The following is a 57027-nucleotide window of genomic DNA, read 5'->3' as shown; positions in this document are numbered from 1 at the left end:
CGGTGTCTATGCCATCGGTTCGTTTCTTGTGGGGATAACGCTCGGTGCATTGTCGCTTCGGATGCCTCTACAGCGCCAGTTGATGATTGCCGTCAGCGTGCTGGCACTGACTGCCTTGCCATTACCCTTCGCTGGCACATCGACCACGCTTCTTGCCGTGGCGGTGTTCGTCAGCGGTGTTGCGATTTCTCCGACATTCATCACGGCCTTCGGCCTTATCGAACGCCGCGTGCCTGAGACTATGCTGACCGAAGGCATTACCTGGGTCATGACGGGCATCGGCATCGGAATGGCGTTTGGTGCGTTCGTTTCCGGTTGGGTGGTCGACAATTTCGGTGCAGCAAACGGCTTCTGGGTTTCTGTTGTCGCCAGCCTCAGCGCGGTTGCAACCGTCGCGCTTGGTCAGGCCAGCCTGTCCGGCACGCGGGAAGCAGTCGAATGCGACGCGCTGTGCGCAGCAGAAGCGGCAGAGTAGCTAAATAGGGACGAGCGGGTAGGGCCCGCTCGTCAATCTCCGTAAATACGGTCTTCCAGCGGTGTGGAAGCGATCAATCCCTTCAATCCGGCCAGCATGGCTTTCTCGGCCTTATTGAGATTGGTTTCAGGATTGTGGATCAGGAAAACATCGATGGCGGGCGGGTTGTCGTAAGGCGGCAAACGCCAGAGAAGACCGTCATCAATCTCGCGTCGCGCCACATGCAGCGGAAGCGGGCCGATACCAAGGCCGGTAATGATCATCCGGCGCACTTCTTCAAGGCTCGACGAGGTGCCGACGACATCCGGTGAAAGCCGCGCCTCACTGCGTAGCAGAGCTACCGGGCGCAGCGCGTCGGCAATATGATCTGTCTGGAACGAAACCGATGGTTCTCCCTTCAGATCGGCAAGCGTCAGCCCGGACTGGCCGAACATCCGGTGCCGGGGGCCGCAGAAAAAGCCGAAGAATTCGCGATAGACCATGGTGTAGTCGAGCGCCGGATCTCGATTGCTCACCAGCCCAAGACCGAAAGAAGCACGCTTCTCCCGAACCAGTCGCGCGACTTCGGTGCTGGCGGATACATTGATCGTCAGCGTCGCTCGCGGGTGCTGTTCGTGAAAAAGTTCAAGCGCCCGGTCGAAGATCGGCGAAACAATGTGACTGGCCACCGATATGGTGACATGGCCGGTTACATCGTCACCGACCCCACGCACAAGCTGCGGCAGTTGCGAAATAGCGCCGAAGACTTCGATGCTCTGTTCATAGAGCAGTTTGCCGACTTCGGTCAGCTCAAAATGGGTGGCGTCACGCTCCACCAGTCGCTGGCCGATGCGGTCTTCCAGCCGGCGCAGCGCATTGCTCACACTTGGTTGCTTGAGATTGAGCCGTTCTGCAGCGCGGGTGATGCTTTTCACTTCAGCAATCACCACGAAACTGCGCAGAAGGTTCCAGTCCAGATCCCAGACAAGGCGCTCGGGGCGGTGCAGCGACATGGTTTTATCCATTCATGAAATCTATGTAATCCATTCCCATTATCTATTTGCGAAATGCATCCATAAAAGCAATCATGAAAATTGGGAGGCATCAAATAGCCTCAAGAAAAACAAACAAGAGGAAGTCGGGAACAGCATGTTTAACAAATTCACGGGTTTCATCGCCGCTGCCGCGATTGCCGCCACCGCAGTTTTTGCTGTAGCGCCCGCACAGGCGGATGATCTTGAAAAGATCAAGGCATCGGGCGAACTGAAGATCGCCATGAGCGGCCAGTATCCGCCGTTCAATTTCGTCAATGAGAAGAACGAGGTCGTGGGTTTCGATGCTTCCATCGGTTCGGCGATTGCCGAGCGCATGCAGTTGAAGCCACAGCTCATCACCACCGCATGGGACGGTATCGTTGCCGGTCTTCGGGCGGGGAAGTTCGACACGGTGGTCGGCTCCATGACGATCACGCCGGAACGCGAGAAGGCAGTGGACTTTGTGGGACCATATTATCACGCGGGCCGCGCGGTTTTCGTGAAGGAAGATTCCGCCGTTCAGAAGCTCGACGATCTCAAGGGCAAGACACTGGGCGTAACGCTTGGTGAAACCCATGAGAAGTGGGCGCGAGAACAGGGTGGCTGGACCATTCGCACCTATAAGGGTCTGCCGGAACTGATGCTTGAACTGAATTCGGGTCGTGTCGACGCCATTGTCGTCGACAACATCCCGGTCATGGTGGCGATCAAGGAAACCGGACAGAAAGTCCGCAAGCTCGATACGCCGGACATTGAAGGCGGCAGCGTTGCAATCGGTATCGCCATTCGCAAGAACAATCCCGAGCTGAAGGCAGCGATGCAGAAAGCTCTCGACGAGATCATGGCCGATGGCACCTATGAAAAGATCTCGATGGAATGGGTCGGCAGCGACATTCGCTGATACGTCGTCATTCCGGCCCGGCATATGTCCGGGCCGGTTGAGAACCGATTGACCGGAGTTTTCCGATGGATTTTGCGTTGATGCAGCGCGTCCTCCCGTTCTTTCTGGAGGCGGCATGGGTAACTGTGCAAATTTCCGCGCTGGCCCTGATCCTGGGCTTTGCGGTGGCCGCAATACTCGTGGCGGGCCGCTTGTCTCGTTCCCCCATTCTGCGCGGACTTGCAGCTGCCTATGTCAGTGTCTTTCGCGGCACGCCTTGCCTTGTGCAGCTCTTCATTCTCTATTTCGGCGGTCCGCAGATCGGCATCAATCTGGAACCGTTTGCTGCTGGCGTTATCGGGCTTGGGCTGAACATCGGCGCCTATATGTCGGAATCGATCCGTGGAGCGATCCAGAGCGTCGATCGCGGCCAGAGCGAAGCCGCGCGCTCCATCGGCTTCGGGCGTGGCCAGACCATGCGGTTCGTCGTGCTGCCGCAGGCCGCTCGCCTCATGATCCGTCCGCTGGGCGTCAACGCTATTGCCCTTTTGAAGGGTTCGGCGCTGGTCTCGACCATTTCGGTGGTTGAGCTGACCTATACGGCGCAGCGTTTCATCGGTTCGACCTACAAACCGTTCGAGATTTTCGGCGTTGCAGCCGTTCTCTACATGATCATCATCTATATCGTGGCGCGCGGGGTCGATCTCCTCGACAAGCGCTTCGCGGCGCAGTGAGGGAGGACTGGATGCAAGCCCTCGATTTCAGCATCGTCACTCCCTATACGGATCTGCTTCTGACCGGCCTTTGGTGGACGCTGGTTCTGACCGTTTCGTCGGCATTCTTGAGCTTCGTGCTGGGGATCGCATTTGCGCTGGTTGTGCTTTATGCGCCTGCCATTCTGGCCTATCCGGTGCGTTTCTTCATGTGGCTGTTCATGGGAACGCCGCTTCTGCTGCAACTGTTCCTGATCTATTTCGGGCTGGTACAGATCGGTATCAATATCCCCGCGCTTGGCGCTGGCATTATCGGCCTTAGCCTGCACTTCGCGGTCTATAATGCCGACATTATCCGGGCAGGTATTGTGGCAGTCGATCCCGGCCAGATGGAAGGCGCCCGTTCCATCGGGTTCAGCCATGGTCAGGCTTTGCGTTATGTTGTCATTCCGCAGGCGATCCGCAACACGATCCCGCCGATCGGCAACAACATGATCGTTCTTCTGAAGGACACGTCGCTGGTTTCGATCATCGGCATTGCGGAACTGGTGCACAGCGCCCAGCTTGCAATCAGCGAAACCTTCAGCCCGTTTGAATTCTATATCACCGTCGCGGCCATCTATTACGTGGTCAATCTGGTCCTTGAGGCCGGTTTGCGGCGCATTGAAAGAAAAGTGGAGGTCACGCGATGAGCAGCTCCAAATCGGCAAAACCGATGGTCGAAGTGAAGGATGCCCGGAAGGCTTACGGCGCGCTGGAAGTGCTGAAAGGCATCGACCTTTCAGTGGCGCGCGGCCAGATCGTGGCGATCATCGGTCCCAGCGGTTCCGGCAAAAGCACGCTTCTGCGTTCGATCAATCATCTGGAAACGCTGAATGGTGGCGAAGTCTGGCTCGATGGCGTGCAGGTCAACCAGCCGCTGGCAGGACAGGCCTTCGAAAAGCACATCAATGCGGTGCGCCAGCAGATGGGCATGGTGTTTCAGCACTTCAACCTGTTCCCGCATCTGACGGTGCTGGAAAACATCACGCTCGGTCCGATCAAGCTGAAAGGCATGGGCAAGGACGCGGCCTGCACACTGGCGCTGGAGCTTTTGTCGAAGGTGGGGCTTGCCGACAAGATCGATGTCTACCCTTCGCGCCTGTCGGGCGGTCAGAAGCAGCGCGTGGCCATTGCGCGAGCGCTCGCCATGCAGCCGAAGGTGATGCTGTTCGACGAGGCTACTTCGGCGCTCGATCCCGAGCTGGTGGACGAGGTCAATGCCGTCATGAAGCAGCTTGCCGTCGAACATATGACGATGCTGATCGTCACGCACGAGATGCGTTTTGCCGGTGAGGTTGCCGACCGCATTCTGTTCATGGATGGCGGCGTGGTGGTGGAAGAGGGACCGCCGGATCAGATTTTGAGCAATCCGGTGCAGGAGCGTACCCGCTCCTTCCTTAAGAAATATCTGGCTGCCTGAGGTATCAGAATGAGCGAGAGACACCTCAACGAATTTCCCGATTTCGGGCTGACCCCGGCCCAGCGGCGTGAAGCCGTGCTTGGTCATTATTACGAATATCCCGGCATGGACGGGCCTCGCGGCGAAATCTGGTGCTATACCGATGCCTATTCCTATCTTCCGGGTGCGACGGTTCATCTACAGGTGAGCGCAACCGCCTCGCGTTTCGATATCGAGATTGTGCGGGACGGGGCGGTGGAAACGCCGGTCTTCTCCAAACGCGGGATCGACTGCAAATGGCAGGACACACCGGCGCAATGTTCGGTTGTCGGTTGCGATTGGGAAACGACTTTCGATTTCAAGACGGATGAGAACTGGCCTTCCGGCGCTTATCGCATTACGCTGAAGGCGCATGGCAATGACGGTCAGTCGATCCATTGCCATCACCTTTTCATCCTGCGCCCAGCGGCGGGCCGTAAGCCGGGTCGTATCCTGCAGGTCGCTGCCACCGGCACATGGACAGCCTATAATACCTGGGGCGGCTCCAACCATTATCAGGGCATTACCGGGCCGAACGGCGATCAATATGCGACGACGGTGAGCATCGAGCGCCCGTTCTGCCGTGGCTTTGTTGTCCTGCCATCCGATGCGCCGCGCGTGCCGCTGGAAATTGTGACGCCGCCAGCCGCCCCCCCGCGCTATCCGCATATGGAATGGGCCTATGCCAACGGCTATTCCAAGAAATATACCTCTTCCGGCTGGGCAAGCTATGACAGCCTGTTCTTCCGCTGGGCCGAGCGGGAAGGCTACGCGGTCGATCTCGCCAGTCAGCACGAGCTGCATTTTTCGCCGGAAATCCTCGACGGTTATGACTGCGTTGCCTTTGTCGGTCACGACGAATACTGGACGTGGGAAATGCGTGATGCCGTCGATAATTATGTCGATGGCGGCGGTCGTGCGGCCCGTTTTGCGGGCAATTTCATGTGGCAGACACGGCTTGAGGACAATGGCAAGCGCCAGACCTGCTACAAGTATCGCGCCCGCGCCGAAGACCCGGTCTATCGCTCCGCTGATCCGCGTCGCACCAGCGGGTGCTGGGAAGCGACTGAAACCGGACGGCCTGCTGCCGAAACTTTCGGCCTCAATGCGTTGCGCGGGCTTTACGTCGGCTGGGGCGGTTGTGCCCCGCGCGGCGTACGCGGCTTCCCGGTCTATCGCCCAGAGCATTGGGCCTTTGCGGGAACCGGCATCTATTACGGCGATCTCCTGGGCTCGGAAGGCCATGCCTTCGGCTATGAGGTTGACGGGCTCGACTATGTGATCCGGGGAGGATTGCCGGAGCCGGAGGAGGGCAGTGGCGCTCCCGATGGATTGCAGATTCTGGCGCTCGGCATGTCGTCTCTCAAGGAGGAGAGTGCAGATATTCCAGCCGACGACCAGTTCCTCTCCGATGCCGATGCCAAATTCGTGGCCGATACGCTGATCGGCGACAATGGTGATGCAGCCGTCGAACGCATCAAGCGCGGCTGCGGCATGATCGTCAATTTCCCACGCGGCAAGGGCGAGGTCTTCCACGCCGGAAGCTGCGAGTGGGTAGCGGCTCTCAAACGCGGCGACCGCATGGTCGAGCGTGTGACGGCCAATGTTCTCAACCAATATCTCAAGCGCTGACAGAGTAACGCCATGCTCAACACAAAAGCACAGAACGAACGCCCGGCATCGCATCTTTTTTACCAGTCACGCCTGCGCAGGCCGCTGGTGGATCGGGCCGAAGGCATCTATATCTGGGATCAGGACGGACGCCGCGTCATCGACGGGTCGAGCGGCGCGATGGTGGTCAATATCGGCCATGGCAATCGCAACGTGCTCGATGCCATGAAAGAGCAGATGGACCGCGTGACCTTCGCCTATCGCCTGCACTTTGAAAACGAACCGGCGGAAGATCTGGCACGCATGGCCGCCGAGCGTATGCCGGAAGGGCTGGACAAGATATTCTTCGTTTCCGGCGGTTCGGAAGCGGTCGAATCCTGTATCAAGCTTGCCCGCCAGTGGGCGGTCGCGACCGGGCAGGGCAAGCGCTGGAAAGTGATTTCGCGCTTTCCGTCCTATCACGGCGGCACGCTTGGCGCGCTGGCTGTCACCGGCTACGCGGCATTGAGCGAGCCCTTCGCGCCCATCATGCGCGAAATGCCGAAAGTCCCGGCTCCGACCGCCTATCTCGACCGCGATAATCTGTCGATGGAGCAACGCGGGCAGAAATATGCCGACATGCTGGAGGAGAAGATTCAGGAAGAAGGTCCTGAAAGCGTGCTTGCCTTCATCATGGAGCCGATCGGCGGAGCGTCCACCGGCGCGCTGGTTGCGCCCGACAGCTATTATCCGCGCATCCGCGAAATCTGCGACCGTTATGGCATCCTGTTGATTCATGACGAGGTGATGAGCGGTGCCGGGCGCACCGGCAAGTTTTTGGGCGGCGATCACTGGAACTGCAAGCCCGATCTGATCGCGCTTTCCAAGGGCTTTGCCTCCGGCTATTGCCCGCTTGGCGCCATGGCGGCACCGGCCCGCATCGTCCAGCCGGTTCTGGATGCAGGTGGCTTCCTGCACGGCTTCACCTATGCCGGCAATCCATTGGCCTGTGCGGCGGGTAAGGCCGTATTGCAGGAGATCGATCGTCTCGATCTGGTCGGCAACGCCGCTCGCATGGGCGATGCATTGAAGGGCGAACTGGAAGGGCTTGCGAAACGCTTCCCCTTCATCGGCGACGTGCGCGGCAAAGGCCTGCTGCTGGCTGCCGAGTTTGTTTCTGACCCCGAAACCATGAAGCCGCTGCCGAAGGAACTGAACGCCCATCAGCGCATGGTCGATCTCGCCTATGAACGCGGGCTCATCATCTATTCGCGCCGCACGCGCGGCGGTGTCGAGGGTGACCATTTCCTCGTCTGCCCGCCGATGATTGTGAGCCGCGAACAGGTCGGCGAGATCACCGCCATCCTCGGTGACACGCTGGAGGCTCTGGCGCGTGAACTCAAACTGCCTGTGAATGCGTAAGGAAACCGGATCATGACCGACAAGAAGAAGACGCGTCGCAAGGTGATCATCACCTGCGCGGTGACAGGCTCCGTCCATACGCCCTCCATGTCGCCGCATCTGCCGGTGACGCCCGACGAGATTGCGAGCGAAGCCATTGCGGCGGCGGAAGCGGGCGCATCCATCCTGCATCTTCACGCCCGCGATCCACGCGACGGCAGGCCGTCCGCCAATCCGGACCTGTTCATGCAGTTTCTTCCGCGCATCAAGCAATCGACGGCGGCGGTGGTGAATATTTCTACCGGCGGCTCGTCGCTGATGACACTGGAAGACCGTTTGGCCGCGCCGCTTAAGGCGCAACCGGAAATGTGTTCGCTCAACATGGGCTCAATGAATTTCGCGCTGTTTCCGGCACTCGACAGGCCACGCGAGTGGAAACATGCGTGGGAGCCGGAACTGCTGGAGGCCACCCGCCATTCGATCTTCAAGAACACTTTCGCGGATATGGAAGGCATTCTGACCAGTCTCGGCCAAGGCTGTGGCACCCGTTTCGAATTCGAATGCTACGATGTCGGCCATCTCTATTCGCTGGCGCATTTCCGCGACCGGGGGCTGGTGTCCGGCCATCTGTTTATCCAGTTCGTCTTCGGGGTTCTGGGTGGTATCGGGGCCGATCCGGATAATCTCATGCATATGAAGCGGATCGCCGACAAGCTGTTCGGAGACGACTATTCCTTCTCCGTGCTGGCGGCGGGACGGCACCAGATTCCGATGATTACCATGGCAGCGGCGATGGGCGGCAATGTTCGCGTCGGGCTGGAAGACAGCCTTTATGACGGGCGCGGCCAGCTGGCCAAGAGCAATGCCGATCAGGTTCGTCGCATACGCAGCATTCTTGACGGCCTGTCGCTGGACGTTGCAACGCCTGACGAGGCGCGAGAATATCTGGGCCTCAAAGGTGGAGACAGGGTGGCGTTCTAGAGCATGTCTCCCGAAAGTGGGAACCGGTTTCGGGATAAAGACATGCGTAAAAACAAAAGGATCGAGAGTTTCCAATGATTCGATCAAAACAGGAAATGCTCTGATGCCGAAGATCGTGTTGGACAGTAAAACCGGCGTCGTGGTTCGGCTTGGTGAACTTGCCGATGCCGAACAGATTCACGCAGCAATCTGCACGATGGGCGCAGGACTTGGCGCTGCGGGAAAAATCTCCAGCACGGTTGAGGATTTCCGCTGTTATGGTTTTGGTCCCTATGCGGCTTTCACCAGTCTGATCGCCGAGGTGGACGATAGGTTTGCCGGTCTTGCCCTGTTCTTCCCGATCTTCTCGACATGGTTGGGCAAACCGGGCGTCTACGTGCAGGACCTCTATGTCGATGAAGCCTTTCGCGGCAGAGGGATCGGCGAGGTGCTTTTGCGCCATGTCGCCTCCTGGTCGATGGCGCGCGGCGGCGTCTATCTGCGGTTGGCCGTGGATCGGGACAATGTTGCCGCGCAAAGATTTTATGACCGGTTGGGTATCGGCTGGATCGAAGCCGACCGCGATCATGGTGCCTATGGCGATGATTTCGCCCGCTTGGCACGTATCAATCAAATCAGGGAGTAATCATGAAAGCCTTTTACGCTGTCGAGCAAAAGCGCCACGACCCGAAAGCCTTTCTTTCCAGCGGTGCGCCGCAGCCGAACCCCGAACAGCCTGAGCGTGTCGAGCGCCTGCTCGCCGGCGCGAAGGCTGCAGGCTGTGAGATTATCCGTCCGCAAAATCATGGCCTTGGCCCGATTGCAGCCGTGCATACGCCGGAATATCTGGAGTTCCTCCAGCACATCTATGCCCGCTGGCGGCGTATCGATGAAGCTTCGGAAGAGGTGATCCCGAACATTCATCCGCTGGCGCGTGATGGCCGCTATCCGGCATCCGCAGTCGGGCAGGTTGGCTATCACATGGCTGATACGGCGTGCCCGATTGCTGAACATACTTGGGAAAGCGTGTGCTGGAGCGCATGGAGCGCGGTCGATGCCGCCGATGCGGTGCTTGCAGGCGAGGTCGCGGCCTATGCGCTCTGCCGTCCCCCGGGGCATCATGCCTTTGCCGATGTGGCTGGCGGTTTCTGCTTCGTCAATAATTCGGCGGTCGCAGCCCAGCGCCTGCGCTCGAAAGCCGAGCGCGTGGCGATTCTAGACGTTGATCTGCATCACGGTAACGGGACGCAAGGCATATTCTATGCCCGTCCCGACGTGCTGACCGTCTCGATCCATGCCGATCCGGTGCGCTTCTATCCATTTTTCTGGGGCCATGCCGATGAGCGCGGCGAGGGTGCGGGGCTTGGTTACAATCTCAACCTGCCGCTGCCGCGCAAATCCGGCGATGCCGAATTCCTTGCGTCACTCGACACGGCCTTCCGCCGTATCGAAGCCTTTGCGCCGGATGCGCTGGTGGTGGCGCTTGGCCTCGATCCGTTTGAAGGCGACCCGTTCGGCGGATTGTCGGTCACCACTGGCGGTTTTGGCCGGATTGCCGAAGCAATTGCGAAGCTTCGTCTGCCAACGGTCATCGTGCAGGAAGGTGGCTATCTGTGCGACGCACTCGGCGATAACCTCACAGCCTTCCTCGGTGGTTATCAATCGGTGGCGCGATGAGGGGTCTTGTCACCTTTGTCGGCGTCGCGCATCCGTGGATGTGCGATGTCATGGGACACATGAATGTCCGGCATTATGCCGGGATGTTCGATGATGCGAGCTTTCAGCTTTTGGGCCATATCGCCGGGAAAATTCCCGATGACAGCTTCGGCTGGGCAGATGTGCGCGCGACAACCGAATACAAGCAGGAAGTGCCAGCCGGAGACCTGCTGACGATCCGTTCGCATGTGCTGAAAGTCGGGCGCTCGTCGGTCACCTTTCGCCAGATGATGGTGGGTTCGCTGGACGGCGAACTGCGCGCGGTCAACGAGACGACTACGGTTTGTTTCGACAAGATTGCGCGACGTTCGACCGAGCTCGGACCGGACATGCGTGTCAGGGCCGAAAAGCTGCTTGCGGATTATCCCGCTGGCTGACACGAAAAACGCAGCACGCTTTTCGTGCAATCGCATTCGAGGTCGCGCAACAGGCCATCTTTGAGGCCGTAAATCCAGCCATGCACGACGATATCCTTGTTCTGTTTCCAGGCCGATTGCAGAACCGGCGTGCGCGACAGGCTTTCCACCTGCGAGGCCACGGTCAGCTCGCAAAGCCGGTTCAGACGTTCTTCGGGATCAGCAAAACCGTCCAGCTCCTGTTCATTTGCCTGCGCAATATCGCGAACCGGCTGGAGCCAGTTGTCGATGATGCCGTGGCCATATCCGGCCATGGCAGCACGCACGCCACCGCATCCGTAATGGCCGCAGACGATGATGTGCTTGATCTCCAACACCTCGACGGCAAACTCAAGCACCGACAGAAGGTTCAGATCGGCGCGATGGACGAGATTGGCGACATTGCGGTGTACGAAGACTTCGCCCGGCTGCAATCCGGTGACGACATTGGCCGGAACGCGACTGTCCGAACATCCGATCCAGAGATATTCCGGACGCTGCATCGATGACAGCCGGCTGAAATATTCAGGGTCTTCCTGGCGCTTTTCCGCTGCCCATTGCCGGTTGTGTTCGAAAAGGTCTGATAACATGAGCCCGTCTCATCCGGATGATCTTCGTTCACAGACATAGACGAATATAAAAATACAGTAATTGATGTCGATCAAGTATGAGCTGCTTCAGCATGGAAGGAGCGGGACAAAGGCCCGCTCCTTTTGTTTCTTATGCTGCTGGTTTTTCGCTGCGACCGATGCCGAGCAGCTGGTAGAACACAAGGGCTGCAAGCGTCGAGGTGGCAATACCGCCAAGAGCGAAATCGCCGATCTTCAGTGTGAAGTCGCCAGCGCCGAAAATTAGCGCCACGCCAGCGGTGAAGAGGTTGCGGGAATCCGCGAAGTCCACCTTGTTGACGATCCAGATGCGGGCCATTGCCGAGGCGATCAGGCCGAACACTGAAACGGCAAGACCCGCCAGAACCGGGGCAGGGATGGTCTGCAGGATCGCGCCGAATTTCGGCGACATGCCGAGGATCAGTGCCATGACGGCCGCAATGACAAAGATCAGTGTCGAATAAACTTTGGTCATCGCCATGACGCCGATATTTTCGGCATAGGTGGTGACGCCGGTGCCGCCGCCCGAGCCGGAAATCATGGTGGCGATGCCATCGCCGAGGAAGCCGCGACCGATGTAGCGATCCATGTTCTGGCCGGTGATGGAGCCGAGCGCTTTGATATGACCGAGATTTTCAGCCACCAGAACGATAGCGACTGGCGCGATGAGGGTGATCGCCTGCCAGTTGAATTCCGGCGCGGTGAAATGCGGCAGGCCGAACCAGGCCGCGTTGCTGACGGCGGTGAAATCGATGCCGGGCACGATGCCGAGGCCGTTGCCGAGGATCAGGACGAGAAGATAGCCGAACAGCAGTGCGAAGAGCACCGACAGGCGCTTGGTTCCACGCGGTCCATAGGCTGCGATCATCGCCATGCAGAGAACGGTGAGCAGCGCGATAGTTATATGCGTGCCGCTTCCCTTCAACTGGCCGACGGCGACCGGCGCAAGGTTGAGGCCGATGGAAACGCCGATGGCGCCGGTGACGACTGGAGGCATCAGTCGTTCGACCCAGCCTGTGCCGATGGCCATGACCACAAGGCCGATAAGGGCATAGAGCGCGCCGCAGGCAATGATGCCGCCGAGCGCGATGGCGATATTGGGATTGGGGCCGGAACCGCTATAACCGGTTGCGGCGATCACGACCGCGATAAACGCGAAGGACGAGCCGAGATAGCTTGGCACACGACCTGCCGTCAGCACGAAGAACAGAAGCGTGCCGATACCGGAGAAGAAGACGGCCACATTGGGATCGAAACCCATCAGCAGTGGGGCGACGATGGTCGAGCCCGACATTGCGAGAAGATGCTGCACGCCCATCGGTATGGCGGCGGCGGCTGGCAGGCGCTCGTCAGGAAGCACGACGGCGTTTGATGTCAAACGCCAACTTGGAAAATAGCCCATGATGTCCCTCTGGAAAATATTATCCTGTTGCCTTTATCGCCTCATGGCGGCGATTTCCAGAGAAGAAAGGCCCAAACGGCAAGCGAGCTGTTGATGAGCCGACTCAACAATTCCTATCCTGTTACCGTCACGCGGCCTGCATCGTCTGTCACCTTTCCGACGATGCAGGCAGATGGATAACCCGCGCCGCGGATGCTGTTCAAAAGCCTTTCGGCTTCCTCCGATGCGCAGGATATCAGAAGCCCGCCGGAGGTCTGCGGGTCGGTCAGCAATTGCTGTTTCCAGAGCGGATAATCGTCCGGCAGCTGCACATCATGTCCATAGCTTGCCCAGTTGCGGGTGGAGGCTCCGGTCACGAAACCGCCTTGCGTCAACTTTTCGGCCTGCTTGAGAAACGGCAGCGCAGCATAGTCGAGGCTGATACCTGCATTCGAACCGCGCGCCATTTCGAGTGCATGTCCGAGAATGCCAAAGCCGGTGACGTCGGTGACAGCGTGGACGGCACTATCCTTGCCTAGCTCGGCGCCAACCCGGTTCAGCAAGGTGACGGACGCCATCATTTCATCGTAACCGGCGCTGTCGAGTTCCTGCTTCTTGAAGGCAGCGGAATAAATACCGACACCGATTGCCTTGGTCAGGATCAGTGTGTCTCCCGGACGCGCGCCGCTGTTCTTGCGAAGGCTGGAAAGTTTGCAGATGCCGATAACGGCCAATCCGTAGATCGGTTCCGGCGCGTCGATGGAATGCCCGCCCGCAACCGGAATGCCAGCTTCAGCACAGATGCTGGAGCCGCCTTTCAGGATTTCGCGGATCATTTCGGCGGGCATCTTGTTCACCGGCATGCCGAGGATCGCCAGCGCCATGATCGGCGTTCCGCCCATGGCATAAACGTCGGATATTGCATTGGTGGCTGCGATACGTCCGAAATCGAACGGATCGTCCACCATCGGCATGAAGAAATCCGTGGTGGCGATCACGCAATTTTCGTCATCCAGTTGCCAGACAGCGGCATCGTCGCCGGTTTCCGTTCCGACAAGAAGCTGGCTGAAAGGCTGCATGGCGGGTTGGCCCGACAGTAGATCCTGCAGGACGGCGGGAGCCAGCTTGCAGCCGCAACCGCCACCATGGGCAAGTGTGCTGAGACGAATGGGCGACGCGATATCCATGCTATTTCCTCAAGCTAAATTGTTATTTCGCGTGCGGTCATCGCGTAACGGAATGCATCCGCGTCGAGGCAATCCAGACGGGCGCTGGCAACTTCGGCCTGCGGATACATCAGGAAACCGAGCTCCGGTCCTTGCGCAGATGGCAAGGCGATATCGCTGCCATCATTGAAGGCGATCCAGTTGCCCTCCCATGAGCCGAAAAGCTTTTGCCGCACGGCCACGACACGCGGATCGTCGGCAGTCAGCCCGTCCTTTTCCTCTTCCAGCATCACCTTGCGTACATCCGCCGGATCGGTCGCCACCCAGCCAATACCATCGAGATAGATTTCGGCGCGGCAGTGTTGGGCCTTGGTGATGACTTCGTTCTTTGCGCCGAGGCTCTTGTAGCCGAAGGCGGAAGGCGCAACGCGCACGCCGTAAAGGTCGCGGGCCGGAATTCCTGCTGCCCTGACCAGAGCCACGAACAGCGGATTGAGGTCGGCGCATTTGCCGCCGAGATCGCCGCTATCAAGCATGGCGACGATATTGCCGTCGCCACAGCCTCGTGTCGAGGCGCGCCGGTAGGTGTTGGCGACGACCCAATCGTAGATGAGGCGGGCCTTCTCCTGATCGGTGTCTGCACCTGCAACGATCTTGTCCGAGGTCTGTTTGACGATGCCATCAACGGGTGCAAGGCGCGTCCCGGCCAGATAGCGTTCGCGTTCTGCGTGGGTCAGCGGCACGACCTTTGCCGATGTATCGAGATTGCTTGCACGGTCGCGGGTGGAGATGAGGCTGATGACTTCGGCTTGCGGTTTCGCTTCGTTTGCGTCCCATTCGAGGTAAAGCAAGCCGGTGCCGCTGGCCGGATCGCGATCGAGCCGCGCGACCTTGGCGTTTGTCGTCCAGCGATTGCCTTCCGGACGATTCCAGTCATTGCCATTGAACCCGGCCATCGGAACCCAGACACGAATGACTTCCCCCGAAGTGGCAGGCGTGATGCTGGTGGTAATCTCGAAGCTGCGCCAGCCCGACGGTTGCGGTGCGAATGTATTACCGGCTGCAGATGCAAAATTCGGCAGCATGCTGAAAGCCGCGCAAGCCGCACCGGATTTAAGAACTTCCCGACGGTTCATGACGATCCCCTTTTTGCTTTGAATTGTTGTTGTTGCGATTACGCGAGAAAAATCGTTCCGCCGCCTTCAGTTCGGAAAGCGGCAGGTATGCAGCGATTGCAGGAAATCTGGATGCAGCTTTGCTCGATTGAAGAGAGCCTGAGCTGAGGGCCGCACAACACCGTCGCACCGGGGCAAAGAAGCCGACGCGAGGCAAGAGCCACACAAAATTCATGCCCCGAAACTCGGGAGCAACAAAAGAAGCCACGACATCAGTCTGGCGTTTTTACACAGGAACGTCAATCAGCCAGCGCGTTTTCAAGTCATTCTCGTGATGAAGTCCATGTATTAATACATGACAATTAAAGTCATGTTATTGATAAATGCACCTTATTGTTAATTTTTTTAGCCTGCTGTTCGGTTGACAACTTGGTTTTATTGCGGTGAACTGATGTCAGGCAAGTCCAATTTAAAGAAGAATATGCTTCGGCGTTTTTCTTCTGACGATCAGGGAGGTGCAGCGCAATGAATGTGGAGCTCTCACGCCGCCAGTTTCTGGGCGGAACGGGGGCGGTAGTGGCGGCTTCGGCGCTTGGGTCCTTCGGTTTCGGTGCAGTGGAAAGCGCCTATGCCGAATCCATTCGCCCATTCAAGCTGACCAACACGGCCGAAACCCGAAATACCTGCCCTTACTGCTCGGTCGCCTGCGGTATCATCCTTTATTCCAAGGGGGATGTCAGGAAAGGCGAAAAGGCCGAGCTGATCCATGTCGAAGGCGACACGGATCACCCGACCAATCGCGGAACGCTTTGCCCGAAGGGTGCGGCACTGAAGGATTTCGTCAAGGCGAAGACCCGCCTGCAATATCCGCAGGTACGCGAGCCGGGTTCGTCCGAGTTCAAACAGATTGCCTGGGAAGATGCGCTTGACCGCATCGCGCGGCATCTGAAAGACGACCGCGACGCCAACTTCATCGCGAAGAACGCGGCGGGCACAACAGTCAACCGCTGGACCTCGACAGGCTTCCTTGCGGCTTCGGCAACCACCAATGAAACGGCGTTTCTCACCTACAAGGTGGTGCGCAGCACAGGCATAGTTGCATTCGATAACCAGGCACGCGTCTGACACGGCCCGACGGTGGCGAGTCTCGCCCCAACATTTGGCCGCGGAGCAATGACCAACTCCTGGACCGATATCAAGAACACCGATCTCGTCGTCGTCATGGGCGGCAATGCGGCGGAAGCGCATCCTTGCGGCTTCAAATGGGTGACGGAGGCCAAGGCCAACCGCGGTGCCCGGCTGATCGTCGTCGATCCGCGGTTCACGCGCACGGCTTCCGTGGCGGATTTCTATGCGCCTATCCGGCAGGGTTCGGATATCGCCTTCCTGCTTGGCGTCATCAATTACTGCATCCAGAATGACAAGGTGCAGTGGGATTATGTGAAGCATTTCACCAATGCCAGCTACATCATCAAGGATGGCTTCGAATACAAGGACGGGCTGTTTACCGGCTATGATGAGGAAAAGCGGGATTATGACCGCTCGAGCTGGGATTATGTGATCGGCGATGACGGCTATGCGGTTGTCGATGACACGTTGCAGAACCCGCGCTGCGTCTGGAATCTCCTGAAGCAGCATGTTTCGATCTTCACGCCGGAAATGGTGGAACGCATCTGCGGCACGCCGAAGGAGAAATTCCTGAAAGTGGCCGAGATGATGTCCGAATGCTCGGCGCCTGACAAGACGATGACGTCGATGTATGCGCTCGGCTGGACGCAGCATTCCAAGGGGTCGCAGAATATTCGCTGCATGGCGATGCTGCAGCTGATCCTCGGCAATATCGGCGTGCGTGGCGGCGGCATGAATGCGCTGCGCGGTCACTCCAACATTCAGGGGCTGACCGATATCGGTCTGATGTCCAATCTTCTGCCGGGCTATATGAATATCCCGGTTGAAAAGGAAACCGATCTCGAAATCTATATGTCGACACGCGGTTTCAAGCCGCTGCGCCCGAACCAGACGAGCTACTGGCAGAACTATCGCAAGTTCTTCGTCAGTTTCCAGAAGGCGATGTGGGGCAGTGCCGCAACTGTCGAAAACGACTTCGTCTATGACTGGCTGCCGAAGCTGGACGTGCCGAATTACGACATGCTTCGTATCTTCGACATGATGTATGAAGGCAAGGTCAACGGCTATGTCTGTCAGGGCTTCAATCCGCTGATGGCGGTGCCGAACCGCAAGAAGCTGACCGATGCTTTGTCGAAGCTGAAATTCCTCGTGACGATGGACCCGCTGGAAACGGAAACCTCCCGTTTCTGGGAAAACCACGGTGAATTCAACGATGTGGATTCGGCTTCCATCCAGACGGAAGTGTTCCAGCTGCCCTCCACCTGCTTTGCAGAGGATGAGGGTTCGCTCACCAATTCCGGACGCTGGCTGCAATGGCACTGGCCTGGTGCTACACCGCCCGGCGACGCGAAGACCGATAACTGGATCATGGCGCAGATATATCTGCGGCTGAAGGAGCTTTATCGTAAGGAAGGCGGTGCTTTCCCCGATCCGATCCTCAATCTCGTCTGGGATTACAAGGATGAGGGCGAACCGACGGCTGAAGAACTGGCCAAGGAACTGAACGGTCGTGCGATTGGCACGGTGACCGATCCAACCGATCCGACCAAGGTGGTTGCGGAGGCTGGCAAACTTCTGTCCGGCTTTGCGGCATTGCGCGACGACGGTTCGACGGCATCAGGCTGCTGGATTTATTCCGGCTGCTTCACCGAAGCTGGCAACAATATGGCTCGCCGCGACAACCATGATCCGGACGAGACAGGCGCCTATCTCAACTGGTCTTGGTCGTGGCCTGCAAACCGTCGCATTCTCTATAACCGCGCCTCCGCCGACCTCAACGGCAAGCCGTGGGACCCGAGCCGCAAGCTCATCGAATGGGACGGTTCGAAATGGACGGGCTATGACGTGCCGGACATCGCGCCGACCGCCAAGCCGAACGAGGTCGGTCCGTTCATCATGAATGCGGAAGGCTCCTCGCGCCTGTTCAGCCGCGGCATGATGCGTGACGGTCCGTTCCCGGCCCATTACGAGCCGTTTGAATCGCCTGTCGCCAATGTGATCGCGCCGAAGGTTCGGGGCAATCCGGTGGCACGCGTCTTCAACGACGACTTCAAGCAGTTCGCGGAAACGGCCTCGGAGGAGTTCCCCTATGCGGCGACCTCCTACCGCCTGACCGAGCATTTCCACTACTGGACGAAGCACGTCACGGTGAATGCCGTTCTGCAGCCGGAATTCTTCGTGGAAATCTCGGAAGAGCTGGCGAAAGAAAAGGGCATCGCCAAGGGCGACTGGGTGCGGGTGTGGTCGAAGCGCGGCTCGGTCAAGGCCAAAGCCGTGGTGACCAAGCGCATCAAGCCGCTCATCTGCGACGGCAAGACGGTGCATGTGGTCGGCATTCCGCTCCACTGGGGCTTCATGGGTGCTGCCCGCAAGGGCTTCGGCCCGAATTCGCTGACACCTTTCGTCGGCGACGCGAACATCGAGACGCCGGAGTTCAAGGCGTTTCTGGTCAATATCGAGCGCTCAAGCGCGCCTGTAGCTTAGGAGGGACTAGAGATGTTTCCACCCGTTCCCAATCCTAGCGTCCAGCCGCAACAGCCGCGTTTCGGTGACAAGGACCTGATCAGGCGGTCGGCGTCGAATGTGACGCCGCCTGCCGAGCGCCAGACCGAGGTGGCGAAGCTCATCGACGTGTCGAAATGCATCGGCTGCAAGGCCTGCCAGTCCGCCTGCGCCGAATGGAACGACACGCATGAGGAGGTTGGCATCAATGTGGGTGTCTATGACAATCCGCACGATCTGACGCCGAACACCTTCACCTTGATGCGCTTTACCGAGTGGGATAATCCCGACACCGGCAATCTGGAGTGGCTGATCCGCAAGGATGGCTGTATGCATTGCGAAGACCCCGGCTGCCTCAAGGCATGTCCGGCGCCAGGCGCAATCGTGCAATATTCCAACGGTATCGTCGATTTCATCCACGATAACTGCATCGGCTGCGGCTATTGCATCAAGGGGTGCCCGTTCAACATTCCGCGTGTTTCGGAAGTAACCCACAAGGCCTATAAGTGCACGCTCTGCTCCGACCGCATCGCGGTGGGACAGGGACCGGCCTGTGCCAAGGCCTGCCCGACACAGGCCATCGTCTATGGCACCAAGGACGAGATGAAGGAATGGGCCGATGGCCGCATCAAGGATCTGAAATCGCGCGGCTTCGAAAATGCCGGGCTCTACGATCCGCCGGGCGTTGGCGGCACGCATGTCATGTATGTGCTGCAACACGCCGATAAGCCGGAAATCTACGCCAACCTGCCGAACAATCCGCGCATCAGCCCGGTTGTCGAAGCGTGGAAGGGTGTGTCCAAATATGCAGGCATGGCCGCAATGGGGCTGGCTGCGGCAGCAGGTCTGCTGCATTATATCTTCAAGGGTCCGAACGTCGTGACAGAGCATGACGAGGAACAGGCCGAAAAGCTCACGGGAGAGAAAAGCTCATGAGCAAGACCGACTTTGACGATGTTGAACGCGGTGACGGGATAGAACTCGGTAAGCCCGTCAAGGTGCATCGCTATTCCGGTGGCGCACGCATCAATCACTGGATCACCGCCATCAGCCTCGTGCTGCTGGCCCTGTCCGGCCTTGCGATGTTCCACCCATCGCTGTTTTTCCTGTCGGGCCTGTTTGGCGGCGGACAATGGACACGCGCCATCCATCCATGGATCGGCGTAGTGCTGTTCTTCAGCTTTCTGGGGCTTTTCGTGCGTTTCTGGAGCGCCAATCTGTGGAAGCGCGAAGACAGCCAATGGCTCGCACATGCCAATGACGTGATTTCCGGCAATGAGGAAAAGCTGCCTGAAGTCGGCAAATATAATGCCGGTCAGAAGCTCGTTTTCTGGTCCATGTCTTTGCTGATCATCATCCTGATTGTTTCCGGCGTGATGATCTGGAACGAATATTTTGGTTCCTTCACCAGCATCAACCAGCAGCGCTGGGCCCTGCTTGTCCATTCCATGGCGGCGGTGGCGGCGATCTGTGTCTGGATCGTGCACGTCTATGCCGCGATCTGGGTCAAGGGCACGATCAATGCGATGACACGCGGCACGGTTACCGGCGGCTGGGCATGGCGACATCACCGCAAGTGGTTGCGCGAACTGACATCGAAGCAGAAAGTGAAGCAGGGCGGCAGCAAGCCTGCCGCCTGAACTTGCTCGGCGTCCTAGAGGGTAATAATATTCCGTGGTTTACGTGACCCGTTGGGTTCGTGAGGAGTGACATGGCAGGCAAGAAAGATCTGGTGCCGGACCCGACGGTCATCGGCGAAATATCGGCCCCACCCTTCGTGCAATTGCCGGACCCCGGCGCGCTTTTTGCCAGAAGAGCAGAGCGCCTGCGTTTTCTGGGTTCGGTCAGCCCGCTGAAACCTTATCTGGAGTTCATTGCCGAACTAAGCGAGGCACAGTCTGAAATAGCGGCTGGTCTCGGTCCTGTCGCCGCGCGACACGGCGACGACCGGGGACGGGAATTCGGCATGCCGGCGATCGATCGTGCGGATACCATATCGGAACCAGCACTCGGGACTGTCTTCGACCGGCTGTTCGAGCACGCCTGCACGATCGCCAAACCGCAAGATGCCGCCGATGCGCTGGAACGTGTGGCGAACAGCGATGCGGGTGCGCGTCGCCGAATGATCGAGGCAATTTTTGCCGGTATGCTGCCGCCGGAAGCAATTGCTGAACATATCTATGTCTGGGCAGGCTTGCAGCTCCATTTCACGCGGCTTGCAGCGGCGCTTGACCCGAAGTCGCTGAAACCCGTTGCCGATGGCGTCTGCCCGACTTGCGGCAGCATTCCGTCAAGCTCGACGGTCGTGGGCTGGCACGGTGCGCATGGCGCGCGTTTCTGCTCCTGTTCCGTCTGCAACACGCTCTGGCACTATGTCCGGGTCAAATGTGTGTGCTGCGGCTCGACAAAGGGTATCGGCTACAAGGAAGTCGAGGAAGGTGGCGGCATTATCAAGGCTGAAACCTGCGACGAATGCCAGCGCTGGGTCAAGATCATCTATCAGCAGCTATCGGCGGATGCCGATCCTATGACCGACGATATTGCGAGCCTCGGCCTTGATATATTGATGCGCGAGACGCCTTACAGGCGAGGCGGCTTCTCGCCGCTTCTTGCCGGACTGTGAGGCAGCATGGACCAGATCAAGTCTTCGCTGCGCCACCTGCCCTCCGTGGATGCCATCCTGCAAATGGCGGAGCTTTCCGGGGCATTGGAGAGTTTTGGCCGCGCGTCGGTGACTGAGGCTATTCGCAAGGTTTTGAGCGATGAGCGCGAGGCGGTGAAATCCGGCGCCTCGCTCTCCAGCAACATGCATTTGGCTGAACGGGTTCTCCACTTGCTTAAAGCGTCAGGGCAATCGAGCCTGCGCCCGCTGTTCAATCTGACCGGAACTGTCCTGCACACCAATCTGGGGCGAGCCATTCTTGCCGAAGCCGCCGTCGAGGCTGCCACACAAGCCATGCGGCAGGCGGTTTCGCTCGAATTTGACCTGTCATCGGGCGGGCGTGGCGAGCGGGACGACCATCTGCGCGCACTTGTCTGTGAGCTGACGGGGGCGGAAGATGCCACCGTCGTCAACAACAATGCCGCTGCTGTACTTCTGGTGCTGAACAGCCTTGCTGCAGGTAGGGAGGCCATTGTATCGCGCGGCGAACTGATCGAGATCGGTGGCGCTTTCCGCATGCCGGACATCATGACCCGCGCCGGGACACGGCTTGTCGAAGTGGGCACCACGAACCGCACGCATCCGCGTGACTACGAGAATGCAATCAACCCGGATACAGGGCTGGTACTGAAGGTCCACACCTCCAACTATCGGATTGAAGGTTTTACGCGGGAAGTCACAGCGTCGGAACTGGCCGCTATTGCGCAGGCTAAGGGCGTGCCGCTGGTCAATGACCTTGGCTCCGGCACACTTGCCGATCTGACTTCCTTCGGTCTCGCACACGAGCCGACAGTGCGCGAAGCGGTCGCTGAAGGTGCAGATATCGTCACCTTTTCCGGCGATAAGCTTCTCGGTGGACCACAGGCGGGCTTCATTGTCGGGCGACGCGATCTGATTGCCCGTATTAACAAGAACCCGATGAAGCGTGCTTTGCGGGTGGACAAAATCAGGCTCGCAGCACTTGAAGCGACGTTGAAACTTTATCGCAACCCCGAACGACTTTCTGAAAAGCTGCCGACTATTCGCTATCTGGCGCGTCCGCAGACCGAAATTGCCGCGCAGGCGGCACGGCTCAAGCCGGAGCTGGAGAGAATACTCGGCCCGGCTTTCATTGTGGCGGTGACAGATTGCGCCAGCCAGATCGGCTCCGGCGCATTGCCGCTCTCGACCGTTCCAAGCGCCGGATTGTCGATTGTGCCGAAAGACGGTAGCGGCTCCGCGCTGACAGCGCTCGGCGGTTCATTGCGTGCGCTGCCTTTGCCGGTCATCGGGCGGATCGAAAAGGGTGCACTCGTACTCGATCTGCGCTGCCTTGATGACGAGACCAGTTTTGTTCGGAACCTGTCATCCTATGCGGCTCGCTGATCTTTTCACCCGCAAGCCGAAGCCGGACACGACAGCTCAAGCGCTGGAAAATGCGCTTGTCGTTGCAAAGGCGGGTGATTACGCAGCGGCGCTTTCCATCTGGGAGCCGCTGGCACGTGCAGGCAATGCGCGTGCGCAGAACAATATCGGCGCCTGCTTTGCGGGCGGCATGGGGGTTGAGAAAAATATCGGCCTGGCGCAGCGCTGGCTGGCCCTTTCCGCCGCGGCTGGCGATGCTTCCGGCCAGCGCAATCTCGCTTCGTTGCTGTTCAAGGGCGAAGATATTGAAGCCGACTATCTGGAAGCTGCAAGGCTGTACCGGCTTGCTGCAGAACAGGGTGATCCGCAGGCGCAGGACATGCTGAGCTGGATGCTCATGGAAGGTGAGGTGATAGCCGCCGACCCGGTTGAGGCGCGCGAATGGGCGTTGAAGGCGGCGGAAGGCGGCATAGCTGCAGCCATGACGCGGCTTGGCATGATCTATCATAATGCTCTCGGGGTGCCGCGCGATCCCTCTCAGGCCGTTTACTGGTGGCGGAATGCGTCCGCTGCGGGCGACCCGGATGGAGAAGCCATGCTTGGCGCCGCGCTGCATCTTGGCATGGGCGTGGAACGCGACCCGGTGGCGGCTTACGAATGTCTCATGCGCGCCGAGGCGGGCGGCAGTGCGCTTGCCGCCCCTTTCATCGAGGCAGCGCGCAATGCGCTGAACGAAAAGCCATGATCGTCGGAACGGCGGGGCATATCGATCATGGCAAGACCTCGCTAGTGCGCGCTCTTACACAGGTCGACACGGACCGGCTGAAGGAGGAAAAGGCGCGAGGCATTTCCATCGATCTCGGTTTTGCCTATCTGCCCTTGTCCGGCGACGAAAAGGACATACTCGGCTTTGTTGACGTGCCGGGGCATGAAAAATTCGTGCATACGATGCTTGCCGGCGCGGCGAGCATCGATTTCGTCATGCTGGTTGTCGCTGCCGATGACGGGATCATGCCGCAGACCCGCGAACATCTGGCAATCGTCAACCTGCTCGGCATCAGGCGCGGTGTCGCCGTCATCACCAAATCCGATCTTGTCGAACCCGACCGTCTTGCCGAAGTTGAAACTGCTATCCGCAATGAACTGGCGCTGACAGGGCTTGCCGACATTCCCGTTCTGGCGGTCTCCACCGTGTCGGGTGCCGGGATCGACGATCTGAAGGCGCTGCTGGAAGTGCAAGCGCATGCATTCGGTGAGCGGCGGACAAACGGACGCTTTCGTCTTGCGGTGGACCGCTCCTTCACGCTCAAGGGCGCTGGCACAGTGGTCACGGGCACGGTGCTTTCCGGCAAGGTCGCTATTGGCGATCATCTGGTCATCAGCCCGTCTGGCAAGGAGGCGCGTATCCGCACCATTCATGCGCAGAACAGGCTAAGCGAGACCGCGCAGGCAGGTGATCGCTGTGCGCTCAATCTGGCAGGTGACGGCATATCGAAAGAGGCGGTACATCGCGGCGACATGCTGGTTTCGCCCGGCCTTCATCGCCCGACGGATCGCATCGATGCATCGTTGCAAATCCTGTCCTCGGAGAAAAAGCCGCTTGGTCAGTGGTTCCCGGTTCGCTTGCATCATGCGTCAGCTGAGGTCGGTGCCCGCATCGTGCTTTTGCGGGATGAAGAGCTCCAGCCGGGCACAGAAGATCGAGTGCAACTGGTGCTGGATCGTCCTGTCTCGGCTGCAGCCGGAGACCGCTTCGTCATCCGCGATGTGTCCGCACAACGCACCATTGGCGGCGGACGTTTTCTCGATCTGCGCCCGCCGCAACGCAAGCGCCGCAGTCCGGAGCGCATGGCACAGCTTGACGCCCACTCCATTGACCACCCGGTGGAATCGGCACGCGCACTGCTGACTGCCGAACCTTACTATCTTGATGCGACAGCATTCCTGCGCGACCGCGCGCTGGCGGACGATCCGCAAGGTCTGGCGCACGGGCTCGATGCCGTAATGCTCCCGCAAGCAAATTCCGTGCTGTTGTTATTGCCGGAACGATGGGACGCTCTGCGTGACGATATTCTGGCGCGGCTCGGCGTCTTCCATGAAGAAAATCCAGACCTGATCGGCATGGGTGTCGAACGGCTGCGGTTGCTGTTGAAACCGCGCCTGCCAGCACCCGCCTTTCGCGCTGCCATCGCCGCGCTGGTCGAAGCGGACCTGCTGAGGCTGGACGGCGCCTGGCTTCGCCTGCGCGATCATGAAGTAACGATGAGCGACGCCGACGAGGCGCTCTGGCAGCGCATTGCGCCGCTGCTTGGCGGTGAGGCTCGTTTTCGTCCGCCGCGCGTGCGCGATATTTCGGTTCTGCTTGATGAGCGGGAGGAAGATATTCGCCGCCTTCTCAAACTTTCAGGGCGCATGGGCCGGGTGCACGAAGTGGCGCACGACCATTTTTTCCTGCGGGCAACGATTGCCGAAATGATCGGCATCCTGTCGGATATGGATGCGGCATTTGATGGTGGCTGGTTCATTGCAGCGCGGTTTCGCGACCGGGTGGATAGCGGTCGCAAGGTGGCGATCCAGATACTGGAATTCTTCGATCGCAACAGCGTCACGATAAGGCGCGGAGACATGCGCCGCCTCAACCGCCGCAAGCTGGACTTGTTCGGTGATTTTACGCAAGGGGAAGTAGGGACAACCGGAGGAATGAAGTGAAATCTCTTTCGACGACCATCTGCCTGATACTCGTTCTGGCCGCCGTTGGCGGCTGCGCTAACCGGCCATGCAATGAGTGGCCGGGAACCTGCATCATTCAGTGACCGGCGGCTGGATACCAGCCGTCTAGAGCATTTCCTGTTTTGACTGAATCGTTGGAAATGCTCTATCTGTTTGTTTTTAATCATGTCTTTATCCCGAAACCGGTTCCCACTTTCGGGAGACATGCTCCAGATTGACGCTATGATTGCTGGTGCTGTAGGAATGAGGAGCGAATGAAAGAGTAGCAACAGGTTGGAAATCTGCCCGTTGCTATGGCGTGCCGATACGAATTTATGAAATGAATTCAATATCTGGAAGGGATGCATGCCCGGTGGCATGTCCGGACTTCAAATCCGGGAGGGGCCGATAGACGGTCTTTGGTGGGTTCGACTCCCATTCTCTTCCGCCAATAGCATTGATTTTATTATGTTTTTCAGAATAATTTATCCATTGCCATAACCTTAAACGGTGCGGTGGGCAGCAATTTTTATGCCGCCCTGTCGCCTATTCGTGCGTCGATCCATGCTTCTACCTCGGCGCGCACATAAGCAATTCGCTTCGCGCCGATCTTGACCGGGCATGGGAATTTGCCCTCTTTTGCCATCATGGTTAGCAGGACGCGAGACATTGTTGTGGCCGCTGCTGCCTCTTTGGGTGACATGAGGCGAGGTATGTTGTCGTTATTCATTCGCTCTGCTCCCCAAGGGGGCTTTCATCAATCAGACGCCGCTTCAGCTCGGTACGCGCTCTTGTGACATGAACACCGTTGATGCGTGACATGGTTCGGAAATTCTCGATATAGCCGTCAATTTTAGCCTCGATATGCTCGTTTTGAGCGGCGAGGATGGTGGAGATGATTTCACTGGCTGCATGATTTGGGTTGGAACGGTGGCGTTGGGCTTTGTAAACAAGCTGACCTATTTGCTCGACAAGCGCTTCGTGCTCCTTACTCGGCATTGCTGGCCTCCTGAAAAGCTCGTTTCGCCTTTGCGGCCCAATCCCCAGCTCGGTCTGGATTGAGCCAGAACCAAATGACAAAAAACGTCATGATAAAACCGAAACCGTTCATTTGCTGGCCTGCCTTTCCTCGAAATGCTTGCGGCGAAAAAACGCTTTCCACTTCAATGCACTGGCTTTCCAGCGGGGTTTATGGTGGGAGCAAACATGAGGGAAGCCGCCTGACACTGCTCTGCGCTCTCTCAGGTACTCAACCATCCAAATGCCCTTACGCTTGTAAATCGTCAGTTCGCTAAGCCGCTCAGATAGTTTGAGCGTTGCTGGCCTCCTTTGCGCGCAAGAGGGCGATGGTTTTCATGGCCGTTCCATTAGCTTCCATTACCGTCCATTGAGCGGCGCTTGCTTGTGCGTCTAGCTTGGAGAGGCGGGTAATGAGGTCCGTCATGGGTTTTTCTCCAAGAAATTGTCGATGCCGACAAAAAGGTCGTAGGGTGAGGATAGGGCGGCATCTATGCGCTTGATCCACGAACCAACGCGCTCGTGCATGCCTTCCCATCGGCTATCCGTCTTGGCGGCGTCAGCGACATTCCCCTGCAAGATAACAAGGTCGATGCGGGTTTCGGTTAGAGCTTCCTCCAACGCCAGCGAACGCGCTGCGGATGGCTCAAGCGAACGGAGAGACCGACGAACTTCGCCAATCGCGGTTGCAACGTCGGTCCAGCGGCAAAGGCCACCGGGCGCGTGAATATCTTCCAGCGGCTGCACGATTTCATCGATGTTTACGCCCACCCCTTGCGGTAGGTGAGGCAATGCGGCGGTGAGGGCAATTTCGGACATCTCAGAGGCAACCCGGTCCGCACATCCGCCAAAATACTGAAGCTTTTCAGCGAGAGCTTTTGTTGCCGCCTTCACGGCTTCTTCCGGTACTGTGGTCATGGCTGGACCTCGACTTTCTCCACGATGACTGAGAACTCAGTGCTAACACCGTCGTCATGGCTCAACTGATCGTCCAAGTATCCGTGAATAACGATTGGAATACGCAACTTCTCCGGGCAAGGCCCAAGCCTCGGACGCTTCTGGAAATGTTTGGTGAGGGCCTTTCTACCTATTTTCACATCGAGAGCGGCAAAATCAGATGAAAGTTTCATGCTCGCGCACCTTCGCTAACAGGGCGACCGAATATGTCGCGCTTACGGGGAGGGAGAGGCTTGGAAAGTGCTTTGGAAGGTTTAGCAGCCTTGGCAAAACCAGCCGACTTGATTGCGCCCTTGGGCCGGACAATGCCTTTTGCCTTATCGCTCTGGCGCTTTGTCTTGGCGGCGCGGGGTGTGTCGAACTGCGTTGTTTTCCAGCGGTGACAGCGTAGACAAACAGCCTTGCAATTCTCGATGCTGTTATCACCGCCGTTCGATGCGGCAAGTTCATGGTCGAACTCAACGCCATTGCTAAGCGGGATTGAGCAACGCTGGCCTTCTTCCAAGCCATAGAGCGGGCCAGATGCTTCACAGCGCATCTGTGAACGTTCGAGAGCGTCCCGCTTTGTCTTCTTGCTGAATTCAAGCCGTGCCATTACCGCCCCCAATCCAGAGAGCCGTTGCGGTAGGAAATACCGCGCTCTACTGCGATGGTTTCAGCGTTTTTGCGGATGAAGGCGCGTTCAATATCCTTGAAGGCTTTCTTCTGGCGCTTTGCCTTTTCCATTTGCAGGCGTAGGTCTTCGGCTTCCTTGCGGAGAGTTGGAAGCGGATCGCGTCTCCCAGACAATTTCCATCCAGACATTTCCGAAGCAGTTCGCCTTGGCTTGTCCGAGCAGGACGGCCAGCGCGAGGCGGACAAGTTTCGCGACTACTGGCGCGGCCAACCCGGTCAGCGTGGCGTGAAACTCGATTGGGAGGCCACATGGCGCAACTGGTGCCGATCTGCCGCCGAGCGCAAACAGCCTCGCCGCGTCGATCCACCTCCGAAGCCTCGAAATATCGGGGATGCACTACGCGACGAAGCAAGGCGACTTGGAGTTTTGAAAGATGAGCCAGATAGCGAGAACCGAGGAATTTACGACGAAAGCCACTCAGCAGGAAATGTTAGAGTGCTTGACCTTGCTTTCCGGCCTGCCCTCAAGGGTTTCGGCTAACGATCAGGTGAACATCGCTGGCTACTATCTCGCCCTCGAAGGTGTATCCCGCCATGGCCTGCAAACTGCCACGAAGCTGATTTTGCAGGGTTCGCTTGGTCATACTTTCCTGCCGTCACCTCCAGAACTTCGCCAGGAATGCAACAAGGTTATGAAGCCTATCTTCGAAGCTAGAGCATGGGACGCAGATCGCGACCGTGCACTACGTGAACAGCGCGAGGAACAGCGCCAGCGAGCACAATCGCAATCCTCATGGACGCCTGAAAGCCGCGCCCGAGCAACGGCAAAATGGGAAGCCGAGAAAGCCCGTCAGCGCCTCAACAACGCCGCAGAGGAAAAGCGCCGCGATCATTATGACACCAGCCCGGAAGCCGCCATGACGCGCTTGCAAGCATTAGCGGAAGCCAACGGAAAAGATTTCAATCTGGACCGCGTTCCGAATGCCCCGCACCCATCCACATTCCAACGGTTGGGGAGGGCGGCATAATGCAAACCATTCAAGCCGACTAGCCAATTAGCCCATATCTTGCCAAGAAGGACGCCACTTACGGCGTGGCACTTTGCCTGTTCCAGTCGGGCAAGGACACACTGCAAATCGCTCAGATCATAGGAATTACGGAGGCCGAAGCACACAAGCGGGTTTCAACCGCAATAAGCCATTCCAAGCGCCGGAAGGCCATTTTCATACCGCATGGAGAATTTTTATGAAGCAAGAAGCAATTTTGATTGACCAATACATTGCAGCCAAAGGCGTTCGCCGGTTCGATCAAGGAGTATCCGCCAGCTATGAATCTGTTCAGCGGTTTTTGCTGGCGCGTGGGTACGATATGCGCCGGGTTCAAAGCACTTATGCCATGAAGAAAGCCGGTAAGCCGGGACTTGGCAAACGGATGGCTTGGCATAAGGTCGTCGTACTTGTTGACGAGCTGCGGATTGCGGAGGGGCTTGAACCGCTCGCCGCTGCGCACAAACTGGCCGCGTGAGGTGCCAGCATGACTAGGAAACAATCAGCTGCACCGAAATGGGAACCAAAGGAAGACATTGTCTTCCTTCGAGTTGATAACCCCGAGTATAGTTGTGCACATACAGAAACGAGCGGAAACCGTCGGAAGGTGAAGCTTGCGCACAACGCCAGAGAAAGCGCGATTATCACTATGGCGGCGCGCGGCCATTTGAATGTTGCGCAGATACGCGCTGCGAAGTCGTTTTGTTACTTTTATGAGCGGCTAGGCGGTGCAGGTGCCGGTTCGTTCGATTATAGCCGTGAGCTTGTAGATGGAGGCGGTGCACGTACCACGATAAGCGATAGTCAGATTCAAGCAGGGCAAGAACTTAAAAAATGCCAAGAGCTACTCGGTGTTGTAGGGTATGATCTGGTCAGCAAAATCGCAGGACAGGGGTTCACGCTGGATGCAATTTGTAGCGACAAACGGCGCAAGAATTATGCCACCGATCACCTTCGAGATTGTCTTGATGTATTAGCCGCATATTGGGGCTACACAAATACGAAAATCACTGCTTGGAGGGCTTGACCCGGTAAACCGAAAGAGTGATGAAGGGTTTAGAGGGGTGATTTGCGTGTTCCGCACCCTCTTAAATTCTTCAATCTCTATCTTATTGGACTTGTTATATATTAGCGCTGGCTAAACTTTTGGTGGAATGAGTTAATTGTTCTCATCTTATGGGCGAATCGTGCTTTTATCCTATCTCTTGTTTCTAAATTGGCGGGAGACGTACGGTTGGAAAAAACGGCACATTATCGCAGAGCATTGTGGTTGAGCTCAGGTGGCGCATCCCTTGAGGCAGTATTGAAATCTGCCCTTCAAAAGTGCCCTAAACCCGCTGACACCAAGTTTGTTTATTCAAGCAATATTGAAGCCCATATAGCTTCAAGGAACGGAGACAATACCGGCGTGTACATTACAATGTACTCTGCTGGCCGCAAAGCCGGAACCGTAGAAGCTGGAGGCGCAAAAGTAGGGCGTCAGCCCCCGCCGAAAGGACTAGAGTTCTTGAAAACCGGTATCTATTTGGTGGTTTCTGGGAATAACGTTGGATATGTTGCCGATGGTCATACCAACGATGGCCAGATAAGTCTTCTTCTTCAGAAGTTTTTTGAGCATGCGAAGAGGCCAAAATCATCAACTCAGTTCGGGCTTCACCCAAAAGGTGACAAAAAGCTTATAAAGGAGCTGGTCAAATCTGGCGTTAAAACGATCGATCTTGGTATTGCTTCTTATCTTCCAACTATCAAACAACTAAACGAGAATGCGAAGAAGTCGGCACCGTTCGTCGTGATCGATCCTATTCTGAAAGTTATATCGGAAATAGGGAAGGCTGCGGCCAACCAAAGCGAAACAGATGCGATGAGCGATATCGAAGCAACCGTGCATCTTGGTTACGATGGACGCACATCTAATCAGTTGGTCCCTCAAATGATGTCTAAGTTGGCAGTGCAGGTCGCAGAATCCGACGACGAGTTTAAGATTGTCACCCGCGACGGAAATATTATCACTCGTAGCAAGATCGCCATTCGTTCCGAGGTTGACATTGATGGTGACGATATCGCTCTTGATCCACAAGATGCATTTAAGGTTCTTTCGAGGGTGATGAAACAATGGAAAACAGCCGGCGTGTTCGACTCTTAACAATCCGGAATTGGCTTTTCTTCATATCGGCGGCGACTGTATCAATATTCGTAGGCTGGCGGTATGGTCATCTGTTAGAGCAAGCCGAGGATACGCTTTCTGGTATTCTTAGCGTTTTTTCAATTCTAGCAGGTGTTCTAGTCGCAGTTATTTCGATCATTGGCGATCCCTCCATGCTTCTCAGCGGCAGTTGGAGAACCGGTTATACGCATGCGGAACAAATTCAGCTAAGACTTGCGAGATTCTCACATCTGGTTTTTATTTATGTTTTGACTTTGGTTCTTGTACTGGTTGCTACTGTATTAAAGGAAAATAAGATAGAGGGAGTAACAGTTGTTTATCAGATTTTAATGGGTTTCACGGTTCTAGCAGTAATTCTCTCTCTTCCACTGCCATATATCTTGATGGGTATTCAAAAGGATCGAATGACGGCCGAAGTTAGCAGAAGGCAGAATGGCACCCCGAGTGCAGAATAACCGGTTCTGTCGTGTACTGGCTTGCGGCTTTACAGCCCCACGGCTTTCCGTAGGGCCTCAGTCATATTCCCACGCCAGTTTTTCCCAGTTGCCTTGAACTTTTGAATTACATCAGGGTCAAGGCGCAGCGTGACAGCCTCTTTGGGGCTGGCAACTCTAGGCCGACCACGTGAGCGTTGAATGCTTTCGTAAAGTTCTGGCAGCGCTTCCTTGAATGGCTTTGCTCTTTTCATTTCCTCCTTGGTGATAGGAGGGTTGTCTGAGACTGCGTCCCAGTCTTCCTTGGTGTAACCATGTTCGGCAGCATGTTTCGGATTAAATTTGTTGGCCATCAGATTAGGCTCCTTTCATCCTTTCGGGCGGAGCGCATTGAGATAACGGAGAGCGCTTCCGTGCCGAGGGTAACGAAAATCACAACGATTGTACCGTCTGCGAGGCGTCCTATAGCTTGAAGCCTGCCTCGCTTAGCCGGGATGATGGTGGATGCTTCAAAAAACTCGATAGTCAGCGATGCAAAATCCATGCCGTGCTTAACAAGATTGGCTTCGCGTTTTGGTTCATCCCATACGATCTTCATAGGATTTTTTGTACACGAAAATTTATTCAGCTGCAATAATAAAAGTGTACGAAAAACAATTCGACCGGAGCACCCATGCGTGAACAGCCCCTATCGCCTGACAAAATCAAGCAGATCGCTGACAGAGCAGAAGCTCAAACCGGACAGGAAATTGGTGCGGGCAGGCCGACTAAGTTCACACAAGAATTAGCTGTTCATATCTGTGCTGAAATAGCATCTGGTCGCTCTCTGCGTTCAGTGTGCACCGAAAGCGGAATGCCAGCGGAAAGTACAGTTCGTCTATGGGTTACAGATGATCGCCACGGATTTTCTGCGCAGTACGCCCGCGCACGAGAAGCGCAAATGGACGCCATGACGGAAGATATTCTTGAGATAGCCGACACTGGCAATGAGGACGATGCACAACGCGCCCGCCTTCGCATTGATGCCCGCAAGTGGCTCATGTCGAAAATGGCTCCAAAGAAATACGGTGATAAGCTTGCAATCGGTGGTGATGCCGACATGGACGCTATCAAGGTTCAGGCAGTCAAGCGCGTGATTGTTGATCCGAAGGCGGATTAATGACCCTACGAGATTTAGAAATCCCAACGGCGAGAGTATTTCTCCCGCTGCTCGAACCCGCACGCGACAAAGGCGCATGGGGTGGACGAGGATCGGGGAAATCCCATTTCTTCGCCGGGATGATGATAGAGGACAGTCTTGCCGAGCCGGGCAACAGTGCAGGAGAGGGCCTGAAATCCATCTGCATTCGTGAAGTTCAGAAAGACCTTGCGCAGTCGTCAAAGGCTTTGATCGAGGCAAAGCTATCATCATTCCGGCTGAGTGAAGCCGATGGTTTCAAGGTTTACCGCGACGTGATCAGAACGCCGGGCGATGGGCTGATGATGTTCAAGGGGATGAACGATTATACCGCCGATAGCGTGAAATCGTTGGAAGGCTTTAAACGGGCATGGTGGGAGGAGGCACAAACGGCGTCTTCAACTTCAATCCAGATGCTTCGCCCAACTATGCGAGCGGCTGGCGCGCAAATGTGGTGGAGTTGGAACGCCCGAAAAAAGACCGATCCCGTTGGTGTGATGTTGCGCGGCCCGGAAAAGCCAAGCGGCGCAATTGTTGTGGAAGCAAACTGGCGGGACAATCCCTGGTTTAATGCTGAGTTAGATCAAGAGCGACAAGACTGTCTTCGCAGAACGCCTGACGATTACGCTCATATCTGGGAAGGTGGTTAGCGGGGCAGGATCGGGCTACCCAGATCGCTTTCGAGGATAGCGATAATTTCTACCGAAAAGAGCCTAAGTTACAGGAAGCTTTTGCAGCTATGGGCTATTCGCCGGCTGACGTTGACGCCTTCTTTGTGAAGGCAAGTCAGCGATAACTCACCTCTCAATTCAGTGTACGCCGCCGCCCTTGAGGCGGCTTTTTTATTGCCGAAAGGTTCCCAATGGAAATTAATTTACTTCTCCCGCTGATCCGGCAGATACTGCAGGCAGTGGGCAGCTATCTTATCGCACGTGGCTATCTGGACACCGGTGCAGCCGATGCGCTCACCGGCGCATTGGTCAACGGAACGGTGTTCGTCTGGTGGCTCGTTGAACACCTCCACATTCGCCAGCGCTTACGCACGGCAGAGGATGGGGCAGGCCATGAGCGATGAATGGCGGTGGTTTCTCGATACCGATGTTCAGGTGGCCGGGTTTGCATCACGACGCTGATTGTCGCTTTTCGTGTTCTATCCCGCTCGATCAAAGACGGTGACGACGCTCTTCATTCCCGCATCAATCAGGTGCGGGACGAATATATCAGGCGCATTGAGTTCGATATGCACTTCAATCGGATTTGCGATGATCTACGCGATACCAGAGACGAGTTGAAAGAGACGAACAAGCGTCTGGATGGAATCATGACCGTTCTGATGCAGGAGAAATAATCGAGGTCAATTCGCTTCGAATGTGAAAGTGTTGCACATATAAAGTAAATCTGATCGTATGTGTCAGACGTAAGAACGGAGATTCATTATTATACTTCTTTGATTAGAAATCTAGATAGTCATTAAATAAGGAATTCATAATGAAATCAAGTGGCGTAGATATTGATACACGTGACAATGTACAGAACACTAGCTTGGATGCCGATGCAGAATATATTCGTACTGCGGGGTTTTCGATGGTTGGGGATGGAGGTGGAGCGCTGTATCGAAGAGCAATTTCGGAACCGGTACACGCTGGAAAGATTCAATCTGCTGATGGGGCATGGTGGGAGCTTGCAGAAGCCCTCCCTCTTATAACGATGTTTGGCGCTATAGCAGACGGAATCACTGACGTAACAAGCAACTGGCAGGATGCGCTCAACTATTTGAAGCTGATGGGAACTGGAGAAGGTGGTGCGATTGGCGTTCCATCAAATGGAAAAAAGTATCGCGTCAGAGGCGGCTTGGTTGCCCCCGTTGGATGCAAGGTCGAGATTTACGGCATAGGATACCCGCAAGTTTTTTTCGACCCTCCGGCTGTAGATATCACTACTCATTTTCTTAACGTCGGAGCTGCAGAGTATAGCGGATTTATAAATGTCATCCGGAATATAAGCATATGGGGCAATGGCACTAGCGGTGGTAGGTGCATCAATGGCGAGTTTCTGTCTAATCTAAAGCTTTATGATGTTTTCATGTATAATTTCGTTGGTTGGTGTGTTTATGCCAAGGATTGCTACTGTTTCTCCTTCGAGGGGGGGGCAATGTGTTGGCAACACAGATGGTACCTCCGAAGGTGGAATATTCATGTCGCGAGGGACGGGCAATCAAGGACTTGTGAGTCATGTTCGAATTAATGATTTCAACGGTGTCGATAAGACCGGCATTACATTGGCCGGTAACACGACTGACACTCATTATGGTTTACGTATCGAGAATTGCGCTTTCGAGTCCAATTATAACGGTATTTATTGCCAATCCGCGCGCGGCATTACAATAGATACATGTTATTTTGAGCTCAATACCAGTACGAACATTACCATCAATGGGACTGGCGACACAGTTCATAGTGTATCTGTTCTTAACAATGCATTTTTTGAAGCGGGAAATACAGGGTGCACTTTTATTAATTGTGACGGGCTCTGGATCGCGGGAAATTCATTCCAATATAATGCAAACTGCTACATCGAAGATACGGCAGGCCGATACCAACTCGGTATCAATACCTTCACGAATGGCAGTTTTCTTTTTTCTGGGACAACGCCTAGGAAAAATTATTGAAAATTCTGCTTATCTTTTGTTCTCTACATGTAGATATCGAGTAGCACGTAACCTGCGATCGGCAACGGGACATTTTTATTTGAAGATAAGCGTTCTGGTCTAAGGTGAATAGCAACAAGCGGCTTGACCGGCTTATGTCGATGCTGGCGACGGAGAAATAGAGTGCCCCGGCGTTCTGAGCATGAGGGTGCCGGAATTCGCCGGGGCCTATGCAGCCCATCGCATATGACTATTCAGTGGGTGCATTTGAATAGGAGCGCCCCGACATAAGGAGAAGTGTATAGGAGGGAGCCTGCCGGGGCCGCGCTTTCCACGGGGGGAGAGGGGAAAGCGCGTAACCTGCATAGTGGTATAAGTGCAGGATGGCAACCAAAGATAGGTTGAATTAAATATGACTAGTAAAAGTTGTATAACTCCAAATCCCTTACTCACAGTGCGGCGCAAGTAAGGGATATGCCGATATATTAGAAATACGTTATAAAACACAATTACCCCCGGCGTGCAGACACGATAACAATTAATAGGGGTAAGTAAAGATTATTTTATAACTTGTGAAAATCGGTGTGATTTATAGTGAATCCTATATTCCTAACAGACATATAGCATCTCGGCTGTCGCGGCGGAGACGGGCAAGCAGCTCGATCAAGGGCTGGCGGCGTTGGCGCAGGATAAGGAATAGAGAGGCATTCTGAATCAAGGGAGGGGGATGTCAATTCAGAGTGCAGCGCTTGAAAAAATGAGGAAATCAAGCGTGGCTGTAATGAACCACAGGGGCCAACTTATGCCAATTGCAATACGGTGGGAGCAAATCAGGGGCTGATTGTTTTGGTGCTGTGTTACGGACAGGAAAATGGATATAAAACAGCCAAAACGCGGATCTGATGACTTACCTTTCTCATGTCTCCGCCGAAAGTTTCACAAATTAATAAATAATCGGCATTATGATATTGCAGCGCTTTAAATTTGCTGCGATGGAAATGCTAAGGATTTGCACTTGATATAAATTTGTGAGCTTCTTTTAACGGAGCGCGAGAATGATCAAGTCTAATTTAGTGCACTCTGACTGCATGCTACTACAGGTTGTATATGCTGAAAAAACTTACAATTGCCAGATTTAAATCAATCCGAGACCAATCTTTAGAGTTTGGTTTAGTTAATATTTTTATCGGTGGTAACGGCGCTGGAAAATCTAATTTTCTCGAAGCCATTGGGTTGGCATCTGCAGCGTGTGGACGCGGAATTTCCGAAACAGATCTGGCCAGAAAAGGAATTAGACAATCTCCACCCGCGTTAATTAAGTCTGCGCATAAGGGCATGGATATTCCAAAGACTATCGAACTTCTGGCGGAGTTTGATAATGACGTGCAATATAAGTGTAATCTTACGGCTAGCGATAATGATTTTAATCTGAAGTTCCACTCAGAAAGCTGTAGTTTCGGTGGAGTTCCTCAGTTTGGACGAAGCGGGAATGGTGATCGCGTTTTCGGGAACCAGTTGCCACGAGCCGCCGAAAAGTTTCGCGGACTGTGGGACCAGATAAAGGCAAGTTTTGCCTTCTCCCCTGATATGATTGAGCAGCTCGATGAATTTTCTAGATATTGCATCTTTGCGCCACAAACGGACTTCCTGAGAGGAGTGAAAGTCAGTTCGATGTATGACCCTCCAGTTGGGCTCCACGGAGAAGGGCTGTCTCAGGCTGTTATGGACATACTATTCCAACTGCATGGGCATGCTGTTCAAGATTCTGAACAGGTATCTTATAGCAAAGAGAAGTTGATGGAATTCTCAAAATCTATCATCAACTTGGTTTTTCTACCCGGATGGACGAACGCATTCAAGGTCGGGAGTATCGATACAAAATTAGTGTCGAAAGGTATTGCAGATGCTCAAAAAGAAGTTTTGTATTTCGTTGATCGTTTTATGCACGAGAAAAGGCGTACGTTAACCGCATACGATAGTAGCGAAGGAACTCTTTTTCTGCTATTTATTACGGTTCTACTTTGCCATATTAATTCACCAAAGTATTTTTCAGTTGACAATATAGATAATGCACTGAATCCAAAATTAACTAGAAAGCTTCTTGAAGAAACTATACGTGTTGTAAAAACTGTGAGAAATGATGAGCTAAGCTTCGGACCAAAGCAAGTATTCTTAACTAGCCATAATCCGACTTCGATTGATGCATTCGATATTTTCGATGATGATGTCCGGGTGTTCGTGGCTTATCGAGACAAGAAAGGTCAGACGCTCGCTCGAAGGTTGGCCCCGCCAGCTAATGTTGACCGGGAGAAGTGGGCGATATTGAAGGGGGGCAAAACATTGTCACAATTATGGATAGAGGGATTAATTCCGAACTTGAATGGTGGCGATCTTTAAAAATGAAGATTGGGGTAATTTGCGAGGGGCAGACAGATTTCATAGCAATTGGCACGTTCTTAACCGAAGAACTTGCTAATCTGGGTCATTCAGTCGAGTTTATTGCGATACAGCCTGCTCAGGATAGCACGTTACCAGCTGGTTGGACGCAAGTGCTATTCTGGCTGATAAATAATACAATTGAACATCGCATAGCGGCCCATATACGCGGAAATTCACTCTTCGAAGGTGATGATACAGAGAAGGTTGATGCTTTTCTTTTTCAGCTGGATACTGATATTATCGGTGAAACTGCATTCGAAGAGTTTCTGAGAGGGCGTGGATTTGTTCCCCCGGCAGGTGCAACGCCTGCTGATCGCGCCAGCGCAATAGAGGTTCTACTCAAAACCATCTCTTTGTATGATGCTCAAACCTGCGCACAGAAACTATTACATATATATGCTCCAATTGTTGAATCGAGTGAAACTTGGATCGTGGGCGCAGCAAAGATGCACCCTGATCCTGAGTCACTTGCAGGACAAAATTTATGTGATGCATTTGGACGGGTAAAAAGTCAGGTCCTGAATGAGCCACCTCTCACAACGTACGGAAATATAAACAAGCGAATCGGTACCCGTAGAAAAATTTGTTCTGCGGTGTGTGCTAATAGTTCGATCGTTGCCCTTTGCCCACATTTTGTGCAAATTAGAGATAAGATCGTGTCACTTGTATAGAGGCGTGTCGGTAGGAAAGTGGGTATTGATGTGGCGGCGACCCAGATTACGTTATCGTTTTTCTTACCGTAGAAATTGGCTCCAATCTTCCATCATCGCACGACGCTTCTCTAACGCTGTTCCGCGCCTATATGCTGCTTCGGTCTTATCCTTCAAAACATGCGCAAGAGCGGCCTCCGCAATATCGCGTGGGTAGTCAGTTTCATCGCCCGCCCAATCACGAAAAGAGGATCGTAGGCCATGCAATGTGGCGTCTCCTGCGCCTGCCGCACGAAATACCTTCACCATCGCCGTGTCACTGATTGGTGTGTTGAGTTTGTCCCCCTCGAATATCAGATCGCCGGTGGCGCGTTGCTTTTGAACCATAAGAATTTCAATCGCGCGATCTGATAGCGGAATCTCATGTGGCCGTGCTGCTTTCATTCTTTCTGCGGGCACAGTCCATAGCTTTTCCGCAAAATTGATTTCATCCCAGACAGCACTTCGGGTTTCATTGGAACGTGTCGCCGTTAAGGCCAGAAATTCCAGGGCGCGTGCTGATACGGCGGATGACTGCCGAAGCTTTTGAATGACGGCTGGCAGGGTCTTATATGCCAATGCAGCGTGGTGGCCTTTCGTGAGCTTTTTTCGGGCGGGAAGTAGTTCCTTCAAACCACCGCGCCATGCTGCCGGGTTATTTCCAACAAATAGGCCTCGCGCAGTTGCGTGTTCAAACACCAGTGCGATACGCTGGCGCGTCCGGTCGGCTGTCTCTGGAATCTTTGTCCAAATCGGCTTCAAGACTTCTAGCACGTCATCACGTGTTATCTCTGCTATCGCCTTGTTGTGCAGCGGGGCGGCATATGTCCGCAGTGTCATCGCCCACTGATCTTGATGTTTCTTATTCTTAGACGATGCCAATTTGACATCAAGCACATCATCCATGACTTCCGCGAACGTCTTTCTGTCGTGAAGTCGTTCGCCGCGCGCAAGCCGTTGACGCATCTCGTCGGCTTTCTCCCGCGCCAGCGCAAGAGAGACGGGGGCGGTTCCTTGTCCATAGCCGCCGAGGCCGGTTTCACTTCTTGTTCCGTAGCGTTTATGTATGAACACCCATTGGCGACTGCCACCGGAACGAACGCGCAGATACAGGCCATCCCCATCGGAATAAATGCCGGGCTTGGTCAGCGCCTTGATCCGAGTTTCCGAAAGCTTATTGCGGGCCATATCTGATTCTCGTTGCCATAACTTTGCTTCGAAAGTTATGGAAAATACAGAAAATTCTCAATACAAATGCACGTTATTTCAATAGGTTATGGGAAATGGAGGACATTCTCTTCCGCCAATCGGCTTTTCAGGTCATCTTGAGCGTACGATGCTCAGCACATTGCGAACCACTTCGTCCTGAAGCGGGCGCTGCTTCTCGATGTTGAAATGGCCGATATCCTTCATGCCTGAGAAGTCGCGATTGTCGAGGTTGCCCTTGAAACGCGGACCGGCAGCCAGCGGCATGCCCCAGCCGTGCTGCTTGAAATAGAAGTTCACGACACGCCTTATATTACCGGGCAAAGGGGCTGGCGCGGTGGCGGCAAAGGTGGCCATATAAGTGACCTGAATGCCCTTCTTTTCGAGCGCGGTTGCAATATCAATGACGGCATTGGCGCCGAGCGAATGGCCGATCAGCACCACGGGCGCGCGTGGGTTCTTTCGCTGGTCGGCGAGGATCTGGTTCAGCACGAAACGCCAGGCCTGATGCCCCTCGACATGCGCATCCACTCCGTTGGCCTGCAACTGCTTGCCGATCTCATCGATGCCGGTGGAGAAGACGTCCCCGAAACCGCGCAGAAGATAGACATCGGCTTGCGGCGAGCTTCTGGAAGGCGTTTTGGGTGCCGCCTGTGCCGCGCTACCATAGAACGCAAGTACAGCCCCGGCAAACAGGAGGCCGCGACGGGTCAGGGATTTGGGACGCAAACTGTTCGGCTTTGAAGTCATCTTCGATTACTCGTTTGAGCACGTTCGAGAACGATGAAACGACTTTGAACGCGATATACTGGAACAGGTATCTAGAGCGCCGATCCGTTTCAGCCAAATCACTAGAACTTGATTTTTGGAATGACACGGCCTGTCCGGCTTGCATATTCGTCATAGGAATTGCCGAATGCCGCGCGCATCATGGCCTCCTCGTGATCGATCCGATAGAAATAGAGGATAGCGACGCCGACAAGGCCAGCCAGTCCGGCAAACCAGTTCGGCAGCAGGCAGAATTGGGCAATCGCCCACAGCCAGAATGACAGATACATCGGATGACGGACATATTTGTAAAGCCCGTCCGTCACCAGCTTGTGCTCGCGGCGGATTTCAAGCGAAACAGACCAGTTTTTGCCCAACTGGCGATGGCTTGCATAGAAAAGCCAGAGGAATGCGATCTCGACAATCAGACCGATCCAGGCCAGCCATGGCTGGAAACCATAGTCAGCAAAGGCGGGAAAGCCGGTTGCGACATAGACAATCGGGATCAGCGACAGGCCGACGCTCGCCGCACCCAGCGCCAGCCGATCGGCCAGCGTTTTTGCATTGTTCGCAACCTTGATCTTGCGCGCGCGCCGCTGATGCGGAATGCGGATAACGACCCAGGCAACAAGCCCAATAGCCCAGACGATTGCGGCCAGTGTCGGTGTCATTCGGCAATAGTTTCCTTCTTTGGCAGGGCACCGATTATTCGGTCATCCGTCCGGTCTCTAAGCGAGATCGGACCACAGCAAATCTGAAAGAAATCATACCAATAGGGTTTTGTATTTCCGAATACATATTGATAGTGCACGCGAAAAAGGTTTCGCTTCACACGCTTGTAGATTTCCGGCTGCAGCATTTCCTTCATCCGCACGGTCTTTGTGACAGGGAAGGGCCGTTGCGGCTCGCGCTTCAGGCCCATCTCGGCCACAGGATCGGTCTTGTAGAAGTTGATCGCGTCGGTCAGGCACTGGATTTCCACCCAGTCGATCTTGCCGTCGTCCACGAGCCGTTGCACGCCTTCGCGAAAATGTCCGCCTGCAGGGTGATAGCCTGCCTTGAGCGCGGTTGAACCAAGCGTGAGGACCGTCACTTTGGGCGCGCGGCTGCTGAACTCCGGATCGATGGCAAGGCAGCGCGCGGCAACGTCCAGCATCAGCATGCCGCCGGTGCTGTGGCCGATCAGAATGACTTCGTCGTAATGTTTTGCGGTGATGCGCTCGACGATACCGGCTGCAAAGCGCTGCATCAGAGATTCAGCGTCCTGCCGCCGCCCCCGAATGAAATTGAGCGAAAACGACCATAGGTCCATCAGATGGTTGGTTGACCACCGCTTGCCGAGAACGGCGAGCGCTGCGGAAAAAACCACCAGACCGAGGAGCCAGCTGACGGCGCCCAGCCATTGCACAGTCCATCGCGCTACGGCATAGCCTGCTGCTGCAAACAAAGCGAGCACAAGAAACGGGTAGAGGAAATAGAGCCCGAAGCGCCAGGCTTTCGCAAAGAAACGAAAGGCTGTGCCGGTTACGACGAAATCGCCGAAAGCGACAAGATATTTGGCCAGCCTGACAGGCAGGGGGCGGTCGAAATCCGCCAGCACTATTCTGTCCAGAACGAGAAAATTAAAGTCGGTTTCGGTATCCCAATCGTCGTCGGCAGGAACCGTTTTGATCAACACGGAGCCGATTTCGCAATCAGGCGAGATGCTGACATCCGAAACATCGGAACGAACGCCCCAGAGTGTCTCGAACCTTTTGATTTCTCTATTCAATCGACCAAAAAACGCCTTGGGCGTTTTAGGGTCATAGCCGCCAATGAAGAAGACAGCGCGTCGTCGAACCGGTTGCTTCATGCGCAAACCGTAGTTTGGGGGTTTCTGATTGTCGAGATCATTGCCGGTCATCCCCAAACAAATATGTTTGAACTTGCTCGCTTATCTCATGTCGACGAGACCGCGCCTTATTGCTTCACGGGTTGCCTCGGCGCGAGAAGAGACGCTCAGCTTTTGATAGATGGCCTTCACATAGTCGCTGACTGTATGTTCCGATAGTCCAAGTTTGCGGGCGATTTCACCATTTTTGTGCCCGTCCCCGATCTCCTTCAGCACTTCGGTTTCCCGGCGCGAAAGATGGATGAACTCGCCTTCCAGTTCCATTGCCGCCGGATGGGCGGATATGGCCTTCACCCGAGCGACCAGATTGAGCCTCGCGCGGATTGTGAGGATGAGAACGTCGAAATCGATTGGCTTGGTCAGATAATCGTCAGCGCCGGCCTCCCTGCCGGTCAGCTCGTGGCTGCGGTCAGCGAGCGCAGTCAGAAACAGGAATGGCGTTCCCGCAAGGTCAGAACGGGCGCCGCGAATCTGTTCCAGAAACTGCAGGCCATTGGTGCCGGGCATCAATATATCGCAGATGATGATGTCGGGCGTCGTCGTGTCCAGCATGCGCAACGCTTCGCCTGCATTGGCCGCGCCGATAGCGTTGAAACCCGAAGTGCTCAGTTCATCGATCAGTTCTTCCAGAATATGGGTTTCGTCCTCGATGCAGAGGACGGTCGGCATGGAGAGGGTTTCAGGTAGTCGCATGCGGGGCCACCTTTGGTAGGGTCAGAATGAACACCGTACCTTGCCCTTCAACCGAAGTGAAGACAAGCGTTCCGCCGTGTAATTCGGCCAAAGCGCGCGACAGGCTGAGACCAAGGCCGGTGCCTGCCATGTGCGATGCATTGCTGGCGCGGAAAAAGCGCGTGAATATGCGGTCGGTATCCTCTGCCGGTATGCCGATACCGTAATCGCGAACGATGCATCTGAACCCGTTTTCGTCTTCTTCGGTGGTCACCTCGATGGGCTTGTCGGCAGGGGAATATTTGGTGGCATTGCCAAGCAGGTTGACCAGAATCTGCTCGACCAGAATGCCGTCGCAATAACAGAAGGTCTCGCTGTCCTGAATGTTTGTGACCAGCTCCAGCTCCGGATGCAATTCCTGATGATAGGCGCAGGTATTGCGGACCAGTTCCGAGAAATCAACTGGTTGCCGGTTGATCTGAAATCCGTTCTCATCAAGACGTTCCGCATTGGCAGTACTCTCCAGAAGCAGGATCAGGCGGCGGCTGGCGTTCCGCATCCGCTTTGCCTTGTCGACGATGATTTCGGGCGTGAATTCGTCGGCGCGACGGATGAAACGCTGGGCGATGATGTCGATGATCGATACGGGTGTGCGGAACTGGTGAGACACCGTGGTGATGAAACTCTTGTAGAGTTCTTTGGCCTTGCGCTCACTCTCCAGTGCCTCGCGCAGGGCGGCTGTGCGATCAGCGACGGTGTGTTCCAGTTGCTGCTTGTATTCCTGCAACGCCTTGTGGGCGCGCTCGGCCTTGCGCATGTTGGAAAATACCTGCCATGACAGAATGGCGCCGGTGGCCATGATGCCCAATACCGCGAACATGATCAGATAGATCGACTGCAATTGCTGGTCGCGCTGTGCGCCGCCGCGGTCACGCTCCAGTATCATCGCATCATTGGCAACTTTGGTCAGTTCCTCGCGCATGGGAACCAGCGCTTCATAGATGGCAATCGGATCGAATTTGTCAGGCTCCGCATCGATCATCGCCTCTATCTCGGGAAGCCGGTCGGCATTGCGCTGGATGGTTTGGGCGCCGCCAGGAATGCGGGCGAAATATTTCTTCTGCGGGGCATCGGCCAGCAGCGCAAAACGGCTGTAGAGAACGTCGAGACGGAGTGAGAGATCGGCGGTGTTGGTGTTGCCGCTTGGCAGGGTCAGTGCGGTTTCGCCGAGACGCCCGGCGTCACGCTCGGTCTGAGTGATGGCCCAGACCATGTTTTCGCCGACATAGGTAGCGAGCGATTTCTGGATGACGAGAAGCTGAATGAAAGCATAAGCGAGCAGGGCCGCAAACCCCACCATGACAAGGCCGGAAAGAATGTAGCCCCGCTTTAATCTCATTTCACCTCGATCTGCTTCAGCTGCCATGCCCAGCGGTGATCATAGCGCGAATCGTTCAGTTCCTCATGCTGGTCGCGCGGGTAGACGATCCAGTATGGCCCCTTGTCTCGCCGGTTCAACTCCCTGCCGTTCATCTTGTGCGCGACAAGGACGTCGTATTTATAGGCGTCTTCCAGCGGAATGCTGATGCTGTAATCGTTGAGCGCAAGCACCGTAATCGAGTGGCTGCCTGCTTCTGTTCCGTCGACACCCACCGTCGCCAGCACATCGCGCAGCAATACGCCGTCGAAGTTCTGCGGCAGTTTCGTGAAGTCATCGCTGCTCAGCACGCGCGTCGTTCCATTCGGGGCGACAATAGTCAGCGTGATGGTTGCCGCAGCGGGTGGTGCGGCATCAGCCGGGCCAGTGAAATGGATGACTTGGCAGATGGCGAAAAGCGCGATCAGTGCCCTGAACGCCAGAAGACGCTGGAAAGCGAACATCCAGTTTGCACATGACACGTGAGGCATCTCCAGAAGCGAAAAATTGCGAATGTATCCAAGCTTAAACGGGAGGACGCGCGCAATTTCAAGATTCTCTTGAGTTTGCCGAGCGAAATTCCCCTTCAAAAGCGACAATTCACACATAACACTAAAAAATTTTGGTCCAATTCCAAATAAATATCAAACTGATTCACGAAAATTTTTAATCTCTACCGGCGGTTACACGTCAGTTTTGGATAAAATGGTTGGTTTTTCTTTGTGAACTATCCCCCTGAATAGGGGAATTGTTTTTCGCTACTAGAGCGTTCACTAAATGATCGCCGGCCTGTTGGGGCTTAGGAGGCTGGCGCAAAAATTGGGCGGGGGCTGCTTATCGACCGCGGGGAGTCGGGGTCGATAGGCAGCCAACCAGTCCGGATAGCGCGGAAGCGGCGATAACGGTTACTCTCGGAGCGATGCGTTTCGAGCTACGAATAAAAACCGATCCTGCAATCATTGTTGCTTTCCGGGAAGAATGGCCGACTGGCATCTGGTCGAGCCTTGTGAACCTGCCGTTCGGGTTCCTCGATCAGAGCGAGCTTGCACCTCTTTCGCGTCCTTCATCTGGAGGGCGCGCTTTTTTTTGGCGTTTCGCTGAAGCGCATAATGTTTTTTTGGTCATGCTTCGCGAATTCTCGGTTGTGCGCTGCTGCATCTATTGGTTGCAAGTACATCGGGGTGCGCTATCGAATAAATCCAATATTACTACCAAAAAATTGCGGTTTCTTCTTTTGTTTCAGCAATTCGCAATGTAAAAGCGATAAAGCGCGTTCGCGCTGTTCAATAAAATCTATGCATCGCAGGCGGGTTTCCGGGGGGATTCACATGACAGGCGTGTTGCGTCACAAATCCATGCTGTTGATGACGACGGCGGCGCTGGGTTTTTACGTAACGACCGCACGGGGGGCAGGCGTCGATCTCGACACCGCAGGGGGTTCCTATGACATTAGTGCGGCAGGCGGAAACCAGACCATTGAATCCTTGAGCGGCGTTTCCGGTACGTCTGTTTTGCTCGGTCCCAACACACTGACATTCGGCAATGCCACCAATCAAATCTTTGCCGGGACGATCAGCGGTACGGGTGGGATCGTCAAGCAGGGTAGCGGCACACAAATCCTCACCGGCGCCAATGATTTCAGCGGGGGCACAAACTTTGCCGCTGGTGGTATCGTCGTCGGCAATAATAGTGCATTGGGAAGCGGCGGCATTACGGTCAATGGGAATGCCCAGCTCGACAACAGCGCCTCTGTCAGTCTTGCAAACCGTATAGATGTGGCTGGTGGGGCGACGCTTTCGGTGAACGGCTCCAATGGATTGACCCTGGGCGGGGTCATTTCAGGGGGCGGCGGATTGACCAAGAACGGCGCCGCCACACTAACGTTGAGCGGCTCCAACACCTATACCGGCGGCACAACGATCAATGCGGGCACACTGGCGGTTGGCGCTTATGGATCGCTCGCAAGCACCGGCGCTATGAACCTCGCAGGTGCAGGTGCGGCTCTGGATATCAGCGGGGCTGTCTCGTCACAATCTATTGGTGGACTGACCGGAGCGGCCGGAACAAGTATTGCTATGGGAGCGAACTCCCTGACATTCGGTGGTGCCGCAAACACCACATTCGGCGGCACAATTGGCGGCACCGGCGCAATCGCGAAGTCGGGGTCGGGTACGCAGACGCTCACCGGCACAAACACCTATACCGGCGGCACGACAATCAATGCAGGCACGCTGGCACTTGGTGCCGGTGGGGCGCTTGCGGCTGCAGGTTCTGTAAATCTCGGTGCGTCAGGCGCTGGTTTCGATATCAGCGGGGCAGGCGGCAATCAGACTATCGGCGCATTGAGCGGTGTTGCTGGAACAAGCGTAACACTTGGTCCCAACACACTGAGCTTCGGCGATGCGACCAATCAGACCTTTGCCGGGACGATCAACGGTACGGGTGGAATTGTCAAACAGGGTATTGGCAGGCAGACACTCACCGGCACAAACACCTATACAGGCGGCACGACAATCAATGCGGGCACGCTGGCGCTCGGTGCCGGCGGGGCGCTTGCGGCTGCAGGTTCTGTAAATCTCGGTGCGTCAGGCGCTGGTTTCGATATCAGCGGGGCAGGCAGCAACCAGACTATTGGCGCATTGAGCGGTGGTGCTGAAACAAGCGTAACACTTGGTCCCAACACACTGATCTTCGGCGATGCGACCAATCAGACCTTTGCCGGGACGATCAACGGTACGGGTGGAATTGTCAAACAGAGTATTGGCACGCAGACGCTCACCGGCACAAACACCTATACCGGCGGCACGACAATCAATGCAGGCACGCTGGCGCTCGGTGCCGGTGGGGCGCTCGCGACTGGTGGCTTTGTAAATCTCGGCGCGGCAGGCGCTGATTTCGACATCAGTGCAGCAGGCAGCCAAACCATCGGCGCATTGAGCGGTGTTGCTGGAACGCGCGTAACACTTGGTCCCGGCACGCTGAGCTTCGGCGATGCGACCAGCCGGACCTTCGCCGGGGCGATCAGCGGTGCGGGCAGCATTGTCAAGCAAGGCAGCGGACGGCAGGTTTTCAACGGTATCAGCATCCATGCCGGACTTACCAGTGTCATGGCTGGCAGTCTCATTATCGGAGATACAAGAGGCACGAGCGCATCGATTGCGGGCAATGTTACGGTTGGTGCAGGCGCGACAATTGGCGGGCATGGTCGCATTGGTGGTGATTTGACCCTCGCCTCGGGCAGTCATTTAAGCCCTGGCGCCAGCATCGGAACACTGACGGTCGACGGCAATCTTACGGTTGGGCAGGGGAGCCAGCTTGATTTCGAGTTTGGCGCGCCGGGTATAAATTTCGCGACTTTCGGTCAGAGTGACAGTGTCAGTGTCCGAGGCGATCTGACCGTAAACGCTTCTGTCCTCAATGTCATCAACGGCGGTGGCATGGGGCCGGGTCTATACAATCTGTTCAGCTATGGTGGGGCTCTCAGTTTCAATGGCGGGGGGTTCTTTCCGCCTGCGGGAAGTGCTATCCAAATTCTCACCGGTACCAAGCAGATCAATCTGGTCAACATGACTCCCGGGGTCGAACTCAATTTCTGGAATGCAAACGGCCTGGCAGGTCCCTCCCAGATGGGCGGCGGCTCTGGTACGTGGTCCGTTGCCAACGCGAACTGGACGGATAGTCAGGGCAGTTTTACGGGGCCTATGACTCCGCAACCGGGTTTTGCAATATTCGGTGGAGCGTCGGGCACCGTCACGGTTGATGACAACGCCGGGACGGTTGGCGCGCTTGGAATGCAGTTTGCCAGCGACGGCTATCGGCTAGACGGCGATATTCTGATCCTTCAGAGCCAGAACGCGACAATGCCTGAAATTCGCGTGGGTGACGGTTCGGCCGCAAGCGCAAACTGGACTGCAACCATCGACACCGTTATCGCTGGTATAGACGGTATCACCAAGACCGGCGCGGGGACGCTCGTTCTCAATGCCAGCAATCTCTATAGCGGCGGTACACGGATCAGCGCCGGCACACTTTCTGTATCGAACGACAGCAATATGAGCTTTATCAACGGCGGTCTCATTCTTGATGGCGGTACGCTGCGGATTACGGGAACAGGGTTCTCGCAAACAGCCCGCAGCGTGACCATGACTGGCAATGGCGGTGGCTTTGACATTGCCGACGCTGAGGCACGCTTTACGGTGTCGCAGGCTCTCTCGGGCAGCGGCGCTCTGGTCAAATCCGGCGACGGCACCTTGGTGCTGTCAGGCGCAAACAGCTATAGCGGCGGCACGCTTGTCAACGGCGGCACCTTGCAGGGTGACACGGAAAGCCTGCAGGGCAATATCATCAACAATGCGCGGCTCGTCTTCGACCAGCAGAGCGACGGCGCATTTGCAGGCGATCTGTCCGGCACTGGCACATTTGTCAAATCGGGCGGTGGCAAATTGGTCCTTTCGGGTGCCAACAGCTACAGCGGCGGCACGCTTGTCAGCGGCGGCACCTTGCTGGGCGATACGGCAAGCCTGCAGGGCAATATCACCAACAATGCGCAGCTTGTCTTCGATCAGCAGAGCGATGGCATTTTCACAGGTAGCCTTTCCGGTAGCGGAAGCCTTGTGAAACAGGGTTCGGGCATGCTGGTTTTCAACGGCAACGGTGCGGGTTTTGCCGGTTCCACAGTCGTCGAAAACGGTATGCTCAAGGTCGGCGATGCCGACCCTTCCGCTGCGGTTCTGGGTGGCGATGTCACCATCGGGACAGGCGGCACCTTGCGAGGTCACGGCGTCATTCTCGGGTCGGTGACCAATCAGGGCATCTTGCGTCCGGGCGGTTCCGTCGGAACGCTGACCATCAATGGCAATCTGGTGCAGACGGCAAACAGCGTCCTGCAGATCGACACCACGCCTGCGGGAGAGGCCGGCAAGCTCGTGGTCGGCGGTTCTGCGCAGCTTGCGGGTGGTCTTTCGATCATTGGCGAAAATGGCAGTTGGTCACCGCAGACCAACTATACGATCCTGACTTCGGCGGGTGGCATCAGCGGGACCTTTGCGAACATCGACAGCAATCTGGCATTCCTGACGCCAAGCCTGACTTATGGCGCGACGACAATCGATCTCCGTCTCAACCGCAACGACACAAGCTTTGCCAGCGTCGGTGAAACGCGTAATCAAAAAGCGGTGGCGGGCGCTGCCGACAGGCTGGGCCGTGGCGAGGTTTACAATGCGCTCGTCAGCTTGAGTGCTGCCGAAGCGCGAGCAGGTTTCGACGCCTTGTCGGGCGAAATCCATGCCAGCGTCAAAGGCGCTCTGATTGATGAAAGCCGGTTTGCACGTGACGCCATCGGCGACCGTTTGCGCGCTGCGTTCGATGCAAATTGCAAGGCGGGCAATCCGGTGTGGACCGGCAAAGGCAGCGCCGGAGCCTACGGTCAAGCTTGTGCCAATACCGCCGAAACGGCCTTCTGGCTGCAAGGTTATGGCGCTTGGGGCTCCAATGATGGCGACGGCAATGCTGCCAAGCTTTCCGGTTCTACAGGCGGTGTTTTCATCGGTACCGACATTCCGGTCGGCAGCTGGCGTACCGGTCTGATGGCAGGCTATGGCAATTCTTCCTTTGATGCGGATGACCGCTTTTCAAGCGCCGATGTAGACTCCTATACGCTGGGTGCCTACGCCGGAACTGTGATCGAAAAGGTTGGCGCAGGCGATATAGGGCTTCGTTTCGGCGCGACCCATAGCTGGTACAATATCGACACCGGGCGCTCGATTTCCTTTGCCGGCTTCAAAGCGGTGGAAGAAACTTCGTATGATGCACAGGCGCTGCAATTGTTCGGCGAGGCCGGATACAAGATGCAGGCCGGTCGCGCGAGCTTCGAGCCTTTTGCCAATCTGGCCTATGTGCGGCTTCATACTGACGGTTATGATGGGGATGGCGTCGCTGGCCTTCACAGCGACAGCGACAATAGCGACGTCACCTATACGACGCTGGGGCTCAGAGCCGCGACCGATCTGACGCTTGGCGGTTTAGCCTCGACATTGCACGCAACGCTTGGCTGGCAACATGCGGCGGGTGACATCACACCCGTTGCCCGTCATGCCTTCGCCGGTTCGGAACCCTTCAGCGTGGCAGGCGTGCCGGTTGCCGAAGACGCAGCCCTGATCGAGGCTGGTCTGAACTTCCAGTTCAGTGAAGATGCTTCACTTGCTGCCGGTTACAAGGGGCAATTCGGTGATGGAGCGGTGCGGAATGGCTTCAACGCTTCGTTCAACGTGAAGTTCTAAAGCGGTTCCAATTAAACAGAATCATGGAACTGCTCTATCTATTTATTTTTACGCATTATCCTGCGCAAAACCGCTTCGCACTTTTGCTGGAAATGCTTCTATAAAAAATTTGTGACGATGGTTGCTTATGGCAACGATCGTCACAAATGAAGATATGGCAGTTCAGCTTCAAACATTCCGGCAGCTATTTCTGTTCCGGTGCCGTTGTCTGAATGCTTGCAGTTGTCTGAGGCTTCTCCATCTTCGTGGAGGATTGAGCATTATGATAAGTGCAGTCTGCCATCGCAGCTGTAACCGACAGAGCGAGGACAGCTGTAGTCACGAATACGACTTTCATGTCTGTCTCCCTTCAGTTTGGGTGTGGCATTGCAACGGCAAGTTTAGCAGAGCGGGATCGCCCTGTCGCATCACATTGTCCCGGAACATCATTGGCCATATTTTGGTCATGATTTAGTCGGGCGTTCGCCGTAATTTCCGTCGGGAAAACGCAATGCTTCTGCTCGTAAAAACGCATCTGGCGCGAAAATCGCGCCAAATCATGGTTATGCCTTAATGTGATTTAGGGGGCGGTCAGGAGGCGCAGCGGCTCACCACTGCCCGCTTGCCACCCATGGACAGGAACGAGATATGCAGCGACTGGCCGACAGGTGAAATAGTGATGTTTTCGTTCGACTGTTGACCGTTGGCGGTGCAGGACATGGCGACGGTAAAGGTGCCTTCGTAATTGTTTATCCGTGTTACGGAGCACTGGCTGTCGCGGCTGTCAAAACGCTCGCCGGAAATGGAGAACCGCTGGCCATCGGAGCTGCACCAGTTGCCGGTGATGGGTGTCGGATCGACAGGCGGTTTTGCAGGAGCGGCACTTGCCGACGGGCCGGGCGTTGTTTCGGAACACGCTGTTAGCGCAGTGACAACAAGGGCGAGGGCAAGCAAACCGGACTTTTGCAACAATCTTCTCCTTCATGCATCGAACAAGCTCCCTCTTAAGAAACAGATTCGGGCGATATCGCGACGCGAAGAAAATAAATCCGCTAACTACATGAAAAGGGCCGGATTGCTCCGGCCCTTCTGATCAGGTCTTGAGGTGAAGCCGGGGTTATTCCCCCGGCGCCAGATGCGGGGCTTCGATCTTGGCGCCTGCATGTTTCAACGGGCGTTCGCCGGAGAGCTTGCGGATCAGCACATAGAACACCGGCGTCATGAAGATGCCGAAGGCCGTCACGCCGATCATGCCTGCAAAGACTGCGACACCCATCGCTGAGCGCATTTCCGCGCCGGCACCTGTCGACATCACCAGAGGCACCACGCCCATGATGAAGGCCATTGAGGTCATCAGGATCGGGCGCAGACGCAACCGGCTTGCCTCGACCGCCGCCTGCACGACGCTTCGTCCGGACAGCTCCAGCTCGCGGGCGAATTCCACGATCAGGATTGCGTTCTTCGCCGATAGCCCCACAAGGACTATCAAGCCGATCTGGGTGAAGACGTTGTTGTCACCTCCTGTCAGCCAGACACCGGTGAGTGCGGCCATGATCCCCATCGGCACGATCATGATGATCGACAGCGGCAGGGCAAGGCTTTCATATTGCGCAGCCAGAACCAGATAGACGAGCAGCAGCGCCAGCGGGAAGACGAGGAAGCCTGAGTTACCGGCGAGAATTTGCTGGTAGGTCAGATCGGTCCACTCGTAAGCGATGCCCGGAGGCAGGGTTTCTTCCGCGATCCGTTCGATGGCAGCCTGTGCCTGACCGGACGAGAATCCGGGAGCCGGGTTACCGTTGATATCGGCAGAAAGGAAGCCGTTATAACGGATGGCGCGTTCCGCACCCACGGTCTGCTCGACTTTCAGGAGGGCCGACAGCGGGATCATCTCGCCCGACTGCGAACGCACTTTCAGCTTGCCGATATCTTCGGCATGGCTGCGATAATTCGCATCGGCCTGAATGCGCACGCTATAGGTACGTCCAAAGGCATTGAAGTCGTTGACATAGAGCGAACCCAGATAAATCTGCAGGGTTTCGAACACATCGGTCACCGCCACGCCCAGCTGACGCGCCTTCGTGCGGTCGAGATCGGCATAAAGCTGCGGCACATTGATCTGGTAGCTCGAATAGAGACCAGCCAGCTCGGGTGTCTGATAGGCCTTGGCAAGAAACGCCTTGGTCGCATCGTCCAGCGCCTTGAAGCCAAGCCCGTTGCGATCCTCAAGCTGGAGCTTGAAGCCGCCTGTCGTCCCGAGACCCTGAACGGGCGGTGGCGGGAACATGGCGATGAAAGCATCCTGAATGGCGCCGAACTGCTGGTTCAGTTCTCCCGTGATTGCATTGGCCGAAAGTTCCGGCGATTTACGCTCCTCGAACGGCTTCAGCGTCACGAAAACGATGCCGGAGTTCGATGAGTTGGTGAAACCATTGATCGACAGGCCGGGGAAGGCGATGGCATTGGCCACACCCGGATGCTTGAGGGCAATGTCGCTCATGCGGCGGATCACGTCTTCCGAGCGGTCGAGCGTTGCCGCATCCGGCAATTGCGCGAAGCCGATCAGATATTGCTTGTCCTGCGCCGGAACGAAGCCGCCGGGCACTGCACGGAACAGCACGAAGGTGACGCCGAGCAGCACGACATAGAGGCCCATCACCAGCGACTTGCGCGAGAGAATGCTGCCAACGCCGCGTCCATAGGCGTTTGAACTTGCACCAAAGAAACGGTTGAAGCCACGGAAGAACCAGCCGAACAGCTTGTCCATGATCCGCGTCAGACGATCCTTCGGCGCATCGTGGCCGCGCAGCAGCAGAGCTGCCAGAGCAGGCGAAAGCGTCAGCGAGTTGAAGGCGGAGATCACCGTCGAGATCGCGATGGTGAGAGCGAACTGGCGGTAGAACTGACCGGTCAGACCGGTGATGAAGGCAAGCGGCACGAAGACCGCAACCAGCACCAGCGCGATGGCGATGATCGGCCCGGACACTTCCTGCATGGCGCGATAGGTTGCCTCGACCGGCGACAGTCCCTGTTCGATGTTACGCTCGACATTTTCCACCACCACGATGGCGTCATCGACCACGATGCCGATGGCAAGCACGAGGCCGAAGAGGCTGAGCGCATTGATGGAGAAGCCGAACACATACATGACCGCGAACGTGCCGACGATGGAGACGGGAACGGCAACCAGTGGAATGATGGAGGCGCGCCATGTCTGCAGGAACATGATGACGACGATCACCACGAGAACAATGGCTTCGAGCAGGGTGTGAATGACAGACTCGATAGAGGCTTTCACAAACGCCGTCGTGTCATAGACGATGTCGAAATCCACACCTTCCGGCATGGTTTTCTTCAGGTCGGCCATGGCGGCATGGACGTTTTCGGAAATTTCAAGCGCATTGGAGCCGGGTGCCTGAAACACCCCCATGCCGACAGCCGACTTGTTGTCGAGCAGCGAGCGCAGGGAATAATCAGCGGCGCCCATTTCGACACGCGCAACATCGCCCAGCCGGGTGATTTCACCTTCGCTGCCCGATTTCACGACGATGTTCGCGAACTCTTCCGGTGACTGGAGACGGCCTTGCGCATTGACGGATAGCTGAAGGTCGAGGCCCGAAACGGACGGCGATGCGCCGATGACACCGGCAGCAGCCTGAACGTTCTGCTGGCGGATGGCAGTGGCGATATCGCTTGCAGAAAGTCCGCGTTCGGCTGCCTTCTGCGGGTCAATCCAGACGCGCATCGAATAATCACCGCCGCCGAATATCTGCACCTGACCGACGCCCGGAATACGGGCGATACGATCCTTGACGTTCAGAACGGCATAGTTGCGCAGATAGTTCACGTCATACCGGCCATCGGGCGAGATGAGGTGAACCACCAGCGTCAGGTCGGGCGAGCTTTTGGCAGTTGTGACGCCAAGGGTGCGCACTTCTTCCGGCAGGCGCGGTTCGGCCTGCGAAATACGGTTCTGCACCAACTGCTGGGCCTGATCGGGATCGGTGCCGAGCGCAAATGTGACGGTCAGCGTCATGACGCCGTCGGCGGTCGCCTGGCTCTGCATATAAAGCATGCCTTCGACGCCGTTGATCTGTTCTTCAAGCGGCGTGGCGACGGTTTCGGAAATAACGGCTGGGTTGGCGCCCGGATATTGCGCGCGAACTACGATTTGTGGCGGCACGACTTCCGGATATTCCGAGATCGGCAGACCTGTCATGCCGATCAGACCGGCAACGAAGATCAGGACCGACAGAACGCCAGCGAAGACCGGGCGGTCGACGAAAAAGCGTGAAAAGTTCATCTGTTTATCCCCCTTAAGCGGGAAGGCAAAGACTCTCCCGGCCCGCGGGAACAAGTGTTCTCGCGGGTTGTTTAGGCTGAGTGCTTGCGTTTATGCGCGCTTCAGGCGCGCACTGTTTCAATGAGCATTTCCAGCAAAAGTGCGAAGCGGTTTTGCGTGAGGTAAATGCGTAAAAGCAAAGAGATAGAGCGGTTCCACGATTCCGTTCAAACTGGAACAGCTCTAGTTCTGGGCAAGTGTTTCGGTTACCGGTTGCGGTACGACGACCACGCCCGGACGAATGCGCTGCAGGCCGTTCACGACGATATTCTCGCCGGGCTTCAACCCGCTTTCGATAATGCGCAGGCCGTCATAATTGCGACCGAGAACCACCTGCCGGTATTCAACCTTGTTATCCGTGCCGACCACGAAAACGAACTTCTTGTCCTGATCGGAAGAAATCGCCCGGTCGCTCACCACCAGTTTTTCATCCGGTTCCGGCTCACCGAAACGAATGCGGACAAACTGGCCCGGAATGAGCCTTCCGTCCGGATTGTCGATTGCCGCACGAACCCGAATTGTGCCGGTTGTGGCATCGACTTCATTGTTGATCAGCTGGATATGGCCGGAAATCGGGGTGCCTTCATCGGAAGCAGTGCCGATCTGGACAGGGATGCGCTCGATGGCGCTTCCGCCAGGCGAGGCTGCAAGCTTGGCAAGCGCCTTGGTAACGACTTCCTCATTGGCGCTGAAGCTTGCATAGATCGGATCGACCGAAACAAGCGTGGTCAGGACCGGCGAGGCGGAACTTGCCGCAACGAGATTGCCTGCCGTGACTTCCAGTCGCCCGACGCGACCGGAAATCGGTGCGCGTACTTCGGTGTATTGAAGATCGAGCTCGGCTGAACGCAGGGCAGCCTTGGCGGAACGTAAGGTAGCCTGCGTCTCGTCATAGGCGCTGGAGCGCTGGTCGAGGCCGCTTTGGGCGATCGTACGGGTGGTCACGAGCTGGCGCCCACGTTCCAGTTCGGTCTTGGCCAGTGCGACGCGGGCTTCTTCAGCGGAAACCTGCGCTTTTGCCTTTTCGACCGCTGCCGCGTAGGGCTCGGGATCGATGGTGACGAGCAGGTCCCCCTGTTTCACCAGAGCGCCTTCGCGGAAATGGGCTTTCAGGATGGCGCCGCCGACACGCGGCCGAATTTCTACCCGGTCAATCGCTTCCAGACGGCCGGAAAACTCTTCCCAGCTTACGATGCGTCGCGATTCTGCCTTGGCGACCGAAACCGGCACGGCGGGCGGTGGAGCGGAAATATCGGTTGCAGCATCGGCCTTGAGGTGAGGCGCGCCAAAGAGAATGGCGCCGCCGCCGGCTGCAGACAATAGGATACTCAGGCCGGCGCCCCATAGGGCCCGGCGGGCTGTGATCGATGTCATTGTTGTATCTCCTGGAGCATAATCCGACCGGAGTGGAACGAGGATCGGTCAGATTATGCTTTCAATAAAGGAGGTTAGAGCTTCGCTCTAACCGGTGGGGGCCGGCTTCAATGTGAGCACCAGATCAAAGCTTGGGAGGACTTTAAAACTGGTTATTTCAAGCATGTCTTTATCCCAAAACCGGTTCCCACTTTTGGGAGACATGCTTTATGCTGCGATTGGCTTTGCTCCTGCCTGCCGGAAGAAATCGGAAAACAGGTCGATAAGTTTATGTTCCTGTGGCGACCAGTCGGTGCTCGCCACCTTGTTTTCGGGTATCCAGCCAGCTTTTCCGGGCAGGACATGAGACTGAACCTTCACGCCCGCCTGACGGAGACGCTCGGCATAGGCCTGCGTTTCATCTCGCATCGGGCACTGGGCGCTGGTGACAAGCAAGGTGGGTGCCAGACCAGCAAGACGCGTACACAGGGCAGGCGCGGCGTAGGGGTGGGTGAAACCCGCACACTCGCCCAGATAATGCTGCCAGCCATCCGACATCGTCTGGACGGCGCTTTCCGGGCAATACTTGCGGAAAGACGCCGTGGCGAGGCAGGGGTCGAGCATGGGCGAAAGCAGTATCTGACCCTTGAGCTCGGTCAGATATTGATCGCGCGCCATGAGGGCTACGCCGGCAGCAA

Annotated in this window: 58 protein-coding genes and 1 tRNA gene (2 of these 59 cut by a window edge); 34 read left to right on the top strand and 25 right to left on the bottom strand. The window is 56.0% G+C overall.

The genetic code is table 11. From position 1 onward, the window contains the following. Positions 1-475: the 3' end of an MFS transporter gene (locus KWJ32_RS10660; RefSeq protein WP_011982595.1), read on the top strand. The gene continues 758 nt to the left of window position 1, outside the view; only the last 475 of its 1233 coding nucleotides appear in the window; the start codon falls outside the window, past its left edge; the stop codon is at positions 473-475. Positions 476-507: 32 nt separating this feature from the next. Here KWJ32_RS10660 and KWJ32_RS10655 read toward each other — a convergent pair whose 3' ends face one another. Further along, complete coding sequence (locus KWJ32_RS10655) at positions 508-1467, bottom strand: LysR family transcriptional regulator (RefSeq protein WP_040128486.1); 960 nt, start codon at positions 1465-1467, stop codon at positions 508-510. A 136-nt stretch (positions 1468-1603) separates the two neighbouring features. On the opposite strand from KWJ32_RS10655, the gene KWJ32_RS10650 reads away from it, so the two are divergent. From KWJ32_RS10650 to KWJ32_RS10605, 10 genes are all read left to right on the top strand, one after another. Continuing rightward, the gene (locus KWJ32_RS10650) at positions 1604-2389 is read left to right on the top strand and encodes an ABC transporter substrate-binding protein (RefSeq protein WP_011982597.1); all 786 of its coding nucleotides are present in this window, start codon (positions 1604-1606) and stop codon (positions 2387-2389) included. A gap of 65 nt (positions 2390-2454) precedes the next feature. Further along, positions 2455-3102, top strand: a complete 648-nt coding sequence (locus KWJ32_RS10645; RefSeq protein ID WP_011982598.1) for an amino acid ABC transporter permease — start codon at positions 2455-2457, stop codon at positions 3100-3102. 11 nt (positions 3103-3113) lie between these two features. Then, a complete protein-coding gene (locus tag KWJ32_RS10640; protein ID WP_011982599.1) occupies positions 3114-3773 on the top strand; it encodes an amino acid ABC transporter permease in 660 nt (219 codons plus the stop codon). Next, positions 3770-4543 (top strand): amino acid ABC transporter ATP-binding protein, encoded by a 774-nt coding sequence (locus tag KWJ32_RS10635; RefSeq protein ID WP_011982600.1) that lies wholly within the window; start codon positions 3770-3772, stop codon positions 4541-4543. The genes KWJ32_RS10640 and KWJ32_RS10635 overlap by 4 nt, the downstream gene beginning before the upstream one ends. Before the next feature lie 9 nt (positions 4544-4552). Continuing rightward, on the top strand, positions 4553-6193 hold the full coding sequence (locus KWJ32_RS10630) for a N,N-dimethylformamidase beta subunit family domain-containing protein (protein WP_011982601.1): 1641 nt from the start codon (positions 4553-4555) through the stop codon (positions 6191-6193). Between the two features lie 12 nt (positions 6194-6205). After that, the gene (locus KWJ32_RS10625; protein ID WP_011982602.1) at positions 6206-7573 is read left to right on the top strand and encodes an aspartate aminotransferase family protein; all 1368 of its coding nucleotides are present in this window, start codon (positions 6206-6208) and stop codon (positions 7571-7573) included. A gap of 12 nt (positions 7574-7585) precedes the next feature. Then, positions 7586-8533, top strand: coding sequence for a 3-keto-5-aminohexanoate cleavage protein (locus tag KWJ32_RS10620; protein WP_151610164.1), 948 nt, complete (start codon positions 7586-7588; stop codon positions 8531-8533). Positions 8534-8636: 103 nt separating this feature from the next. Further along, positions 8637-9158, top strand: coding sequence for a GNAT family N-acetyltransferase (locus KWJ32_RS10615; protein ID WP_011982604.1), 522 nt, complete (start codon positions 8637-8639; stop codon positions 9156-9158). A 2-nt stretch (positions 9159-9160) separates the two neighbouring features. Next, positions 9161-10189, top strand: coding sequence for a histone deacetylase family protein (locus tag KWJ32_RS10610; protein ID WP_011982605.1), 1029 nt, complete (start codon positions 9161-9163; stop codon positions 10187-10189). Further along, on the top strand, positions 10186-10605 hold the full coding sequence (locus tag KWJ32_RS10605) for an acyl-CoA thioesterase (RefSeq protein ID WP_011982606.1): 420 nt from the start codon (positions 10186-10188) through the stop codon (positions 10603-10605). The genes KWJ32_RS10610 and KWJ32_RS10605 overlap by 4 nt, the downstream gene beginning before the upstream one ends. Here the strand turns inward: KWJ32_RS10605 and can are convergent. The 4 genes from can to KWJ32_RS10585 all read right to left on the bottom strand — a co-directional run bounded on the left by can (position 10590) and on the right by KWJ32_RS10585 (position 14914). Further along, a complete protein-coding gene (gene can / locus KWJ32_RS10600; RefSeq protein WP_011982607.1) occupies positions 10590-11213 on the bottom strand; it encodes a carbonate dehydratase in 624 nt (207 codons plus the stop codon). The genes KWJ32_RS10605 and can overlap by 16 nt on opposite strands. Before the next feature lie 130 nt (positions 11214-11343). Further along, positions 11344-12633: a solute carrier family 23 protein gene (locus KWJ32_RS10595; RefSeq protein WP_011982608.1), complete on the bottom strand. Its 1290-nt coding sequence runs from the start codon at positions 12631-12633 to the stop codon at positions 11344-11346. A 113-nt stretch (positions 12634-12746) separates the two neighbouring features. Further along, entirely contained in the window at positions 12747-13799 is a 1053-nt protein-coding gene (selD, locus tag KWJ32_RS10590) for a selenide, water dikinase SelD (protein ID WP_151610165.1), read from the bottom strand. Positions 13800-13813: 14 nt separating this feature from the next. Then, positions 13814-14914, bottom strand: coding sequence for a transglutaminase-like domain-containing protein (locus KWJ32_RS10585; protein ID WP_151610166.1), 1101 nt, complete (start codon positions 14912-14914; stop codon positions 13814-13816). A gap of 504 nt (positions 14915-15418) precedes the next feature. Between KWJ32_RS10585 and fdnG the strand changes: the two genes are divergently transcribed. From fdnG to KWJ32_RS10545, 8 genes are all read left to right on the top strand, one after another. Next, entirely contained in the window at positions 15419-18505 is a 3087-nt protein-coding gene (gene fdnG / locus KWJ32_RS10580) for a formate dehydrogenase-N subunit alpha (protein ID WP_080728145.1), read from the top strand. A 12-nt stretch (positions 18506-18517) separates the two neighbouring features. Continuing rightward, the gene (gene fdxH / locus KWJ32_RS10575) at positions 18518-19459 is read left to right on the top strand and encodes a formate dehydrogenase subunit beta (RefSeq protein ID WP_010660824.1); all 942 of its coding nucleotides are present in this window, start codon (positions 18518-18520) and stop codon (positions 19457-19459) included. After that, positions 19456-20163 carry a formate dehydrogenase subunit gamma gene (locus KWJ32_RS10570; protein WP_011982613.1) on the top strand — a complete coding sequence of 236 codons (708 nt, stop codon included), beginning with the start codon at positions 19456-19458 and terminating at the stop codon, positions 20161-20163. Before fdxH ends, KWJ32_RS10570 begins: the two co-directional genes overlap by 4 nt. A gap of 71 nt (positions 20164-20234) precedes the next feature. Next, on the top strand, positions 20235-21146 hold the full coding sequence (gene fdhE / locus KWJ32_RS10565) for a formate dehydrogenase accessory protein FdhE (protein ID WP_011982614.1): 912 nt from the start codon (positions 20235-20237) through the stop codon (positions 21144-21146). Between the two features lie 6 nt (positions 21147-21152). Then, the gene (gene selA / locus KWJ32_RS10560; RefSeq protein WP_151610167.1) at positions 21153-22550 is read left to right on the top strand and encodes an L-seryl-tRNA(Sec) selenium transferase; all 1398 of its coding nucleotides are present in this window, start codon (positions 21153-21155) and stop codon (positions 22548-22550) included. After that, positions 22537-23274, top strand: coding sequence for a tetratricopeptide repeat protein (locus KWJ32_RS10555; protein ID WP_011982616.1), 738 nt, complete (start codon positions 22537-22539; stop codon positions 23272-23274). Before selA ends, KWJ32_RS10555 begins: the two co-directional genes overlap by 14 nt. Next, entirely contained in the window at positions 23271-25238 is a 1968-nt protein-coding gene (gene selB / locus KWJ32_RS10550) for a selenocysteine-specific translation elongation factor (protein WP_011982617.1), read from the top strand. The genes KWJ32_RS10555 and selB overlap by 4 nt, the downstream gene beginning before the upstream one ends. Before the next feature lie 355 nt (positions 25239-25593). Continuing rightward, positions 25594-25689: transfer RNA gene (locus tag KWJ32_RS10545), tRNA-Sec, on the top strand. 78 nt (positions 25690-25767) lie between these two features. Here the strand turns inward: KWJ32_RS10545 and KWJ32_RS10540 are convergent. The 7 genes from KWJ32_RS10540 to KWJ32_RS10510 all read right to left on the bottom strand — a co-directional run bounded on the left by KWJ32_RS10540 (position 25768) and on the right by KWJ32_RS10510 (position 28001). Further along, positions 25768-25968, bottom strand: coding sequence for an AlpA family phage regulatory protein (locus KWJ32_RS10540; RefSeq protein ID WP_151610168.1), 201 nt, complete (start codon positions 25966-25968; stop codon positions 25768-25770). Beyond that, a complete protein-coding gene (locus tag KWJ32_RS10535) occupies positions 25965-26237 on the bottom strand; it encodes a hypothetical protein (protein ID WP_151610169.1) in 273 nt (90 codons plus the stop codon). Before KWJ32_RS10535 ends, KWJ32_RS10540 begins: the two co-directional genes overlap by 4 nt. A 301-nt stretch (positions 26238-26538) precedes the next feature. Further along, positions 26539-26682, bottom strand: a complete 144-nt coding sequence (locus KWJ32_RS10530; protein ID WP_192799843.1) for a hypothetical protein — start codon at positions 26680-26682, stop codon at positions 26539-26541. Further along, on the bottom strand, positions 26679-27173 hold the full coding sequence (locus KWJ32_RS10525) for a hypothetical protein (RefSeq protein WP_151610170.1): 495 nt from the start codon (positions 27171-27173) through the stop codon (positions 26679-26681). Before KWJ32_RS10525 ends, KWJ32_RS10530 begins: the two co-directional genes overlap by 4 nt. Continuing rightward, positions 27170-27385, bottom strand: coding sequence for a hypothetical protein (locus tag KWJ32_RS10520; RefSeq protein ID WP_256885975.1), 216 nt, complete (start codon positions 27383-27385; stop codon positions 27170-27172). The genes KWJ32_RS10525 and KWJ32_RS10520 overlap by 4 nt, the downstream gene beginning before the upstream one ends. Next, positions 27382-27807, bottom strand: a complete 426-nt coding sequence (locus KWJ32_RS10515) for an HNH endonuclease signature motif containing protein (RefSeq protein ID WP_151610171.1) — start codon at positions 27805-27807, stop codon at positions 27382-27384. Before KWJ32_RS10515 ends, KWJ32_RS10520 begins: the two co-directional genes overlap by 4 nt. Further along, positions 27807-28001, bottom strand: coding sequence for a hypothetical protein (locus tag KWJ32_RS10510; protein WP_231771526.1), 195 nt, complete (start codon positions 27999-28001; stop codon positions 27807-27809). Before KWJ32_RS10510 ends, KWJ32_RS10515 begins: the two co-directional genes overlap by 1 nt. Positions 28002-28038: 37 nt before the next feature. Here KWJ32_RS10510 and KWJ32_RS10505 point away from each other — a divergent pair, with 37 nt between their 5' ends. The 6 genes from KWJ32_RS10505 (at position 28039) to KWJ32_RS10480 (ending at position 31492) form a co-directional block, all read left to right on the top strand. Continuing rightward, entirely contained in the window at positions 28039-28368 is a 330-nt protein-coding gene (locus tag KWJ32_RS10505) for a hypothetical protein (protein WP_151610173.1), read from the top strand. Continuing rightward, complete coding sequence (locus tag KWJ32_RS10500) at positions 28328-28855, top strand: hypothetical protein (RefSeq protein WP_151610174.1); 528 nt, start codon at positions 28328-28330, stop codon at positions 28853-28855. The genes KWJ32_RS10505 and KWJ32_RS10500 overlap by 41 nt, the downstream gene beginning before the upstream one ends. Positions 28856-29072: 217 nt before the next feature. After that, positions 29073-29351 carry a hypothetical protein gene (locus KWJ32_RS10495; protein ID WP_151610175.1) on the top strand — a complete coding sequence of 93 codons (279 nt, stop codon included), beginning with the start codon at positions 29073-29075 and terminating at the stop codon, positions 29349-29351. 9 nt (positions 29352-29360) lie between these two features. Beyond that, complete coding sequence (locus KWJ32_RS10490; protein WP_151610176.1) at positions 29361-29900, top strand: hypothetical protein; 540 nt, start codon at positions 29361-29363, stop codon at positions 29898-29900. A gap of 207 nt (positions 29901-30107) precedes the next feature. Then, on the top strand, positions 30108-31016 hold the full coding sequence (locus KWJ32_RS10485; protein ID WP_151610177.1) for a hypothetical protein: 909 nt from the start codon (positions 30108-30110) through the stop codon (positions 31014-31016). Further along, positions 30986-31492 (top strand): hypothetical protein, encoded by a 507-nt coding sequence (locus KWJ32_RS10480; RefSeq protein ID WP_151610178.1) that lies wholly within the window; start codon positions 30986-30988, stop codon positions 31490-31492. Before KWJ32_RS10485 ends, KWJ32_RS10480 begins: the two co-directional genes overlap by 31 nt. 29 nt (positions 31493-31521) lie before the next feature. Here KWJ32_RS10480 and KWJ32_RS10475 read toward each other — a convergent pair whose 3' ends face one another. After that, positions 31522-31824, bottom strand: coding sequence for a BrnA antitoxin family protein (locus KWJ32_RS10475; protein ID WP_151610179.1), 303 nt, complete (start codon positions 31822-31824; stop codon positions 31522-31524). Continuing rightward, complete coding sequence (locus KWJ32_RS10470; RefSeq protein WP_151610180.1) at positions 31824-32069, bottom strand: BrnT family toxin; 246 nt, start codon at positions 32067-32069, stop codon at positions 31824-31826. Before KWJ32_RS10470 ends, KWJ32_RS10475 begins: the two co-directional genes overlap by 1 nt. Before the next feature lie 75 nt (positions 32070-32144). Here KWJ32_RS10470 and KWJ32_RS10465 point away from each other — a divergent pair, with 75 nt between their 5' ends. From KWJ32_RS10465 to KWJ32_RS10435, 7 genes are all read left to right on the top strand, one after another. Continuing rightward, positions 32145-32630, top strand: coding sequence for a hypothetical protein (locus KWJ32_RS10465; RefSeq protein WP_192799844.1), 486 nt, complete (start codon positions 32145-32147; stop codon positions 32628-32630). Further along, positions 32630-33298, top strand: a complete 669-nt coding sequence (locus tag KWJ32_RS10460; protein ID WP_151610181.1) for a phage terminase large subunit — start codon at positions 32630-32632, stop codon at positions 33296-33298. The genes KWJ32_RS10465 and KWJ32_RS10460 overlap by 1 nt, the downstream gene beginning before the upstream one ends. 212 nt (positions 33299-33510) lie before the next feature. Then, positions 33511-33723: a hypothetical protein gene (locus KWJ32_RS10455; protein WP_151610182.1), complete on the top strand. Its 213-nt coding sequence runs from the start codon at positions 33511-33513 to the stop codon at positions 33721-33723. Then, positions 33724-33996 carry a hypothetical protein gene (locus KWJ32_RS10450; RefSeq protein WP_151610183.1) on the top strand — a complete coding sequence of 91 codons (273 nt, stop codon included), beginning with the start codon at positions 33724-33726 and terminating at the stop codon, positions 33994-33996. It abuts the gene before it with no gap. 140 nt (positions 33997-34136) lie between these two features. After that, a complete protein-coding gene (locus KWJ32_RS10445; RefSeq protein ID WP_256885974.1) occupies positions 34137-34892 on the top strand; it encodes a hypothetical protein in 756 nt (251 codons plus the stop codon). 1510 nt (positions 34893-36402) lie between these two features. Next, positions 36403-37692 carry an ATP-binding protein gene (locus KWJ32_RS10440; protein WP_151610185.1) on the top strand — a complete coding sequence of 430 codons (1290 nt, stop codon included), beginning with the start codon at positions 36403-36405 and terminating at the stop codon, positions 37690-37692. Then, on the top strand, positions 37608-38405 hold the full coding sequence (locus KWJ32_RS10435) for a hypothetical protein (protein ID WP_151610186.1): 798 nt from the start codon (positions 37608-37610) through the stop codon (positions 38403-38405). The genes KWJ32_RS10440 and KWJ32_RS10435 overlap by 85 nt, the downstream gene beginning before the upstream one ends. 63 nt (positions 38406-38468) lie before the next feature. Here KWJ32_RS10435 and KWJ32_RS10430 read toward each other — a convergent pair whose 3' ends face one another. The 7 genes from KWJ32_RS10430 to KWJ32_RS10400 all read right to left on the bottom strand — a co-directional run bounded on the left by KWJ32_RS10430 (position 38469) and on the right by KWJ32_RS10400 (position 44868). Beyond that, positions 38469-39611 carry a site-specific integrase gene (locus tag KWJ32_RS10430; protein WP_151610187.1) on the bottom strand — a complete coding sequence of 381 codons (1143 nt, stop codon included), beginning with the start codon at positions 39609-39611 and terminating at the stop codon, positions 38469-38471. 132 nt (positions 39612-39743) lie between these two features. After that, positions 39744-40379 (bottom strand): thioesterase domain-containing protein, encoded by a 636-nt coding sequence (locus KWJ32_RS10425; RefSeq protein WP_011982618.1) that lies wholly within the window; start codon positions 40377-40379, stop codon positions 39744-39746. Positions 40380-40480: 101 nt separating this feature from the next. Further along, positions 40481-41068: a protein-S-isoprenylcysteine O-methyltransferase gene (locus KWJ32_RS10420; protein ID WP_011982619.1), complete on the bottom strand. Its 588-nt coding sequence runs from the start codon at positions 41066-41068 to the stop codon at positions 40481-40483. Next, on the bottom strand, positions 41065-42249 hold the full coding sequence (locus tag KWJ32_RS10415; RefSeq protein ID WP_040128770.1) for an alpha/beta fold hydrolase: 1185 nt from the start codon (positions 42247-42249) through the stop codon (positions 41065-41067). The genes KWJ32_RS10420 and KWJ32_RS10415 overlap by 4 nt, the downstream gene beginning before the upstream one ends. Positions 42250-42330: 81 nt before the next feature. Further along, entirely contained in the window at positions 42331-42981 is a 651-nt protein-coding gene (locus KWJ32_RS10410; RefSeq protein ID WP_011982621.1) for a response regulator transcription factor, read from the bottom strand. Further along, positions 42968-44359 carry a HAMP domain-containing sensor histidine kinase gene (locus KWJ32_RS10405; protein WP_011982622.1) on the bottom strand — a complete coding sequence of 464 codons (1392 nt, stop codon included), beginning with the start codon at positions 44357-44359 and terminating at the stop codon, positions 42968-42970. The genes KWJ32_RS10410 and KWJ32_RS10405 overlap by 14 nt, the downstream gene beginning before the upstream one ends. Then, entirely contained in the window at positions 44356-44868 is a 513-nt protein-coding gene (locus tag KWJ32_RS10400; RefSeq protein WP_256885973.1) for a molybdopterin-dependent oxidoreductase, read from the bottom strand. Before KWJ32_RS10400 ends, KWJ32_RS10405 begins: the two co-directional genes overlap by 4 nt. Before the next feature lie 428 nt (positions 44869-45296). Between KWJ32_RS10400 and KWJ32_RS10395 the strand changes: the two genes are divergently transcribed. Beyond that, entirely contained in the window at positions 45297-45635 is a 339-nt protein-coding gene (locus KWJ32_RS10395) for a hypothetical protein (RefSeq protein ID WP_192799846.1), read from the top strand. 70 nt (positions 45636-45705) lie between these two features. Further along, positions 45706-50655: an autotransporter-associated beta strand repeat-containing protein gene (locus KWJ32_RS10390; protein WP_192799847.1), complete on the top strand. Its 4950-nt coding sequence runs from the start codon at positions 45706-45708 to the stop codon at positions 50653-50655. A gap of 570 nt (positions 50656-51225) precedes the next feature. On the opposite strand, the gene KWJ32_RS10385 is transcribed toward KWJ32_RS10390, so the two are convergent. From KWJ32_RS10385 to KWJ32_RS10370, 4 genes are all read right to left on the bottom strand, one after another. Continuing rightward, positions 51226-51603 carry a hypothetical protein gene (locus KWJ32_RS10385; protein ID WP_125334756.1) on the bottom strand — a complete coding sequence of 126 codons (378 nt, stop codon included), beginning with the start codon at positions 51601-51603 and terminating at the stop codon, positions 51226-51228. Between the two features lie 148 nt (positions 51604-51751). Further along, entirely contained in the window at positions 51752-54937 is a 3186-nt protein-coding gene (locus tag KWJ32_RS10380) for a multidrug efflux RND transporter permease subunit (RefSeq protein WP_125300806.1), read from the bottom strand. Between the two features lie 222 nt (positions 54938-55159). After that, complete coding sequence (locus tag KWJ32_RS10375; protein WP_011982626.1) at positions 55160-56350, bottom strand: efflux RND transporter periplasmic adaptor subunit; 1191 nt, start codon at positions 56348-56350, stop codon at positions 55160-55162. Between the two features lie 207 nt (positions 56351-56557). Continuing rightward, positions 56558-57027 carry the 3' portion of an alpha/beta hydrolase gene (locus KWJ32_RS10370; RefSeq protein WP_151610190.1) on the bottom strand. It continues 382 nt past the right edge of the window, so 470 of the gene's 852 nt are visible here — the last part of the coding sequence; the start codon falls outside the window, past its right edge; its stop codon occupies positions 56558-56560.

Source organism: Ochrobactrum sp. BTU2 (assembly GCF_024539785.1).
Lineage (GTDB): Bacteria > Pseudomonadota > Alphaproteobacteria > Rhizobiales > Rhizobiaceae > Brucella > Brucella anthropi.
Note: the sequence above shows the minus strand (reverse complement) of the source record. Positions and strands in the feature narration are given on the sequence as shown.

Coding starts and splice junctions, on each gene's coding strand:
- KWJ32_RS10655 (WP_040128486.1), bottom strand. CDS start 1,467: ATGTCGCTGCACCGCCCCGAGCGCCTTGTCTGGGATCTGGACTGGAAC.
- KWJ32_RS10650 (WP_011982597.1), top strand. CDS start 1,604: ATGTTTAACAAATTCACGGGTTTCATCGCCGCTGCCGCGATTGCCGCC.
- KWJ32_RS10645 (WP_011982598.1), top strand. CDS start 2,455: ATGGATTTTGCGTTGATGCAGCGCGTCCTCCCGTTCTTTCTGGAGGCG.
- KWJ32_RS10640 (WP_011982599.1), top strand. CDS start 3,114: ATGCAAGCCCTCGATTTCAGCATCGTCACTCCCTATACGGATCTGCTT.
- KWJ32_RS10635 (WP_011982600.1), top strand. CDS start 3,770: ATGAGCAGCTCCAAATCGGCAAAACCGATGGTCGAAGTGAAGGATGCC.
- KWJ32_RS10630 (WP_011982601.1), top strand. CDS start 4,553: ATGAGCGAGAGACACCTCAACGAATTTCCCGATTTCGGGCTGACCCCG.
- KWJ32_RS10625 (WP_011982602.1), top strand. CDS start 6,206: ATGCTCAACACAAAAGCACAGAACGAACGCCCGGCATCGCATCTTTTT.
- KWJ32_RS10620 (WP_151610164.1), top strand. CDS start 7,586: ATGACCGACAAGAAGAAGACGCGTCGCAAGGTGATCATCACCTGCGCG.
- KWJ32_RS10615 (WP_011982604.1), top strand. CDS start 8,637: ATGCCGAAGATCGTGTTGGACAGTAAAACCGGCGTCGTGGTTCGGCTT.
- KWJ32_RS10610 (WP_011982605.1), top strand. CDS start 9,161: ATGAAAGCCTTTTACGCTGTCGAGCAAAAGCGCCACGACCCGAAAGCC.
- KWJ32_RS10605 (WP_011982606.1), top strand. CDS start 10,186: ATGAGGGGTCTTGTCACCTTTGTCGGCGTCGCGCATCCGTGGATGTGC.
- can (WP_011982607.1), bottom strand. CDS start 11,213: ATGTTATCAGACCTTTTCGAACACAACCGGCAATGGGCAGCGGAAAAG.
- KWJ32_RS10595 (WP_011982608.1), bottom strand. CDS start 12,633: ATGGGCTATTTTCCAAGTTGGCGTTTGACATCAAACGCCGTCGTGCTT.
- selD (WP_151610165.1), bottom strand. CDS start 13,799: ATGGATATCGCGTCGCCCATTCGTCTCAGCACACTTGCCCATGGTGGC.
- KWJ32_RS10585 (WP_151610166.1), bottom strand. CDS start 14,914: ATGAACCGTCGGGAAGTTCTTAAATCCGGTGCGGCTTGCGCGGCTTTC.
- fdxH (WP_010660824.1), top strand. CDS start 18,518: ATGTTTCCACCCGTTCCCAATCCTAGCGTCCAGCCGCAACAGCCGCGT.
- KWJ32_RS10570 (WP_011982613.1), top strand. CDS start 19,456: ATGAGCAAGACCGACTTTGACGATGTTGAACGCGGTGACGGGATAGAA.
- fdhE (WP_011982614.1), top strand. CDS start 20,235: ATGGCAGGCAAGAAAGATCTGGTGCCGGACCCGACGGTCATCGGCGAA.
- selA (WP_151610167.1), top strand. CDS start 21,153: ATGGACCAGATCAAGTCTTCGCTGCGCCACCTGCCCTCCGTGGATGCC.
- KWJ32_RS10555 (WP_011982616.1), top strand. CDS start 22,537: ATGCGGCTCGCTGATCTTTTCACCCGCAAGCCGAAGCCGGACACGACA.
- selB (WP_011982617.1), top strand. CDS start 23,271: ATGATCGTCGGAACGGCGGGGCATATCGATCATGGCAAGACCTCGCTA.
- KWJ32_RS10540 (WP_151610168.1), bottom strand. CDS start 25,968: ATGAATAACGACAACATACCTCGCCTCATGTCACCCAAAGAGGCAGCA.
- KWJ32_RS10535 (WP_151610169.1), bottom strand. CDS start 26,237: ATGCCGAGTAAGGAGCACGAAGCGCTTGTCGAGCAAATAGGTCAGCTT.
- KWJ32_RS10530 (WP_192799843.1), bottom strand. CDS start 26,682: ATGACGGACCTCATTACCCGCCTCTCCAAGCTAGACGCACAAGCAAGC.
- KWJ32_RS10525 (WP_151610170.1), bottom strand. CDS start 27,173: ATGACCACAGTACCGGAAGAAGCCGTGAAGGCGGCAACAAAAGCTCTC.
- KWJ32_RS10520 (WP_256885975.1), bottom strand. CDS start 27,385: ATGAAACTTTCATCTGATTTTGCCGCTCTCGATGTGAAAATAGGTAGA.
- KWJ32_RS10515 (WP_151610171.1), bottom strand. CDS start 27,807: ATGGCACGGCTTGAATTCAGCAAGAAGACAAAGCGGGACGCTCTCGAA.
- KWJ32_RS10495 (WP_151610175.1), top strand. CDS start 29,073: ATGAAGCAAGAAGCAATTTTGATTGACCAATACATTGCAGCCAAAGGC.
- KWJ32_RS10490 (WP_151610176.1), top strand. CDS start 29,361: ATGACTAGGAAACAATCAGCTGCACCGAAATGGGAACCAAAGGAAGAC.
- KWJ32_RS10480 (WP_151610178.1), top strand. CDS start 30,986: ATGGAAAACAGCCGGCGTGTTCGACTCTTAACAATCCGGAATTGGCTT.
- KWJ32_RS10475 (WP_151610179.1), bottom strand. CDS start 31,824: ATGGCCAACAAATTTAATCCGAAACATGCTGCCGAACATGGTTACACC.
- KWJ32_RS10470 (WP_151610180.1), bottom strand. CDS start 32,069: ATGAAGATCGTATGGGATGAACCAAAACGCGAAGCCAATCTTGTTAAG.
- KWJ32_RS10465 (WP_192799844.1), top strand. CDS start 32,145: ATGCGTGAACAGCCCCTATCGCCTGACAAAATCAAGCAGATCGCTGAC.
- KWJ32_RS10460 (WP_151610181.1), top strand. CDS start 32,630: ATGACCCTACGAGATTTAGAAATCCCAACGGCGAGAGTATTTCTCCCG.
- KWJ32_RS10455 (WP_151610182.1), top strand. CDS start 33,511: ATGGAAATTAATTTACTTCTCCCGCTGATCCGGCAGATACTGCAGGCA.
- KWJ32_RS10450 (WP_151610183.1), top strand. CDS start 33,724: ATGGCGGTGGTTTCTCGATACCGATGTTCAGGTGGCCGGGTTTGCATC.
- KWJ32_RS10445 (WP_256885974.1), top strand. CDS start 34,137: ATGAAATCAAGTGGCGTAGATATTGATACACGTGACAATGTACAGAAC.
- KWJ32_RS10440 (WP_151610185.1), top strand. CDS start 36,403: ATGCTGAAAAAACTTACAATTGCCAGATTTAAATCAATCCGAGACCAA.
- KWJ32_RS10430 (WP_151610187.1), bottom strand. CDS start 39,611: ATGGCCCGCAATAAGCTTTCGGAAACTCGGATCAAGGCGCTGACCAAG.
- KWJ32_RS10425 (WP_011982618.1), bottom strand. CDS start 40,379: ATGACTTCAAAGCCGAACAGTTTGCGTCCCAAATCCCTGACCCGTCGC.
- KWJ32_RS10420 (WP_011982619.1), bottom strand. CDS start 41,068: ATGACACCGACACTGGCCGCAATCGTCTGGGCTATTGGGCTTGTTGCC.
- KWJ32_RS10415 (WP_040128770.1), bottom strand. CDS start 42,249: ATGAAGCAACCGGTTCGACGACGCGCTGTCTTCTTCATTGGCGGCTAT.
- KWJ32_RS10410 (WP_011982621.1), bottom strand. CDS start 42,981: ATGCGACTACCTGAAACCCTCTCCATGCCGACCGTCCTCTGCATCGAG.
- KWJ32_RS10405 (WP_011982622.1), bottom strand. CDS start 44,359: ATGAGATTAAAGCGGGGCTACATTCTTTCCGGCCTTGTCATGGTGGGG.
- KWJ32_RS10400 (WP_256885973.1), bottom strand. CDS start 44,868: ATGCCTCACGTGTCATGTGCAAACTGGATGTTCGCTTTCCAGCGTCTT.
- KWJ32_RS10395 (WP_192799846.1), top strand. CDS start 45,297: ATGCGTTTCGAGCTACGAATAAAAACCGATCCTGCAATCATTGTTGCT.
- KWJ32_RS10390 (WP_192799847.1), top strand. CDS start 45,706: ATGACAGGCGTGTTGCGTCACAAATCCATGCTGTTGATGACGACGGCG.
- KWJ32_RS10380 (WP_125300806.1), bottom strand. CDS start 54,937: ATGAACTTTTCACGCTTTTTCGTCGACCGCCCGGTCTTCGCTGGCGTT.
- KWJ32_RS10375 (WP_011982626.1), bottom strand. CDS start 56,350: ATGACATCGATCACAGCCCGCCGGGCCCTATGGGGCGCCGGCCTGAGT.